Consider the following 47,874-nt stretch of genomic DNA (forward strand, 5'->3'; position numbering starts at 1 on the left):
TCGGCGCGTACATCGTCCCGGAGAACGCCTCCGCCTTCGACAAGAAGCCGATCGGCTCCGGCCCCTTCCGGTTCGTCTCCTTCGCCCCCGGCCGCTCCGCCGTCTTCCGCCGCTACGCCGACTACTGGGAGGGGGCCCCGCACCTCGACGAGCTCGAGTTCATCGTCGCCAACGAGGAGTCCGCCCGCGTCAACGCGCTCCTCGGCGGACAGGTCGAGTACGCCCACGAACTCAATCCCGCCACCGCCCGCGCCCACGAGGGCAAGGGACAGATCGAGATCGTGCGCCTGCGCAACAGCGCCATGCAGGCGTTCTGCATGAAGACCGACCGGGCCCCCTTCGACGACAAGCGCGTACGCGAGGCGTTCTGCCTCATCGCCGACCGCAAGGAACTCGTCGACGGCGCCCTGTCCGGTGCGGGTGTGATCGGCAACGACCTGTTCGGCAAGGGCTACGAGTACTACGCCGACGGCCTCCCCCAACGCGAACAGGACCTCGACAAGGCCCGCGCGCTGCTCAAGCAGGCCGGCGCCGAGAACCTGAAGGTCACCCTGGACACCTCGGCCGTAGCCACCGGATTCACCGAGGCCGCCAGCATCTTCCGCGACCAGGCGAAGAAGGCGGGCGTCACGATCGACGTGAAGATGGGCAGCAAGGACTCCTACTGGGCCGACATCCTCGACAACGGCACCCTGTGCTGCTACCGCTCCGGCGCCATGCCCATCGAGGCCCACATCTCCCAACGGCTGCTCACCGACTCCACCACCAACGCCACCAGGTGGCAGCACAAGGACTTCGACGCCCTCTACGAGCAGGCCCAGTCCACCCGCGGCAAGACCGAACGGGCCGCTGTCTACGAGCGGATGCAGCGCCGCCAGTACGCCGAGGGCGGCTTCCTCATCTGGGGCTTCGCCGACTGGATCCTCGGAACGGCCGGCAATGTGAAGGGAGTTGAGACCAGGGCCCCCGCCAACACGCTCGACTGGGCCCGCTTCGACAAGGTCTGGCTCGCGTGAGCGGACTGCGTTCCTTCGTCGCCCGGCGGCTGCTCCTCGGCGTCGCGCAGACCGTGGCTGTCGTGCTGCTGGTCTTCGCGCTCACCGAGGCGCTGCCGGGCGACGCAGCCATCGCCCTGGCCGGCGACCAGCCCGACCCCGCCCGGATCGCCGCCGTCCGCGAGGCCATGCACCTCGACCGGCCCGCGTACGAGCGGCTGGCCGACTGGGCTGCGGGCCTGCTCCACGGTGACCTGGGCACCTCGCTGACCTCCGGCCGCCCGGTCGGCCAGTACATCGCCGACGGCTTCGGCCCGACGCTCCTGCTGGCCGCGCTCACCGTGGGCCTGCTCGTCCCGATCGGCTTCGGCCTCGGCGTGCTCGCCGCCCGGCACGAAGGGCGCCTGGCCGACCGGCTGATCAGCTCGGTCACGCTGGCCGTGTACGCGGTGCCCGAGTTCGCCCTCGGAGTGCTGCTGGTGAGCGTCCTCGCACTCCGACTGGGCTGGCTGCCGCCGACCGCCGTCGGCTACGGCACCAACCTGTTCGGCCACCCGGCCGCGCTCGTGCTGCCCGTGCTGGCCCTGCTGTCCCGCCCGGTCTGCTCCCTGTCCCGCATGGTGCGGGCCGGCATGATCGACGCGCTCTCCTCCCCCTACGTGGCCCAGGCCCGCCGCTACGGCATCTCCGGCGCCCGCATCCGCTACACCCACGCCCTTCCGGGCGCCCTCGCCCCCGCCGCCCAGCAACTCGCCCGCACCATCGACTGGCTGTTGTGCGGCGTCATCGTCGTGGAGGCGCTGTACGTGATTCCCGGACTCGGCACCGTCCTGCTCAACGCCGTCGCCGAACGCGATGTGCCGGTGGTCCAGGGCCTAGCCGTGGTGTTCGGCGTCCTGACCGTCGTACTGAACCTGGGCGCGGATCTCGTCGCCCACCGTCTCGCGCCCCGGGCGGGGGTGGCCGCATGAAGAAGCTACGGACGGGCCGCTTCGCACTCGGCGTGACGGTCGTCGCCGTACCTCTGGCACTCGCCCTGCTGGGCCCGCTGTTCGCCGGCGCCCCGGGGCCGCGGACGGCGTCCTTCACCCTCGGCGGCGGGCACTGGCTCGGCACCGACTTCGTCGGCCGGGACGTATGGCAGCAGGTGCTGCACGGCGGCCGGCCAGTCGTGCTGACCGCCCTGGCCGCCACCGCCCTGTCGTATCTCGTCGCGCTTCCCGTCGGCCTGGTCGGCACGCTCACCCATCGCCGCTGGTTGGAGGAGCTGCTGATGCGTCCCCTGGACGTCCTGCTCGCCGTCCCGTCGCTGCTGATGATCCTGCTGGCCGCCACGGTGTTCTCCCCAGGCGCCGTCGTTCTCGCCCTGCTGGTCGCGCTGGTGAACGTGCCCGACGCGGCCCGCCTCGTACGCGCCGCCGCCTCGGAGGCCGCCTCCCGCCCCGCGGTCGAGGCGCTGCGCATGCAGGGCGAGACGTGGTGGCGCATCGCCGTCGGCTACGTCGGCCGTTCCATGCTGCGCACCCTGGCCGCCGACGCCGGCACCCGGCTGACCGGCGTGCTGTACCTGGTCGCCACGGCTGCGTTCCTCGGCGTCGGGGTCGCCCCGGACGCCGCCGACTGGGCGGTCATGGTCGACCGCAACCGCACGGGCCTGTTCGTCCAGCCGTGGGCCGTGGTCGTACCCGCGCTGCTGATCGTCGCACTGACGATGGGCACCAACCTCCTCTTCGACGCCGCGCTGGCGGACGACAGCCGAACCGACCGTGCCCGGGGCGCGAGGCTCCCGGAAGCGCCCAGAACCATCCGCAACCGGGCAGGGAGTGAAGCACGCCCGTGAACCACGCAGACGAGACAACAGACCAGGTCGGCAGTCCCGTCGGCCCCGGTGACGCCACCGAGGAGCCCGTGGCCGAGATCCGGAACCTGCGCGTCGAGATCGGCGGCAGGCCGATCGTCGACGGAGTGAGCCTCAGGGCCCTCCCCGGCAAGGTCACCGCCCTGGTCGGCGCCTCGGGCAGCGGAAAGACCACCACCGGCCTCGCCCTGCTGGGCGAGTACCCGCCCGGCGCCCACGTCACCGGCGACGTACGCCTGGCGGCCGACGGCCGGGTCGGCTACCTCCCCCAGCACCCGGCCTCCGCCCTCAACCCCGCCCGCCGCATCTCCGCGCTCCTGACGGACATCGCCCGCGCCCAGGTACGCCACCTGCCCCGCGGCCGGCGCCGGGCAGCGGCCCGCGAACGCGTCCAGCGCGCCCTCGCCGAGGCCCAACTCCCAGACGCCGAGATCCTGTTGCGCCGCTACCCGCACCAGCTCTCCGGCGGCCAGCAGCAACGCGTCGTCCTGGCCCAGGCCCTGCTGCTCGGCGCCCGGGTCGTCGTCACCGACGAGCCCACCACCGGTCAGGACGCCCTGACCAAGAGCCGCATCGTGGCCCAGTTGGCGGCCGTCGCGGCACGTGGCATCGCCGTCGTCCTGCTCAGCCATGACCTGGACGTCGTACGGGCACTCGCCGACGAGGTGATCGTCATGCGGGCGGGCCGGGTCGTGGAGTCGGGCCCGGCGCACCGCCTGTGGCTCGCGCCCCGGCATGAATGGACCCGCGCGCTGCTCTCCGAACAGCCGGAGTTCGCGGAACCGGAAAGCGCGACCGACACCGGTCGGCCCGTCCTGCGGATACGCGACCTGACCGCCCGCCACCGCAACAACACACGCGGCACGACCGAGGTACTGCGCATCCCCGAACTCGACCTGCACGCGGGCGAATGCCTGGCCGTCATCGGCCGCTCCGGCAGCGGCAAGACCACCCTCGCCCGCTGTCTGGCCGGACTCCACCGCGACCACGCCGGAGAGATCCTCCTCGACGGCACACCGGTGCCGCGCAGCCTGCGCGACCGCGGCCGCGGCCAGCTGGCGGCCGTGCAGTACGTCTTCCAGGACGCGCGCGCCGCCTTCGACGAACACCGTCCGGTCCTGCACCAGATCGCCCGCACCGCGATCCGGCTGCGCGGCACCGAGACCTCCGCCGCGACGCGGGAGGCCCTGGCCACTCTGACCGGCCTCGGCCTCCCCGAGGACCTCGTCCGCCGACGCCCCGGACAGCTCTCCGGGGGCGAACTCCAGCGCGCGGCTCTCGCCCGCGCCCTGCTCGCCCGGTCTCGCGTCCTCATCTGCGACGAGATCACCTCCGGCCTCGACTCGATCACCCGCCGGGGCATCCTCGGCATCCTCACCACCCTGCTGCACGACCGCGACGACCTGTCCCTCGTCCTGATCACCCACGACCTGGACACCGCCGCGCTGGCCCACCGCATCGCCGTCCTGGATGCCGGCGAACTCGTCGAACAGGGACCGGCCCAGCGAGTCCTCACCGCGCCGAGCCACCCGTTCACCGTGTCGCTCATGGAGACAGCGACACGGCTGGGGGCGGGAACGGGCACCTGACCACCTCTGTGGCTCTTGAGTGGGGAGGGTCTGCATCGCGATCATGCTCAGCCGCGCAGCGGCTTCGCCAGTCGTCGTAGCAGTCCCGCGACCAGTGCCGTCTGGGCGGGCACCGTGTCGGGGTAGATGAACTCGCCCTGGGCGTGGGCGCCGTCGCCGATCGCGCCCATGCCGCACAGCACCGGCAGGCCGAGGGCGGCGACGAAGTTGGCGTCGCTGGCGCCGCCGACGGCGGCGTCGGGCAGGTCGTCGCGGCCCTGTTCGCGGGCGACCTCGCGGGCGAGGCCGAGGAGGGGGGCGGAGGCGGCGTTGAGGGTCATCGGCGGCCGGTTCCAGGCGTGGTCGATGTCGATGCGGACGCGGGGGTCGCTGACCTCGATGGCGTCGAACTCCGCGTCGACGCGGTCCTGTTCGGCCTCGCTGCTGACCCGGATGTCGACGCTCGCGGTGGCCTGCCCGGCGACGACGTTGGTGGCGCTGCCGCCCTTGATGAGCCCGGTGTTGATCGTGGTGCCCTTGTCGGGGGCCGCGACGGTCGCGGCGGCGACCACGAACTCGGACAGTGCGGTGATCGCGCTCGCCCCGTCCTGGGGCGCGAGCCCGGCGTGCGCCTCGATGCCGGTGGCGGTGACCTGGAAGATCCCGGAGCCCTTGCGGGCGGTCTTGACCGCACCGTGCGCGGTCGGCTCCAGCACCAGCGTGACGTCGACCTTCTGCGCGAGTTCCTCGATCACCGGGCGCGAGGACAGGGAGCCGATCTCCTCGTCGCCGTTGAAGAGGAAGGTGACGGTAGGCACGGGGGCGCCGCTCTCCCGGGCCAGTTTCAGGGCCCAGATGCCCTGGGCCAGGCCCGTCTTCATGTCGAAGATGCCCGGTCCGCTGAGTTTCTCCCGACCGTCGTCGGACGCCTCCGGCTGTACCCATCCGGCCAGGGCGCCGGTCGGCCATACGGTGTCGTAGTGGCCGACGAGCGCGACGTGCCCGGTGCCGGTGCCGGTGCCGGTGTAGGTCAGGGTGAGGGTGTCTCCGCACTCGCCGCCCGGGTAGCGGTGTTCCTGGTCGGGCTGTCCGAGCCGGTGGACGGCCAGCTCACGCAGGAGGTCCAGGCCCGCCGCGAGGCCGGGCAGGTCGTAGCTGCTGGTCTCGTGGCGGACGAGCGTCAGGATGTCGGTGACGATCTCCGACGAGACCTCCTGGGCACGGGCGGTGAGAGCAACAGCAGGCGATGCGGTCATGATCTTCTTTCTCGTACGAAGGTGTGGGGGGTGGTCTTCGCGGCGGGGGTCAGCTGATGCCGAACGGGATGCCCAGCAGGTACCAGGCCACGAAGAACGCGACCCAGACGACCCAGACGACGGCGGCGATCGGGATCGTGAAGGAGGCCAGGGTGCCGATGCCGGCGGACTTGCGGTACTGCTGGATGAAGCCCAGCGCCATCACGAAGTACGGGCTCATCGGGGTGACGCAGTTGGTGACCGAGTCGGCGACGCGGTAGACGGCCTGGGTGGTCTCGGGCTCGATGTCGATGAGCATCAGCATGGGCACCAGCACCGGCGCAGCCAGCGCCCACAGCGCGGAGCCGCTGGTGATGACGAGGTTCATGAACGTGATCAGCACGGCGATGCCGACCAGCACGGTCCATCCGTGCATGTCCAGGTCGCGCAGTGTCTCGGCGCCCTTGACGGCGAGGATGTTCCCGATGTTCGTCCACTTGAAGTAGGCGAGGAACTGGGAGATCGCGAAGAAGAGAACGAGTATCGGCGCCATCGAACGGGTGCCGTCCACCATCGCGGCGACGATGTCGCGGGCAGCGGAGAACGTACCGGTCATCCGGCCGTAGACGGTGCCGAGCACGGCGAAGAACACGCCCAGGACGAGCGCCATCCCGCCGATCAGCGGGGAGTCGACGATGCCGCCGCCCTCGCCGCGCAGCGGTGAGGACGCGGGGATCATGGCCACCGCAAGGAACACGATGAAGCCGAGGGCGACCAGCCCGGTCACGCGCAGCGCGCGGCGCTGCTGCTCGGTGACCTCGATCGCCTCCAGCTCGGTGGCGTTCAGCTCGGCGGCCGGCTCGTCGGGCTCCAGGTCCGAGCGGCGGGCGAGGACCTTGTCGACGACGAGCGTGATCACCAGGGCCACGAGGACCGACGAGCCGAGCCCGAAGAAGTAGTTCGCCACCGGGGTGACCACGTGGTCCGCGTCGATGGTGTGGGCGGCGGCGGTGGAGATCGACGACAGCAGGACGTCGGTCGTGGTGAGGGACGGCGAGGCGTCGTAGCCGGCGGAGATGGAGACGTAGGCGACGATGCAGCCGAGCACGGGGCTGCGGCCCGCCGCGCGGAAGATGAGTGCGCCGAGCGGGATGAGGGTGACGTAGGCGGCGTCGCCGGCGACATGGCTGACCATGGCCGTCATCGACAACGCGAAGGTCAGGTACCTCCCCGGCACCCGCGCGACCATGCGGCGCAGCAGCGCCGAGAACAGTCCGCTCCTCTCGGCGACAGCGATGCCGAACATCACGGTGAGGATGGTGGCCAGCGGCGGGAAGGCCGCGAAGTTGTCGACCGCCCCCTCGACGGCCATCGCGAGGCCGTCCTTGCTGAGCAGGTTCTGCACCTCGATGGTCTCGTGCGTGCCGGGGTGCACGGCGCTGACGCCGACCGCCGCCAGCACGGCGCTGAGGACGGCGACCACCCCCGCGAGGATCCAGAACAGCCAGAACGGGTTGGGCAGTTTGTTACCGATCTTCTCGATCGCCGCGAAACTCCGGAACGCGGTACGCAGGACTCTCGACTGGGGCTCAGTCGGCTGTGGCTGGGCAGAGGTGGCACTCATCGGTACCTCTTCGTGCATTTGAGGGATGTTCCTGCGAACAATGGCACTCTGATGAGAGATTCTCTAGCCCTTGGATGTAACAGTGGGATTAACCGGCAGTCTAAGGTGGGGCACCATGACCCGCCCTCTGCTCGACGAGCTCGACCGGCGCCTCATCGGAGCGCTGCACCTGGCGCCCCGCGCCACCTGGGACGACATCGGCGAGATCCTGTCCGCCGACGCCAGCACGCTCAAACGCCGTTACGACCGGCTGCACGAGGCCCGGATGGTCCGGGTGATCGGGCAGGCCGACTGGGGCATGCACTCCACGGCGATGCCGGTGCACGTCTTTCTGGACATCACCGGCGAAACCCCGCTCGCCGTCCTTCGCCGGCTCCGCGAGCTGCCCCACCTCCAGCTCCTGGCGCAGATCTCCGGCGACTACCCGCTCTACGCCGTCGTCCACGCCCCCTCCGAGGCGGCCACCAGCGAGGCGATCGACCGCATGTTCTCCGTCCCCGGCGTCCGCCGCGTCAACGCCCTGCCCGCCCTCAGCACCCATCGCCGGGGCCACACCTGGGACCCCCAGTTCCTCACCGACACCGAACGCGCCGACCTGCTCAAACTCACCGGCGCCCGCCCCGAGGGCACCGCGACCGCGACGCCCCCCGCCAAACCCCTCAGCGAGGCCGAACGCACCGTCGTCGCCCAGCTGATCCAGGACAGCCGGGCCTCCGCCGCGAGCATCGGCCGAGCCGCCGGCCTGGCCACCTCCACCGCGCACCGCGTCGTCCGCCGGGTCCTCGACGAGCGATGGGTCAAACCGCGCCTGGAGATCGTGTCGGAATGGCTGGGCTTCCAGACCCCCTTCATCCTCCGCCTGCGGGTCGCCCCCGGCGAGACCCCCGACGTCATGCGCCGCATCGACCAGCTCCCCCAGACCCGGCTCGCCGCACACGTCGCCAGCGACATGTCCGTCCTCGCCACCGGCCTGGTCACGGACCGCTCCGCCCTGGCGCTCTTCATCGACAACGAACTCGCCAGGATTCCCGGCATCCTCACCGTCAGCGTCGACGTCATGCTCGCCGAACCGCGCCGCTACTGGCTGGACCGGGACCTCACCTCCGGCCTCGGCACGTTCCACGCGCCGACGCTGCTCTGACCGCGCCTTCGGAGGAGCTCAGCGGCATGGGCGGCGGCCGGCCGCCGCCGTGAGGCGGCAGTCGGGCCCGAACGGGACACCGACAGCCTGGCTACGCTTTACACCAAGCGCCCATTACGGGGCAAAGTTGGTCCGCCCTGCTGGGCGTGCTCATCATCCAGTCGATCGCCTCGGGCATGGCGCTGCTGAGAGTCGAGCCCTCGGTCCAGTTCATGATCACCGGTGGGGTGCTGCTCACCGCGGTGGCCTTCGACTCGTTGGCGCGGCGCGCTGCGCAGTCGCGCCGGCGGGCCTGAGGGACGTATGGGCGGTCGGCAGCCCTACCGCCGCCGCGCCCAGCAGCGGCGAGGCAGCCGTGTCGTTCGGCGCCGGTCCCTCCCCTCGTGGGGACCGGTGCCGAACGGTGGGGCGCGGTCGATGCGCGCCTTGCCGGTGCGGATCGAGGAAAGGCCGGAGATCTCTCGAGCTCACGCGGCGAGACCGTCGCCACCGTTTCGTACCCCCGGCGGAAGTTGACCGAGAAGCGGCGTCATGAGTTGTCTCTCCGAGCGTGAACTGATGGCCTGTTCGTGCTCCGCGAGGTTGGTTCGCTGCTGCGCTGTGATCCTTCCAGCTGAGGCTCCCGCCGAGGAGGTCCCTGTACTGGGCCACCTACTTAACTGCAGGTCAGCCCTATAAAGTGAGTTTTCCGGTCCGGATGTCTCCGGATGTCTCCGGATGTCCAGATGCGAGGGAAGTGGGGAGTGGAGACCTTGAGTTCCGACTCGGGGGCACGCACAGCCTTCGCGGAACGTCTCGCGCTGCTGTACAAGGAGGCAGGTAATCCTCCCCTCAAGAGCGTGTCCGAGGCGGTCGTCCGGCTTCAGCGGGTCGACGAACGAGGGCGGCCCGTACGGGTGTCCGCTCAGCGGATCAGCGACTGGCGGCGTGCCAAGAACGTGCCCGCCCAGTTCGCCGCCCTCGCGGCGGTGCTGCACGTCCTGATCCCCCAAGCCCGGCGATCGCAACCCGCGCCGGTGTCCACGGGCCTGTACGACCTGGCCCAGTGGCAGCGCCTGTGGGAGCGCGCGGTCGCCGACCCGGTCGGCGACCATCCCGCGACATCCGCGGAAGAGAAGGAACAACCCCCGGTCGAAGCCCCAGCCGTCCCCGGCGGTGTGTGCCCGTACCGGGGGCTTGCTTCGTACCGTCAACAAGACGCCCGGTGGTTCTTCGGCCGCGAGCGGAGCACGGATGCCCTCGTTGCTCAATTGCGCGCGGCGGAGACGACGGGGGGCCTGGTCATGCTCGTCGGCGCTTCGGGGGCAGGGAAATCCTCCCTGTTGAACGCCGGCCTCGTGCCCGCGTTGCGGAGCGGCGCACTGAACGACGACGAGGACGGCCGGGCCGGAGACGTACTGCAGCTCGTGCCGGGAGTCGATCCCCTCGCGGAGCTGACCCGCCGGATCCCCGAGCTCGCATCCGTGGTCTCCCCCGCGGAGGAAGCGGCGGCGAAAGAGCCCGGTACTCCGCAGTTCGCGCACGCCGTGCGGGCGGCCGTCACCGCCTGGGCGGAACGCGAGACCTCCTCCCCCGCCCGTCCGGTCGTCATCGTGGATCAGTTCGAGGAGGCGTTCACCCTCTGCTCCGACGAGGCGAGCAGGCGCGCTTTCATCCAGCTCCTCCACGCCGCGTGCTCACCCGCCGCCCCCGGCGCCCCGGCCCCCGTCCTCGTAGTTCTCGGCATACGCGCCGACTTCTACGAGCAATGCCTCCGGTATCCCGAACTGGCTGACGCGCTGCAACACCGGCACATGGTGCTCGGGCCGCTGACCACCACGGAGCTGCGCGAAGCGGTGACCGGCCCGGCCAAGGCCGTCGGCCTGGAACTCGAACCGGGGCTGGCGGAGCTGATCATCCGGGAAGTGAGCGCCGACGGCCCCCGCGGCACACACGACGCGGGCGTGCTGCCCCTCCTCTCCCACGCCCTGCTCGCGACCTGGCAGCGACGGAAGTCGGGAAGACTGACGCTCGCCGGCTACCGCGCGGCGGGCGGAATACAGGGGGCGGTGGCGGCGACCGCCGAGCGGGCCTGGTCCCACCTCGACCCGGCGGCACGCACGGCCGCGAGACTCCTTCTCCTCAGGCTGGTCCGGCTGGGCGAAGACACCCAGGCCACCCGCAGGCGGGGGACGCGGCGCCAACTGGCCGACGAGTCGACGGATCCCGACAAGACGGAGGAGTCGCTCGAAGCGCTCGTCCGCGCCCGGTTGGTGACCCTCGACGCGGAGACCGTGGAGATCACCCATGAAGCGCTGCTCCACGCCTGGCCACGCCTGCGCGAGTGGATCGACGAGGACAGGAACGGCAACCTGCTGCGCCAGCGGCTGGAAGAGGACGGCAGGGCCTGGGAGGCCTCGAACCGCGACTCGTCACTGCTCTACCGGGGTTCCCGTCTGGAACAGGCCTACAACTGGGCGAAATCCTCCCGCGACACCGGTGACGCCCGTGACGCCGGCAATGCCGACAATGCCCGCGATGCCGGTGCTCTCGGTAAGACCTTCCTGACCCGGAGCGCGGTGGAATTCCTGGCCGCTTCGGTCAGGCTGCGCAGGCGCGCCGTGTGGATCAGCCGTAGTGCGGTGTCGGCTCTGGTCGTCCTGGCGCTGCTGGCCGTCGGTTCGGCGGTGGTCGCGTGGCAGCAACGGAACGACGCCGTGTTCGAGCAGGTGCTCGCCGAAGCCGATCGGGTCCAGTACACGGATCCGTCGTTGTCCGCTCAACTCGACCTGGTGGCACACCGCCTGCGCCCCGACGACGAGGACACGAACAACCGGCTGATCTCGATAGTGAACGCGCCGCTGGCCACGCCGCTCCTCGGCCACACCGGCGCCGTCTACCTCACCTCGTTCAGCCCGAACGGGCGGATCCTGGCCACCGCCAGCTACGACCGCACCGTACGGCTGTGGGACGTGAGAAACCCGACCCGCCCCGAACCTCTGGGCAAGCCCCTCACCGGCCACACGAGTTGGGTGAGCAGCGCGGTCTTCAGCCCGGACGGCGAAACCCTCGCCAGCGCCGCCGACGACGGCACGATCCGGCTGTGGGACGTGCGGGATCCCCGCCACCCGCGCCCGCTCGGTGCACCTCTGACCGGCCATGACGGCACGATCTACCTGCTCGCCTTCAGCCCGGACGGACATACTCTGGCCTCTGCCAGCGAAGATCACACCGTTGGCCTGTGGGACGTCGACGACCCCCGCCGGCCGAAGGAGCTCGGTGCTCTGACCGGCGCCACCGACGCCGTACGCGCCGTGGCGTTCAGCCCCGACGGCCGGACGCTGGCGGCCGGCGGTGACGACAACACGATCAGACTGTGGGACACGGCCGATCCGCGTCGTCCGAAGCCCATCGACCGGGTGCTGACCGGACACACCGACCTGGTGCACTCCGTGGCCTTCAGCCCCGACGGCCGGACCCTCGCCAGTGGCAGCGCGGACGACACCATCCGTCTGTGGAAGGTCGCCGACCCACGTCGCGCGGCGCCGCTCGGCGCGCCGCTCACCGGCCACACCGGTCCCATCTGGTCCGTGGCCTTCAACCCTGACGGGACCACGCTCGCCGCCGCCAGCCAGGACAGTACGGCGAGCCTGTGGAACGTCAGTGATCCGGCATACCCGTCGCAGGTCGGCGAGCCGCTCGCGGGAAGCCAGGGCGAGATGTACGCCTTGGGCTTCAGCCCCGACGGCCAAACCCTCGCCACCGGGAGCGGCGACGACGTGGTCCGCCTGTGGTCGATACCGACGTCGGACATGATCGGGCGCGTCGGAGCGTTCCGCCCGGACGGGCAGGTGCTCGCCACGGCCGCGCGCGACGGCAGGATCCGCTTGTGGAACGTGGGGACTCCCAACCGGCCCGTGCCGCTGAGTGAACCGTTCACGCCCGGGGAGGGCGAGGTACGTTGGCCGACCTTCTCCCCCGACGGCCGCACCCTCGCGGTGCTGACCGGAAGCCGCGCTGTGCAACTGTGGAACGTCACCGACCCGACGCGGCCTGTCGCCTACGGGCCGCCCGTCGCGCTGCGGACACGGTTCGCGGCCGCGCTGGCCATCTCGCCGGACGGGCGCACGCTGGCCACCGCCTATGACGACCGCACCATCCAGTTGTGGAACATCAGCGACCCGTCCCGCCTCCGCCGGCTCGGCAAGCCGCTCTCCGGCCACACGGGCTACGTCAACTCCCTCGTCTTCAGCCCGGACGGCCGTACGCTCGCCAGCGGCAGCGCGGACACCACCATCCGGCTGTGGAACGTGACCGACCCACGGCATGCCGCCCGGCTCGGGGCACCTCTCAAGGGTCACCTGGGCCCCGTCAACGCACTCGTCTACAGCCCGGACGGCGATACGCTGGCCAGCGGCAGCGACGACGGTACGGCCCGGCTCTGGAACGTCACCGATCCTCGCGAGGCGACCCGGCGGGGCTCCCCGCTCACCGGCCACACCGAAGCGGTCGTGTCGCTGACGCTCAGCAGGGACGGCCGCACGCTGGCGAGCGGCGCCCACGACAACACGGTCCGGCTCTGGGACGTCGCCGACCCGTCCGAGGCCGCTCCCATCGGTCAGTCGATGAGTCCCAGCGCCAAGACGGGAAATTTCTTGGCGTTCAGCCCCAAAAGCCACATGCTCGGGGTGTCGAGCGGCACCGATACCGTAAGACTGTGGAGCCTGGACGTCGACGAGGCCATTCGTCACATCTGCTCAACCACGCAGGGCGTTCTGACCCAGGAAAAATGGCACGAGTATCTGTCTCGCCTTTCGTACGAGCCTCCTTGCGGTCAGTAACGAAGGCCAGGCCTGGTTCTCCCCGTTTCCACTCCTGTGAACAGCGTTGCGTGATCCCGAACACAACTCCCGTCGCAATCGAGCAGGGGGCTCCCGCCGCACGAGCAGCCTTGTTAGGCTTGGTCACAGCCCGATCGCTGGTGCATCCCCCGTCGCCAGCGATCGGGCCCTTCCATGTCCTGCCGAGAACACGAGCACCATGGATCGGGATGGGCGGAAGCCCTCATTACACATCGCGGCGTGGCCGGATTTCGCCTCCGATGATCGCCGGAAAACATCCGCCGCCAGGCATCCAATTGCGAAGGACTTTTCAAAACGGCGGGGGCACGCGGCTCACATTAAGGCAATACACCTTTCAAGTGCTGACTCATTGCTCGCTCCTGCAGTCGTCAAGACCTCTTTAGGAGTCGTACGCTGAGGTTTGTGAGCGGCCCCTCGACGGATCGGTGAGCACCCGTGCCCAAGGCGTACGAAGAGATCGCGGACGACCTCCGCCGGTCCATCCGCGAGGGCGAGCGCAAGCCTGGTGACCGTCTTCCGTCGGAGGCGGATCTGGCGGAGTGCTACAAGCGCAGCGTGCCGACCATTCAGAACGCGCTCCGACTGCTGAGCGCGGAAGGGCTGATCGACAAGCAGCACGGCCGCGGCAACTTCGTCCGCCGTCCCCGCACGCGGGCAGTCCGCGAGAACAGGCGGCACCAGTGGGAGAAGGACCGGGCACGCAAGCCGTTGACCACGCGGGCCGAGACCGGAGCCACGGAGCAGGACACCGGCCTGGAACTCGATGACCTCGTCTTCTACGCGAAGTACCGCGAGATCGAGGCGCCCAAGGAGCTGGCGAACGCGTTCGGCGTCCCTGAAGGCACGGCGCTCGTCGAGCGCACCTACCGGACGCGCCACGCCGCCGAAACCGCCCCCTTCAATCTCGTGACCTCCTACCTCGTCCGCGCCATGGTCGCGGCGAACTCCGATCTCCTGGACGACACCAAGGAGCCGTGGCCCGGCGGCACCCCGAACCAGCTCTTCACGGTGGGCATCGAGCTGGACCGCGTCGAGGAGCGGATCACCGCCCGGCCGCCGACGCCGGAGGAGGCGAGGGAGCTGGAGCTGCCGAACGGGACGTCGGTGATCCTCCTCCGCAAGACCTCGTACGACATCAATGACCGCGTTGTGGACATCTCCGACGTCACGCTGCCCGGCGATCGCACAGAGCTGCTCTTCACCACTCCCCTGGAAAGGTGGTGAGTGCTGCCGTGAGCCGGCGCATCATCATCGTCACTGCCGTCCACACCCCCTCGGCGCCCTTCCTGCCGGAGGCCTACAAGTCGCTGTGCGACCAGGAGTTGCCGGACGGATGGGAGTGGCACTGGTTGATCCAGGAGGACGGGGAGACGGACGACGTCGCCCCGCACGTTCCCGATGACCACCGCGTGACCTTCCGGCAGGGGAGGCCCGGCGGCCCCGGCGTCGCCCGCACCATCGCGCTCGCGCACGCGGACGGCGAGTACGTGAAGGTCCTGGACGCCGACGACCAGCTCGCCCCGGGCGCACTGGCCCGCGACCTGGCCGTCCTCGAAGGCGACCGCACCATCGCCTGGGCGACCTCACGAGTCCTGGACTTCATGCCGGACGGCTCCACCGTCGGCTTCCCCGGGGACCCGGACGACGGCCCGATCGAGTGCGGAGCCGTCCTCGACTACTGGAAGGCGAATGGTTTCCGCGCGCAGGTCCACCCGGCGACACTGTTCGTCCGCCGCGACCTGCTGCTCGCCCTCGGCGGTTGGATGGCGCTGCCGGCGTCCGAGGACACCGGGCTGCTGCTCGCGCTCAATTCCGTGAGCCGCGGCTGGTTCTCGAAGGAGGTCGGGCTCCTCTACCGGAAGTGGGAAGGGCAGGCGACCGGGCAGGCTGCGCACGTCGACACGGCTGAACGGGATGCGCGGATGGCTGTGGTGGAGGCCAGGGCGCGGGCCTTGGCGCACTTCGAGTGGCGATACCCCGTGGGCGACTGATCACCTCATGGCCGGCTGATCATCCTGTGCCTGGCCGATCACGCCGTGGCCGACTGGCCGGCTGATCGGCCACGGCATCGTCAGGGGAGTGTTTCCGCGTCCACGCGGGAGAAGATCAGATCGGTCTCGACGGTGACGGGGCCCCGCCACCGCACCGGCACCACGGGCTCGCCGCTCAACGCGGGCGGGTAGCTCTCGGGGGCGTAGTCGTTGGCCAGCCGGTACGCATGAAACCCGGCGTCGGCCATCGTCCTCAACAGCTCCTCGGCCGAGTCGCCCAGCTGAGCCATGCGCTCAGGGGTCACCTCAACGGTGATCTCGGCATCGGGCCTGAGCCGGCCCAGCAGGGGAGCCAGCCCCCGGACGACGCTCCCCTCCGCACCCTCCACATCGATCTTGATCACACGGGCGTTCGCGATCTCCGACGGATCGAGCAGCTCCGGCAGCGGGCTCGCGTCGATCTCGAACGTGGACTCCGCGGGACCGTCGTACGGGACGATGCTGTTCGCCCCCATGTTCCGGGAGCTCGCGAGCACGAAGGTCAGCGTCTTGTGACCGTCCGACACGGCAGCGTTGACCGCCCGGATGGTGCGGCAGCCGTTGAGCCGGGCTTGCTGCACCAGGCGCCGATGGAACACGGGCGAGGCCTCGATCGCCACGACCTGGCCCTTGTCACCGACGAGCTGGGCGGCCAAGACGCTGAAGACACCTACATTGGCGCCGACGTCGACGAATCCGTCCCCCGGCTTCAACCGCCGCTGAAGCCAGCTCGTCATATGGGGCTCCCACACCCCGAACAAGTACAGGTAGCGCTGGATCAGGTCCTGGGTGTCGACCGCGAACCGGGCGCCGGAGCGGGTTCCGACGACGCGTCGGCGAGGGTGCTCCCGCAGGTAGGGGTTGAGGAGGCGCGCGGCCAGCAGCGCCTTGCCGACGGATCCCGGAGCATCCCGTACGTACCGACGACCGAGGGTGACCAAGGCCTCTGACATGGGACTGCTCATCCGACCGCCTCTCCACCGCCCCAGGATCAAACCGTAGCGCCTGGGGTCCGTGGCCGTGACAGCCATCTCCCACGATCTTCTACTCGCTGATGGCGATGGTGATCGCCTGGGACGGGCATTCCTCAGCCGCCGCTCGCACCTGTGGGTCGTCGCCGGTGTCCTCACGACCCGGTATGACGGCCCCGAGTCCGTCCACCAGGGTGAAGACGGACGGCACCCTGTGGACGCAGTCGTGCGAGCCGTAGCAGAGGTCTTGGTCAAGGGAGACCTTCATTCGTCCTCCAGTCGCAGGCGAGCACCGGCCCGAGACGTAAGGAACGCACCCCTGGGTCGAGCGCCCGCAGGTGTGAGTGAGCCCTTCCCGGCCGGGGGTACCGGCCTGATCCAGGCCCTAATCCGCCTGGTCAAAGGGCAGTTCCAGCATCCGGATGGCATTGCCCCGCAGCAGCTTGTACGTCACGTCGTCGGACAGGCCCGCCACATGCTCCGCCGCCACCTTCTTCGTTTCCGGCCATGTCGAGTCGACGTGCGGATAGTCGGTCTCGAACGTCGCGTTGTTCACGCCCACGGTCTCGATCGCCTCGATGCCGTGCTTGTCGCGGAAGAAGCAGCAGAAGATCTGCCGGTAGTAGTACGTCGAGGGCGGCTCCGGGATCAGATCCTTCACCCCGCCCCACGCCCGGTGCTCCTCCCACACGTCGTCGGCGCGCTCCAGGGCGTACGGAATCCAGCCCATCTGCCCCTCGCTGTACGCCAGTTTGAGGCGCGGGAACTTCACCAGCACCCCGGAGAAGAGGAAGTCCATCATCGACGCCATGGCGTTGTTGAAGCTCAGTGACGCCTGGACGGCCGGCGGTGCGTCCGGCGACGCGGCGGGCATCTGCGACGACGACCCGATGTGCATGTTGACCACGGTCCCGGTTTCCTGGCACGCCGCGAAGAACGGATCCCAGTAGCCGGAGTGGATCGACGGGAGCCCCAGATACGTCGGAATCTCGCTGAAGGTCACGGCCCGTACGCCCCGGGCCGCGTTGCGCCTGATCTCCGCGACCGCGAGTTCAACGTCCCACAAGGGGATCAGGCACAGCGGGATGAGCCGTCCTTCGCTGTCGCCGCACCACTCCTCGACCATCCAGTCGTTGTAGGCGCGGACGCACGCCAGCGCGACCTCCTTGTCCTTGGCCTCCGCGAAGGTCTGCCCACAGAACCGCGGGAACGTCGGGAAGCAGAGCGAGGCCTCGACGTGGTTGAGGTCCATGTCCTCCAGGCGGGCCTTCGGATCCCAGCAGCCGCGCCGCATCTGCTCGCGCGTAATGCCGTCGAGGGTCATCTCGTCTCGGGAGAACCCGACGGCCGCGATGATGCGCTTGTACGGGAAGATCTCGCCCTCGTACCTCCACCAGTCGGTGATCTGGCCGTTCGGGTCCGTGGTGAACCGGTACTTCCCTCCGACGTATTGAAGATCACCGATACCGGCGGTGAAGGGCTTCGGCCCCTGGTCGCGGTACTTGCCCGGAAGCCACGTCTCGAAGAGGTGCGCGGGCTCGATCACGTGATCGTCCACGCTGATGACCTTGGGCAGATCCCTGGTGCTGCTCTCGATGCTGACCACGCCTTGCCCCCTACTGCCTGCCGATTCCGATTCCCTGATTCCTGACGCATATCTGACGGTCCATCAGATTCAGGCTATGGGACCCCTCCCTCGACAGCAAGGGCGAGAGAGGCCTTCACCTCTTGCGCTCTCGAACGACATCCGCTCAACTGACGACCCATCAGATTCGCGCGGAGGGAACAGGGATGCAGACGGTTTGGCTCAGCAGTGCCGAGTGGTTCGCGGTCCTCCGCATCGGGCTCGGCCTGTGGTGGCTGGAGAGCTGGCGCCACAAGGACAAGAAGCAATGGTTCACGGGAGGCGGCATCACCTGGGCCGGAGGCATAGCGGAGAAGCACCGATGGCCCTTCGTACGGCTCGGCTTCGACCGCGTGGTCCGGCCACGGCCTCGCCTGATGGCGTACGTCGTCGCCTACGCGGAACTGGCCCTCGGCCTCGGCCTCATCGCCGGTTTCCTGACGCCGATCGCCCTCGTCGGCGGACTCATACTGAACCTGATCTATCTCGTGCTGATGATCCACGACTGGGCCGAGCAGGGGCAGAACCTCATGATGGCCCTGATCTCGGCCGTCGCGTTCTTCGGCATGAGCTGGCAGGCCTGGTCCCTGGACGACGCACTCGGTCTGTTTCTCTAGACCGCCCTGTCCCTGGACCGCCCTGCCCCTCACCGCCCTGTCCTGGGAGACGAGCGCCTCGGTGAATCCGCGCATCGCCGGGGGTCGAGGCCGAGGGTTTGCGTTGGTAGCGTCGGCGTGTGCCGTGCCGGCCGGTGCGGTGTGCCGCTCGATCGAGAGAGATCTCATGTCCCCGACGATCCGCAGGGCCGTGATCCCCGCCGCCGGACTGGGCTCCCGTCTGCTGCCCCTGACCAAGGCAGCCCCGAAGGAGATGCTCCCGGTCGGCGACAAGCCGGTGATCGAGCACACCGTGCGCGAGCTGGTGGACTCGGGCATCACCGACATCACCATCGTCGTCTCCGGCGGCAAGAGCCTGATCCAGGACCACTTCCGCCCCAACCCCGGCCTTGTCGCCCAGCTGCGCGAAGACGGCAAGACGGCGTACGCGGACGCGGTGGAGGAGGTGGCCGAGCTCGCCCGCAAGGGCCACATCACCTACCTCGACCAGCACGGGCCGTACGGCAACGGCACGCCGGTGCTGAACGCCGCCCGCTCCTTCGGCGACGAGCCCGTGCTGGTGCTGTGGCCCGATGACGTGTTCGTGGCCGAGGTCCCCCGCGCCCAGCAGTTGATCCGCGCGTACGAGCAGACCGGCTGCCCGGTGCTGGCCCTGCTGCCGATGGACCCCACCGACTCCCAGCGCTACGGCGTGCCCATCGTCAAGGAAGACCTCGGCGACGGCCAGCTGCGCATCTCCGGCCTCGTCGAAAAGCCGAAGCCGACCGATGCGCCGTCCCCGTACGCGGCGATCGGCGGCTACGTCGTCACGCCCGGCATCATCGACGAACTGCGCGAGCAGACCCGCCGCTGGTACGAGCACCGCGAGGGCGAGATCTACCTGACCGACGCCATCAACGCCTACGCCCGCGACCGGGCGGTGTACGGGCAGGTCATCCAGGGCCGCTGGTACGACACCGGCAACCCGGCCGACTACCTCGTGGCCCAGATGGCCCACGCTCTCGCCCACCCCGAGTACGGCCCCCTCCTACGCAGCCTGGTCAACGAACTCGACCCGGCCCGCCACGCCCCCGCTACGGACGACACGGCCTGAGTGCCGGACGGTCGGGCTTCTTGGGAGTCCCCGGAGCTGCGAACGTTCCTGCGGCGACAGGCCGCCCCCGGCCTCCGGTGACTCCTGGGCACGGCTCCCACACGCTGTTTCGGTGTCCGTCTGCCCCTGGTCGCGCCGCACTCGTAAGATCGTCCAGTCATCTTGAGAAGTCTGACTGGGGGGCGAGTTGGGGACCGGCGAGCAGCTTGTGACCGTTGCTGCCGTGCTGCTTGGCGCACTGACCACGCATCTGACCAACTATCTGATGGAGCGGAGCCGGAACCGGTATCAGCTCCTGACGCGGTGGGACGACAAGAAGATCGACGCGTACGGGGACTACGTCGAAGCGGCGAAGTCGAAGATCGCCAGGTCCAAGCCGCTCTACGAGCTCCGGGAGGGCTTGCACGAGAGCCAGAAGCCCGAGCAGGAGCTTCGCGAGGACCTGTCGGAAGCCGGCCGCCTGGGGGGAAGCACCTTCGAACGGGTCATGCTGCTCGGCGGCGATGACGCCATCGAAGCGGGACACGAGCTGAACGCGGTGCTCGCCGAGATCGAGTGGCAGGCCACGGGCAAGATCAGCGGCACCCTGGAGGAGTGGCGCACACGGAACCGCACCGCGTTCCGCCTGATCAACGCCTTCCACGAAGCCGCCCGCCAGGACCTCGGCATCCAAGGAAACGTCACAGGCCAACGGCACCCCGAACGCGACCTCTTGCTCCCACCTCAGCAACGGGACGCATAGTCCGGTCTATCGACGCCACCCGACGCCACCCGGGCCCGAATCATCTGTAGCCGTTGCCCCGCCCGCCGTGCCGCGCGGACGGAACAGGTCTGAGTCGTTGCGTCAGTCGTAGTCGTGGTGACGGCGGTTACGAGCGCCACCAGTTCTGCCCCTGCGGTGCTCCCTGGGAAGTGCCGTAGCCCGTTGTGCCGGGATCCGTTGCTCCGTAGCCCGGTGCGCCGTAGTTCGTTGCACCGTGCCCTGTGGTGCCGTGCCCCGTTGCGCCGTACGCCGCCGTTCCGTACGCCGTCGCGCCCTGGTCCGTGGCGGCGTGCTCCTTCGTGCGGTGTGCCGCCATGGCGTGCTCCATGGGGCCGGACCAGGTGCGCGCCGGGGGACGTCCGACGTACTTGCCGAAGATCAGTGCCGCCGCTGTGGCGACGAGTACACCGGGCACCATCTCGTAGACGCCCGTCTCCAGCGGCCCGAGGAGCGGGTCGATGTCGTCCCACAGGAGCACGGTGAGCGCACCGGTCACCATGCCGGCCATCGCCCCGATCGCCGTCATCCGCGGCCAGAACAGCGACAGGATGATCACCGGGCCGAAGGCCGCGCCGAATCCCGCCCAGGCGTACGCGACGATGTCGAGCACGGCGCCGCCGCTCAGCGCGATCACATAGGCGACCAGGCCCACGGCCACCACGCTCAGACGTCCGACCAGCAGCAGCGACGTGTCGGAGGCCCGCCGGTTGAGGAACGCCCGGTAGAAGTCCTCGGCGAGGGACGTGGCCGTGACCAGCAGCTGGCTGTCCACCGTGGACTTGATCGCGGCCAGCACGGCCACCAGCAGGATTCCCGCGATCCAGGGATTGACCAGCTGTGTGGAGAGTTCGATGAACACCGTTTCCGGGTTCTCCAGCGGCTCGTCGAGCGCGGCGATCCCGGCGAGTCCGATGAGCGAGGCACCCGACAGTACGACGATCACCCAGGCCACCCCCAGAAAGCGGGCCCGCGGTATGTCCCGTGTGCTGCGGATACCCATGAAGCGGGTCAGGATGTGGGGCTGACCGAAGTAGCCGAGCCCCCAGGCCAAGAGCGAGATCATCGCGACGGCACTGAGCGGCTGGCCCGCCGTCCACGCGTTGTCGGCGAAGGACGCCTCGGCTCCCAGGTCGAGCAGTGCCGGAGTCTTGTCGGTGAGCCCGTCCTGCAGCGCGTCGAAGCCGCCGATGTGCCAGAGAGCAATCGCAGGGAGGGCGACTGCCGCGAGGGCCATCAGCGTGCCCTGTATGGAGTGCGTGAGGCTCACGGCCCGGAAGCCGCCGAGGATGGTGTAGACGACGATCACTACGGCGAAAACGGTGAGTCCGGACTCGAAGTCGGCACCGAAGATCTCGTTGAACAGGAGACCGCCGGCGACCAGGCCGCTGGCCACGTACACAGTGAAGAACACGACCGTGACAAGGGCCGAGAGGATCCGGAGCACCCGGGTCCTGTCCTCGAAACGTTCCTCGAAATACGCCGACAGGGTCACGGCGTTACCGGCCAGCTCGGTATACGTACGCAAGCGAGGTGCGACGAGGCGCCAGTTGAGATAAGTGCCGATGATCAGGCCGACGGCGATCCAGGTGGCGCCGACGCCGGTCATGTACACGGCGCCGGGCAACCCCAGGAACAGCCAACCCGACATGTCGCTTGCTCCGGCGGACAGGGCGGCCACCGGGGCGGTGAGCCTGCGGCCGCCGACGGTGAAGTCCTCGAAGGTGGTCGTCTCCCCATGCGTCACGACCCCGATCATGACCATCGCGATCAGAAAGACCCCGAAGATGATCATTACTGGGACGGTCAGGGTGATCATGCATTACTCCCCTGCGATGCGGCGACCAGGGGCATATGTCAAACACATACACAGGCCACCTTTCCGGACACGGAGAGGTGGAGTTTAGGCGTCCGCATCGTACTTCGGCGAGGGCATGTCATGTCCGGTCCGTCATCGGTTCCGGATCGTGACACCTACGCGGATGCGAACGAGTGCACGACGCGCAGTGGGAGCCGGCCGGCTTGCCCGCAGGACTTCGCCGGCCAGTTCGAAAGCCTCCCTTCCTAGTCCGTCAACGGCAGGTTCGACGTGAAGCGCGGCCCATCGGCGCGGTGCTGGACCGGGAACGTGAGCTTGAGTTGCTGCTCCTCGCCCGCCACCGAGAGGTGGGTGACGTACTGCAGGCCGAGAAAGGCCTTCTTGGGCGCGGTCGCGGAGACGTACGGGCGTGGCACGTCCAGTACGAGATCGCCCGGTCTGCCTCCGCGGTTGCCGTCGAAGAACAGCAGGCGCCGGTCGGTCAGAACTATGTACATCGGGCGGGGCGTGACCGTGGCGATGACCGTTCCGGCGCTCAGGACGCCGGCCACGGCGGCCGTGAGGGCCCGCTTGCCCGCGGAGACCGAGCCGATGGCGGCCAGGGTCGAGAACTCGACCTGCTCCTCGGGGCGGAGCAAGGGGGCCGCGGTTTCCAGAAGTTGCCTGGTGCGGCGGGCGTTGAGGGCCATGGAGAACTCCAGTCGGTGGTGATGGCTCGCGCGCGAGGTGTGGACGTCGCGTTGTCGGTGAACTCGGCCGCCGCGGTTGGTGGCGTTGGCGGTGGTGGCGGCGATCAGCCCTGGTTCGCCGTGTCGCTCTTCCCCTTCAGCGACGCCACGACCTTTTCCGTCAGCTTCTTCGCACTCGCGGCGCCGTTGTCACTGCCGTCCGTGGACAGCACGCTGACGACGGCCGTGCCCACGCGGGCGGCGATCAGGGTGGTGCCGTTCTCCCAGGCACTGTCGGTGAGCGTGATGGTGTAGGCGTCGTCCCCGAGCCCGGCCGTGGACGTTCCGGTGACCGTCACCTTGCTTTGGGTGTCGGCGTCCGTGAAGGTCGGGCACGCGGCCACGACCTTCGTCAGGTCCTTCATCACGTCCTGCGAGGTCGTGCCCCGGTAGACATCGATCTCCTGGTCGAGTTCGGCGGATGTGGCCTTGTTCGCGTAGGAGGTCTGCGCGAACGACACCCCCTCGACGCCGGTGAGGCCGATCCAGGCCGTGGCACCGAGATCGGCGCAGTGCGGCTTGGCGGCGCTCTTGGTGGCCGGCGCCTGGTACGTGTCGCCCGTGTCCCGGGTGCCGCTCGGGTCGGCGGCGAATCCGGACGCGAAGTACGACGCGGGCGCCAGGGCCTTCTTCAGCTGCGTACCCGTCAACAGACCCGCGTTGGGGTCCTTGGGCTTGGACGGCTTGGACGACTTGGCGGTCGCGGACGAGCCGCCGGAGGAGTCGGAAGAACCGGAGGAGCCCGAAGAGCAGGCGGCCAGGGCCAGCGGGAGTGCCGCGGCGGCGAGCACCTTGACGGCAGGGGACGGGAGACGCATCGGTGTCCTTGAGAGAGTCGCTCAGTACGCCGCACCGAGGTCCGGGAACCTCGTACGTCCGGGAACTTCGTATGTCCGGGTCATCCGTGCGTCCAGGAGCTGGGCAGGCGGGGCCGGTGATCACCGAGCCCGAGCAGACCCTAAGGAGCCGTTGGCTAAAAACAGGTGTTCACGGGCTCAAAGGTGAGTCAAAACGTCCTGCAATCTCCTGAATATTTGCCGCGCCTTGGCTGAATCTTGTGGCGATGGAGGAGTGCGGTAGGAGTGCGGTCTGCCCGAGGGCGGTGACGGGAGCAATCGGGTGGCGCGGTCGCACCGCGGCGGTGCCCCGGGGTAGGCATCCCGGGGTGAGTGACCGTGAAGGGCCTGATGGGCCGCCGCACCCGCACCCGGGCATCGACTTCGAGTCCGTGTTCCAGGCGCTGCCCACCCCGGTGCTGCTCCTCGACCGCGACCTGGTGATGCTCGAGGCGAACCGGGCCTACCAGAAGATCTCCGGGCGCAGCCGGGCCGAGCTGCTGGGCAGGCTCGTCTTCGATGTCTTCCCCGACAACCCCGCCGACCCGCAGGCCACCGGCACCCAGGCCCTGCGCGCCTCGCTGGAGCGGGTCCTGGCCACGGGCGAGCGGGACACCATGGCCGTGCAGAAGTACGACGTCGAGGCGCCCGGCCGCCCGGGCGTTTTCGAGGAGCGGTACTGGAGCCCGATCAACATCCCCGTGGTCGGCGGGGACGGCCGGGTGGTGCTGATCATCCACCGGGTCCAGGAGGTCACCGCCCTCGTCCGCGCACGCCTGGCCTTCAGCGCGACACCGGGGGTCCCGCTCAGCCGCGAGGACGCCATGGCAGCCGATCTCCTCACCCGCTCCCAGGAACTCCAGGAGGTCAACCAGCAGTTGCGCGAGGCGCACGCCCGCGCCCACGACATCGCCATCACGCTCCAGCGCGCCATGCTGCCCAGCGCCCCGTCGGTGCACCGCGCCTACGCGGCGGTGCGTTACCGCCCCGCGGCCAGCTTCCTGCACGTATGCGGCGACTGGTACGACCTGATCGACCTCGACGAGAACCGGCTGGCCATCACGGTGGGCGACGTCGTCGGCCACGGTCTGGAGGCCGCCAGCATCATGGGCCAGCTGCGCAGCGCCCTCAGCGCCGCCATTCACGCCACCCAGCAGCCCGACGCCGCGCTCCAAACCCTCGCCCGCAGCGCGCGCACGATGCCCGGCGCGCTCGCCACCACCGCAGTCCAGACCCTCGTCGACCGTGCCGCGCACACCATCACCTACAGCCGCGCCGGCCACCCGCCCCCGCTGCTCGCGCACCCCGATGGGCACGTCGCCGTTCTGGACGCGGTCGGCGACCCGCCCCTGGGCGCCTCGGACGAGGCGATTCCCCGGTCGCAGGCGACGGTGCGGTACACGCCGGGGTCCGTACTCGTCCTCTACACCGACGGTCTGATCGAGCGCCGCGACGAGGACATCGACACCGGACTGGGCCGCCTCGCCACCAGCCTGAGGGACCATCACGCACGCGATCCGGAGGACCTCGCCGACGCCCTCCTGGCCGACCTGTCCCCCACGGACCCGCCCGGCCCGGACGACGACATCGCCCTTGTCGTCGTCCGACTGTGAATCGCCGCGCGCGGCTTTGGAACCACCCGTGCTGGTGAGGCAGTCTTTGCCGGTGTGGTGAGCCTTCCGTATCAGAGTGCGTCCAGTGACGGGGCCGCGCACATGGTGGTGTGCGGGGACGATGCCTTGGCACACCGATTGTCGGCCGAGTTGCGCGGGGTGTACGGGGAGCAGGTGACGCTGGTCGTGCCGTCCGACGAGCGGACCGTGCGGCCGCCGGTCGTCGGCCGGGCCCGGGCGTCGGCGCTGCTCGACCGGGTGTCGGCAGCGGTGACCTGGGCGGCCGGCAGCAACAACGGCAACAGCAACAGCGGGGGTGGCGACGCCTCGTCGGGGCGGGCCGACGGTGAAGAACCGCGGCCCGAACGGGTGTTGGAGGCCGCCGAACTGACCGAGGCCGTGCTCGCCGAAGCGGATGTCGAGCGGGCAGCCGCGCTGGCACTCGTGTACGACGACGATGAGACCAACATCCGCGCCGCGCTGACCGCACGCCGTCTCAACCCCCGGCTGCGCCTTGTCATCCGGCTCTACAACCGCCGCCTGGGCCAGCACCTGGAGTCCCTGCTGGACCAGGCTTCGGCCCTGGCCATGGCCGGAACTGGGGCCGGGGCGGGCACAGGGTCCGGGGCGGGCGCAGGGTCGGGATCCGGGTCCGGGTCCGGGGACGCATCCGACGAGTCCCGGTCGTCCGGTCTGTTCGACGCCTCCACCACCGTTCTCTCCGATGCCGACACCGCCGCGCCCGCACTGGCCGCGACCGCGGTGGCGGGGACCACCAAGGTCGTGCAGACGGAAGGGCTGATGCTGCGAGCCGTGGAACGGCCGCCCCAGAGCCCCGGCCAGGCCACCGGCCCGGGCCTGTGCACCCTGGCCCTGCTCTCGGCGACGGCCAACGACCCGGCGGGCGCGGACGGTTCCGAGAGCAGCGGCGAGCACGGGCCTCAACTCCTGCCCGACGAACTCTCCGTGGCCGACGCGACCGGTCGCGGCAGCGTCGTCCTGGAAACGGTGTCGTATTCCGGCCCCACCCTCCCCACGGGCGGCGGCGTCCTGCCCGCCGTGCCCTTCGGCACCCTGTTCTCCCGCCGCCTGCGCTGGTCGTTCGCGGGCCTGGTGGGCTGCGTGGTCGCACTCGCGGTCGCCTCGATGATCACGACGGGCGACCATCCGCTGCACGCCACCTATCTGACCCTGCTCGATCTCTTCGCGATCAACGATCCCGCGCTCCATGACCCGCTCGGCCGTCAGATCCTGCAACTCCTCTCCGGTCTCGTCGGGTTGCTGCTCCTGCCCGTGCTGCTCGCCGCCGTCCTCGAAGCTCTCGGCACCTTCCGCAACGGATCCGCGCTGCGCCGGCCGCCCCGCGGGCTCTCCGGCCACGTCGTCCTGCTCGGACTCGGCAAGATCGGTACGCGAGTCCTGACCCGCCTGCGCGAACTCGGCACCCCGGTCGTGTGCGTCGAGGCCGACCCCGAGGCACGCGGACTCGCGACCGCGCGGCGGCTGCGCGTGCCCGTCATTCTCGGCGACGTGACGCAGGAGGGCGTCCTGGAAGCCGCCAAGATCCACCGGGCGCACGCACTGCTCGCCCTGACCAGCGCGGACACCACCAACCTCGAAGCCTCGCTGTACGCCCGGACGGTACGCCCCGATCTACGCGTCGTCCTGCGGCTGTACGACGACGACTTCGCCACCGCCGTCTACCGCACCCTGCGCGCGGCCCACCCCTACGCGCTCACCCGCAGCCGCAGCGTCTCGCACCTGGCCGCGCCCGCCTTCGCCGGAGCGATGATGGGCCGGCAGATCCTGGGCGCGATCCCCGTCGAACGCCGCGTGCTGCTCTTCGCGGCCCTGGACGTCGCCGGGCATCCGCACCTGGACGGCCGTACGGTCGCCGAAGCGTTCCGCGCGGGTGCGTGGCGGGTCGTCGCGCTGGACACGACAGTCCCCGGTGAACGCCGGTCCGACCTCAGCACCGAACCCGACCCGGACGCTCCCGAGCGGCCGCCTGGCCTGGTGTGGGACCTGCCTCCCAGCCGGGTACTGGGCCCCGGCGACCGGGTGGTCCTGGCCGCCACCCGCCGCGGCCTGGCGGAGCTGCTGGGACGCCGGCGCCGGGAGCGTACGGGCACGTAGAGAGGTCGGGGACGGGTTCGAGCGTCAGTAACGCTCCACCAAGTGCTCCCGCCCCGCCGGAGGTTCGTACGGCTCGGGCCAGAAGTCCGTGACCGACAGGATGCGGCCCTCGCCGTCTCCCGTGAAGAACGAGATGCCGTACATCTCCTCCAGGCCCACCGTGACGTGGATCCAGGTGACCACCTGCCCGGGCTCGGCGACTATGCGCTCGGTCCGCAGGTGCCAGTCGCCGGGATACTCCCGGTTGAACTGGACGTACCTCTCCCGCCCGCGGATGCGCTCACGCGTCTGGGACAGGGTGTAGACGACGTCCTCCGCGAGCGTGTCCGCGAAGGCCGCCCAGTCACGGGCCTCGGCCGCGGCCCAGTACCGCTCGACCGTCTCGCGCAGTTCGACTGTTCGATGCGTTTTATCCGCTTCTGATGATCGCGGGTTGTTCGCTGCCGTCGGATCGGTCAGTGAAGTCATATCGCGATGATGCCGTCCGCCACTGACAACCGGATCTGACCTGCGGAGACGCAAACCCGGTTGCCGACGGACGGCGATGGACGGCGGCGCCCGGGAGCCGTGCGGAGAAGTTATCCACAGGCTGGGGACCTCGTCGGCACGTTGTCGTCCCGGGCATGCAGTATGGGGCCATGACTGTGAGCAACGGGGCCATCCCGGACGACGTGACCACCCCACACGACAGCACTCCCCCGCATCCGCACGACGAGACCATGCCGGACTGGGAGAAGCGCTTTCGGGCGCCAAGAGTGTCCCTGCCCGACTGGGCGGAGGACGCACCGCACCGCTCCCTCTTCGTGTCCAACGCGACGGGGACGTACGAGTTGTACGCATGGGATCGCGCGACGGGCGCTCAGCGGCAGGTCACGGACCGGCCCAACGGCACGACTGACGGGGTGCTGTCACCCGACGGCGAGTGGGTCTGGTGGTTCGACGACAAGGACGGCGACGAGTTCGGGATCTGGAGGCGCCAGCCCTTCGCGGCGGGCGACGCCTCGGCCGGCCCCGACGAGGCCGCGGCTCCCGGTCTCGCCCCCTCCTATCCCGCCGGGCTCGCGCTCGCCCGAGACGGGCGTACGGCGATCGTCGGACGGTCGACCGACGAGGACGGTACGACGGTCTTCGTCACCCGGACCGGTGAGGATCCCGTGGAGATCTACCGGCACCGGGAGTCGGCCGGCGTCGGCGATCTCTCGCACGACGGGTCGCTGATCGCGATCGAGCACACCGAGCACGGCGACGCGATGCATTCGGCGCTGCGGGTGCTGCGGATGGACGGTTCGGCGGTGGCCGAGCTGGACGACACCAAGGGGGGCACGGTCGAGCTGGGCCTGGAGGTGCTGGGCTTCGCCCCGGTCGACGGTGACACGCGCCTGCTCGTCGGGCACCAGCGGCGCGGGCGCTGGGAGCCGATGGTGTGGGACGTGGCGTCCGGCGAGGAGACGGACCTGGCGCTGACCGAGGAACTGGAAGGCGATCTCAGCGCCGAGTGGTATCCGGACGGCTCCGCGCTGCTCGTCGCGCACAGCTACGAGGCGCGCAGCGAGCTGTGGCGGTACGACCTCACGTCCCGCCGGCTGGAGCGGATCCGGACTCCGAAGGGCACGGTGTCGGGGGCGACGGCCCGCCCGGACGGCACCGTGGAGTACCTGTGGTCGTCGGCGGCCCTGCCTCCGGTGATCCGCTCGACCTCGGGCCAGGTCGTCCTCGAGCCGCCCGGTATGAAGTCCCCCGGGTCGGTGTCCGTCGAGGATGTGTGGGTGACGGGTCCGGGTGGCTCCATCCACGCCCTCGTCCAGCGGCCGGAGGGAGAGGGTCCCTTCCCCACCGTCTTCGACATCCACGGCGGCCCGACCTGGCACGACAGCGACTCCTTCGCGGCGGGCCCGGCCGCGTGGGTGGACCACGGGTACATGGTGATCCGGATCAACTACCGCGGCTCGACCGGATACGGGCGGGAGTGGACGGACGCGCTCAAGCACCGCGTCGGCCTGATCGAGCTGGAGGACATCGCGGCCGTCCGGGAATGGGCGGTGACCTCCGGTGGCGCCGACCCCGACCGGCTGATCCTCACCGGCGGCTCCTGGGGCGGATACCTCACCCTCCTCGGCCTCGGCACTCAGCCGGACCTGTGGTCCCTCGGCATCGCGGCGGTCCCGGTCGCGGACTACGTCACGGCGTACCACGACGAGATGGAGGCCCTGAAGGCGATGGACCGCACGCTCCTCGGGGGCACACCGGAGGAGGTCCCGGAGCGCTTCGAGGCGTCGTCCCCGCTGACGTACGTCGACGCGGTCAAGGTCCCCGTCCACATCTCCGCCGGTGTCAACGACCCCCGCTGCCCCATCCGCCAGGTCGAGAACTATGTGACCCGGCTCGCCGCCCGCGGCGCCGTCCACGAGGTGTACCGCTATGACGCGGGGCACGGGTCACTGGTCGTGGACGAGCGGATCAAGCAGGTCCGGCTGGAGCTGGACTTCGCGGCCAGACACCTCGGGAAGTGACAGCGCCCAGGGCACCCCTCGGCCAAGCACCCGGCAACGGCCCCGTACCGTGGGGGTTGTGTACCGGTTCCTGCTGACGCCCCGCTGGTGGGGGATCAACGTCTTCGTACTGCTGGCCATCCCCTTCTGCGTCTTCATGGGGTCATGGCAGTTGGGGCGGTTCGAGGACCGCGTCGAGGATCACCGCGCGGCGAACGAGCAGGTGTCGTCGAACAAACGGGAAGCGGCCCGGCCCCTCGCCGAGCTGCTGCCCGTCGACAAGAAGACGTCGGGCAAGCAGACCACGGCGACGGGCCGCTACGGGAAGCAGTTGCTCGTGCCGGACCGGGAGCTGGACGGCAAGCGCGGCTACTACGTCATGACGATGCTGCGTACCGACGGGGGCAAGGCCCTGCCCGTGGTCCGCGGCTGGCTGCCCGGTGACGCCGACCCCGCGAAGGCTCCGGCCGCTCCGGCCGGCGAGGTCACCGTGACGGGCGCGCTGCAGGCGTCCGAGAGCCCCGGTTCGAACGGCGTGAGCGCGGCCGGCGGTCTCCCGGCCGGCCAGACGGGCGCGATCAGCGCGGCGTCGCTGGTGAACCTCGTGCCGTACGACGTGTACGACGCCTGGGTCACGCTCGCCAAGGCCGACTCGGGGATGAAGGCGGTGCCCGCTACGGCTCCGCAGGACACGGGCCTGGATCTGAAGGCGTTCCAGAACCTCGGCTACACCGGCGAGTGGTTCGTCTTCGCGGGCTTCGTGGTCTTCATGTGGTTCCGGCTGCTGCGCCGGGAGGTGGAGTTCGCCCGGGACACGGAACTCGGCCTTGCCGAGGAGCCGGCCGGCGAACCCAGCGAGGAGCCGGCCGACGAACCCGCCGACGAGCCCGCCGCCGCCGGTCACTGACCAGCCAGCACCCCGGTCTTGTACACGGTCCCCGCACAGGCGTTGGACACGTTCGCCGAAGCCGTCGGTCCGCCGCCCTCCGCCGTGTTCGACACCACGACGCTGCCGTCCTGAACGCCACCTTCGGTCGCGAGCTGCGGGGCCGTGCCGCTGGTGCCCTCCGAGGACGTACCGCCGCTGTCACCGCCGGTGGTCGCGTCGGTGGGCGTCGGCTCGGGCGACGAGGGGTCGTCCGGGGTGGTCGGACAGGTCTCCGACGGCACCCAGGCGAACTGCACCTGGTACGCCGTCCCCGGCTGGAGGACCAGCGAGGCGAGTTCCGTCGACGGGTCGGGCAGTCCGGTCGCCGCGTCGCCCGCGGCGTGCTGGACCACCTGGATCTTGGACGCGTCCGCCGCGCCCTGCGGGGCCGCGGTCACCGAGCCCGCGCTGGTGACCGTGCAGCTGACGCCGGAGACGTTGGAGATCCGGAACGTGCCGTAGACGGCGCCACCGGCGTCCGACGAGCCGACGGTCGCCGCGTTGCTCAGCTGCGCGGCCGTACAGGCGGGCGTGTTCGCGGCCGAGGGCGTCGGCTGCACGCCGCCGGTGGCCCCGCTGCTCGCTCCCTTGCCCTTGCCCGGTGTCTCTTTCTCTTCGTCCTTGTCCTTCTCCTTGGACTTGTCCGACGTGTTGCCGGAGCTGGTCTGCCCGCCGCCACCGCCCTTGCCCTGGGTCGAGCCCTGGGTCTGCGTGCTGTTGCCCGCGATGGAGGGGTCGGCGTCGGATCCGGAGGAGTTCGAGACGTGCACGAGGGCCGGAATCGCCGTACCGATGAAGAGCGCGGCGGCCGCCATGCCGACGACGGCCTGGCGCTTGCGCGCCCGACGGGCCGGCACGGCGCGCCGCAGATGCTCCAGCGTGCCGTCGGCGGGCTCGATCTCCTGCACGGACTGGTGCAGCAGCCTGCGCAGCGCCAGCTCGTCGGACTCGAGCCCGAGGCCCTCCAGGCCTGCGTTCTCCGACTTCTCCGGTCCCGGATTGTGCGGGGGGCCGTGGTTCACAGTTCCGTTCCCAGCGTGCTGGTCATGCGCGTAGTCGTGCTCGTGCTCATGGTCGTGCTCGTGCTCATGGTCGCGCTCGTCGCGCGTGTGGTCGCGCTCGTACTCATTCTCATCGCGCTCGTGCCCGCTCATGCCGGCGCCCCCATGGCGACGCGCAGGGCCGCGATGCCGCGCGAGCCGTAGGCCTTCACCGAGCCCAGCGATATGCCGAGCGTCTCGGCGACCTGGGCCTCGGTCATGTCCGCGAAGTAGCGCAGGACGAGGACCTCGCGCTGGCGGCGCTGGAGCCCCTTCATGGCTTGGATCAGGGCGTCGCGCTCCAGCTGGTCGTACGCGCCCTCCTCCGCGCTCGCCATGTCGGGCATCGGCTTCGTGAGGAGCTTCAGACCGAGGATGCGGCGCCGGAGGGCCGACCGCGAGAGATTGACGACGGTCTGGCGCAGATACGCCAGCGTCTTCTCCGGGTCGCGCACGCGCTTGCGCGCCGAGTGCACCCGGATGAAGGCCTCCTGCACGACGTCCTCGCAGGAGGCGGTGTCGTCGAGGAGGAGTGCCGCGAGGCCCAGGAGCGAGCGGTAGTGGGCGCGATAGGTCTCGGTGAGATGGTCGACGGTGGTTCCCGCGGCCATGATGTCGTCAGCGCCCTCGCGCTGATTCGGTATGCGGGCGGGCCGCGCTGCGGGCATGGGCGCGATCACCGGCATGCCGCCGGACGCGCCGGGCATGCGGGGTCGGCGGGGCGGACGCAGGGCTGTGCCGCGCGTCGCCGTGAATTCGAGTACCTCTGCCACGCCTGTTGGACATGTATCCCCCCATCAGGGTTGTACGCGACAGGCATCACTTTTGCGTCAGACCGCACGCCTGCATCAGACAGCGCGCGCGACCGCGTGCCTGACAGTGCGTCAAATGCCGTCATGCGTACCAGCTCATCCCTTATGCCCCATGCCGCCGTGGCGTCCGAACGCCCCTGAAGGGCGTCCGCAAAGACGCTCCCCGCCCTCCGCACGGTTGCGGAGAACGGGGAGCAAAATCGTCGAACGTCAGAGGCGTCGATTCAAGTGGTCCGGACCAGCGATCGGATCACAGAACTCACACAGATCCTACAAACGATTCAGATCGGGGCCAGAAGATTTCCCCCTTCCGGCCCACATCGCCTCAGAAAGGACCGGTTTCACACCCACCGGCTACGCGAACTCCTCCGCCACCAACTCCGCGATCTGCGCCGTGTTCAGGGCGGCACCCTTGCGCAGGTTGTCCCCGCACACGAAGAGTTCGAGCGCCGTCGGATCGTCGAGCGCCCGCCGTACGCGCCCGACCCAGGTGGGATCCGTACCCACCACGTCGACCGGCGTCGGGAACTCCCCCGCGGCCGGATCGTCGACGAGCACGACCCCGGGCGCCGTGGCGAGGATCTCGCGGGCCCGGTCGACGGTGACCTCACGTTCGAAGCGGGCATGGACGGTCAGCGAGTGCGTGGTGACGACGGGCACACGGACGCAGGTGACGGCGACCCGCAGGTCCGGCAGTCCGAGGATCTTGCGGGACTCGTCCCGCACCTTCATCTCCTCCGAGGACCAGCCGTCCTCCCGCGGAGTCCCGGCCCACGGCACCACGTTGAGCGCCACCGGCTCCGGGAACGGCCCGGTGTTGTCCCCCACGGCCCGGCGTACGTCACCGGGGGTGGTCCCCAGTTCCGTACCCGCGACCAGCGACAGCTGCTGCCGCAAGGTCTCCACGCCTCGGCGCCCGGCCCCGCTCACCGCCTGGTACGAGGACACCACGAGCTCGCGCAGCCCGAACTCGGCGTGCAGCGCGCCCAGCGCCACGATCATCGAGAGGGTCGTGCAGTTGGGGTTGGAGACGATGCCGCGCGGCCGGACGCGGGCGGTGTGCGGATTGACCTCCGGCACCACCAGCGGCACCTCGGGGTCCATCCGGAAGACTCCGGAGTTGTCGATCACGACCACGCCCTTGGACGCGGCGATCGGTGCCCACCGCTCGGCCACTTCGTCCGGTACGTCGAACATGGCGACGTCCACTCCGTCGAAGGCGGCCTCGGTCAGGGGCACGACCTCGACCTCCTCGCCGCGCAGGGCCAGCTTGCGGCCGGCCGAGCGCGGCGAGGCGATCAGGCGGATCTCGCCCCAGATGTCCGCGCGCTGGGACAGGATCTGGAGCATGACCGTGCCGACGGCTCCGGTCGCTCCCACGACCGCGAGCGTCGGTCGTCCGGTCATCGCCCGGTGCCTCCGTAGACAACGGCCTCGTCGCTGTCGGAGTCGAGCCCGAAGGCGCTGTGCACGGCGCGGACGGCTTCGTTGACGTCGTCGGCGCGGGTGACCACCGAGATGCGGATCTCGGAGGTCGAGATCAGCTCGATGTTCACGCCCGCGTCGGACAGCGCCTCGAAGAAGCCCGCCGTGACGCCGGGGTTGGTCTTCATGCCCGCGCCGACCAGCGAGATCTTGCCGATCTGGTCGTCGTAGCGCAGCGACTCGAAGCCGATCGCCGTCTTCGCCTTCTCCAGCGCGTCGATGGCCTTGCGGCCCTCGGTCTTCGGGAGTGTGAACGAGATGTCCGTCAGACCGGTGGAGGCGGCGGACACGTTCTGCACGACCATGTCGATGTTGATCTCGGCATTGGCGATGGCGCGGAAGATGACGGCGGCTTCGCCCGGCTTGTCCGGGACGCCGACGACCGTGATCTTGGCCTCGGAGGTGTCGTGAGCGACACCGGAGATGATGGCCTGCTCCACCTTCTGGTCCCCTTGCTGAATCGGCTCGTTGCTGACCCAGGTGCCCTGCAGTCCCGAGAAGGACGAGCGCACATGGATCGGGATGTTGTAGCGGCGGGCGTACTCCACACAGCGGTGGAGCAGCACCTTGGAGCCGGAGCTGGCGAGCTCCAGCATGTCCTCGAAGGAGATCCAGTCGATCTTCCGGGCCTTCTTCACCACGCGGGGGTCGGCGGTGAAGACACCGTCGACGTCCGTGTAGATCTCGCAGACGTCGGCGTCGAGGGCCGCGGCCAGCGCGACCGCCGTGGTGTCGGAACCGCCGCGCCCCAGGGTGGTGATGTCCTTCTTGTCCTGGCTGACGCCCTGGAAGCCGGCGACGATGGCGATGTTGCCCTCGTCGACCGATGTCCGGATCCGGCCCGGCGTGACATCGATGATCCGCGCTTTGTTGTGCACCGAGTCGGTGATCACGCCTGCCTGGCTGCCGGTGAAGCTCTGGGCCTCGTGGCCCAGGTTTTTGATCGCCATCGCCAGCAGCGCCATGGAGATCCGCTCTCCGGCGGTCAGCAGCATGTCGAACTCACGCCCGGCAGGGATCGGGGATACCTGCTCGGCGAGATCGATCAACTCATCCGTCGTGTCACCCATCGCCGACACCACGACGACCACCTGGTGGCCGTTCTTCTTGGCGTCGACGATGCGCTTGGCGACACGCTTGATGCCCTCGGCATCGGCTACGGAGGAGCCTCCGTACTTCTGCACGACAAGGCCCACGAAAGCGCTCCTCGCTCAATCCGTCTCGTACCGCACAACTGCGGTCGGCTCAGTCTAACGAGCGGCCGAATTCCACCCGAGTCATATCGCATCGTGAGATGTCCCGCTCACGACTCGATCCTCTTGATCCTCCGGCCCTTCACCGAGCCTCCTTCCGGCCCGGTGCGTCCGGCCGCTCCAGGAGCGCACATGCCCTCTGAGCAACGGCCCACTCGCAAAGTGCGCCGAGTCACACCCGGCCCTCCGAAGCGACAATCTTCAAGTACTAGGGTTCCGCCTGTGCGCGTACTCCTGGTGGAAGACGACGAGCCGGTCGCCCAGTCGCTCCGGCGTGGCCTGATGCGATACAGCTTCGAGGTGGCATGGGTCACCACGGGTGGGGCGGCGCTGGCGCACGAGGACGCGTACGACGTCGTACTCCTCGACCTCGGACTGCCCGACACCGACGGCCTCGACGTCTGCAAGGCACTGCGCGAGCGCGGCAACGTACCGATCATCGTGATCAGCGCGCGCAGCGACGAGACGGACCGGGTGGTGGGCCTGGAGCTCGGCGCCGACGACTACGTCTCGAAGCCGTTCGGCGTGCGTGAGGTCATCGCACGGATACGGGCCGTGATGCGGCGCGTGCAGCCGCGTACGGATGCGGCGGCGGCACCGTCGGGCACCGGCGGCGGCCCCGACCGCTACGGGCCCCGCCTGACCATCGACCGCAAGGCGGCCCGCGTACGCCTGGACGGTGAAGAGGTGGCTCTCACCCCCAAGGAGTACGACCTCCTCTCCTTCCTCACCGAGGAGCCGGGCGCGCTGATGTCGCGCGAGCAGATCATGGAAGCGGTCTGGGACGCGAACTGGTTCGGGCCGACGAAGACGCTGGACGTCCATGTGGCGGCGCTGCGGCGGAAGTTGGCCGACGTGATCGCCATCGAGGCGGTACGCGGGGTCGGCTTCCGGCTCGTCGTCATCGAGAACGGCGGCGAGGGTGACGGCGTCGGCGGCAAGGGTGATGGCGTCGGCGGCGAGGGTGACGGCGACAGCGGCGGCAACACCTCATGATCCGTCAGCTCGTCCGCAGCTACGTCCTGCTCGTCGCCGTCGCCGTCGCCCTGTTCACCGTGCCGGTGGCCTTCACGCTCACCGACCAGCTGCGGGGTGACACCGAACTGTCCGTCGAGCGCGAGGCCAACACCATGGCGTTGCTGCTGGGCACCGACAACGACTCCTCGTGCCAGGCCCTGCGGGAGATGGCCAGGGCGTACGGCAAGAAGACGCCCGGGGAGGTCCAGCTGACCGCCACCGACGGCTGTGTGACATCCCTGATGCCGCCGAACCGGGACGCCGCCCTGACCAAGGCCCTGGAGAAAGGCAAGCCCACGACCGACTGGGGCTCCCCCTTCATCTGGGGGCCGAACCTGGTGATCACCGTTCCCGCGCACCAGCGTGCGGCGGACGGGAAGGTCGACGAGGGACCGGTCGTCGGCGCCGTACGGATCGTGTACTCGACCGAGGACATGACCAGCCGGCTGTGGTCGATCTGGGGCTTCCGGGCGGTCCTCGCGGTGCTCGTGCTGGCCGTGGCCGCCGTGATCGGCGTCGGGGCGGCCCGCCGCCTGACCCGCCCCCTGCGCGAGCTCAACGACATGGCGAGCAAGTTCAGCGACGGCGATCTGACGGCCCGTTCCCCTGTGACGGGCCCCAAGGAGACCCAGACCCTGGCGCGCACGCTCAACCAGGGCGCCGAACGCCTCGACACGCTGATGTCCGCGCAGCGCATCTTCGTGGCGGACGCGTCCCATCAGCTCCGCACTCCTCTCACGGCCTTGCGGCTGTCGCTGGACAACATCGCGGACGGCGTGGACGACGAGTTCGTCAAGGAGGACGTCGAGCAGGCCACCGCGGAAGTCGTCCGGATGAGCCGCCTTGTCAACGACCTGCTGGTGCTGGCCCGCGCCGAGGCCAAGGTGACGGCCGCGGAGCCGCTCCCGCTCCGGGAGGTCCTCGAAGAGCGCTTCTCGGTGTGGAGGCCGGCCGCCGACGAGCGTGGCGTCACCATCACGCTCAGGGGGGAGGCCGACGGCCGGCTGTTCGTGCTGGCCAGCCCCGGTCATTTGGACCAGGTCCTGGACAACGTGCTCTCCAACGCCCTGGAGGTCTCGCCCGACGGCGGAACGATCACCGTCAGGGTGCGACACCAGGGCGACCAGGTGGTGCTGTCGGTGCTGGACATGGGGCCCGGCATGTCGGAGGCCGAGAAGTCCCGCGCCTTCGACCGCTTCTGGCGCGGTCAGGGGCTCACGGGGCGCACCGGCTCCGGCCTCGGGCTCGCCGTCGTCAGACAACTGGTGTCGGACGACGGCGGCACCGTGGCCCTGCGCGACGCGCCCGGCGGCGGGCTGTGCGTGACGATCAGCCTCCGGGCGGCGCCGCAGGGCGGGCACTGACGCTCGGCCCCCGGGCACGATCAGCCCTCGGGCATCGCCGACGAGTGGTGGTTGACGATCAGCCACTCGCCGCCCCGCTTCTCGTACTCGTACGTGTAGCGGGCCTTGACCTTGCGCTTCTCGCCGGTCTCGTGGTCGGTGAGCGTGAACTCGTACACACCGGCGTCGATGGCGGAGTTGCCGTCGAGGACGTTGACGATCGTCTGCACCTTCTTGCCGACCGGCTTGTTCTCCAGGAAGTGCTGGAAGTAGTCGACGATGCCGGCTCTGTCGCTGCGCACCTTGTTGGACACGGTGGGCAGGAGGACGGCGTCCGACGCGTACAGGTCCGCGACCTTCTTCGCGTCGCCGGTCTGCAAGGCGGCGTTCCAGCCGTCGAAGAGGGCGGCGACCTGCGCCTTGGTGGGCTTGGCGGACGTGGCCTTGGCGTTCTGGTCGGCCATACCGACACCGACGGTCACCGTGGCGGCGGTGGCCACGGCAGCAGCGGTGACGAGAGCGGCGCGTATGCGGGTCTTACGGGTCATCGCAACTCCAGTGTCAGCGTGGTGAGTTGCTCCCTCCGCGTCCTGTGCGGTGGAAGTGACTCCAGCCTCGCTTCACGCTGGTTAGGGGCGGTGCAGCGGACGTACAGGGGGTGTACAAGGCCGCTCCAATTCACGCTCGGTGATGGTGCGGTCGCGTTTCGGACTCAGCGCCCGGCCCTCCCTGGACGCCCTTGGCCTGGTACGAGAGCCTCGTGTGTCGGACGCGGGCGATGGCAGTGGCGGGGGGCGACGGCCGTGACGGGGGGCTTGGCAGGGACCGCACTGCTGGCGGGGATCGTACTGCTCGGTGGGTGCGTGCAGTGGCTCACCGGGATGGGTTTCGCCCTCGTCGCCGTGCCCGCGCTCGTGCTGGTGCTCGGCCCCGCCGAAGGTGTCGTCCTGGCCAACTGCGCCGCAGGGGCCATCAGCGTCGTCGGCCTGGCCAACGGCTGGCGGAGGGTACGGCTCAAGGCCATGGTCCCGCTGTGCGTCGCGGCCGTGTGCACCGTGCCGGCCGGGACCTGGGTGGCCCGGCGGTTGTCCGAGCCCGCGCTGCTGGCCTGCATGGGCGTGCTGGTCACCGTGGCGGTGCTGCTCGTGATGTGCGGTGCCCGCGTGGCCGCTCTGCGCGGCGGCGGAGGGGCGATCGTCGCGGGCGGCGCCGGAGGATTCATGAACTCGGCGGCGGGTGTGGGCGGGCCCCCGGTGTCCCTCTACGCCCTCAACGCGGGATGGTCGGTACGGGAGTTCGTCCCCAACGCCCAGTTCTACAGCGTCATCGTCAACGCCGTCTCCGTGGCGTCCAACGGGGTGCCGCGACTGTCCCCACCCGTCTGGGCACTCGCCTCGGCGGCGCTCGCCGCGGGCGCCCTGATCGGCAGGACACTCGCCGAACGCGTACCGGAGAAACGAGCCCGCCTTCTCGTCCTGCTGCTCGCCCTGACCGGGGGGTTGACCACGCTGGGGAAGGGGGTGGCCGGGTTGGCTTGACTCGAAGCCAGGCCTCAAGCTCCCAGGCTCAGGACCAGGGACTACTTGGCCGTCCGCAGTCCCAGTGGTCCCGCGATCTCCTCTGCCATGACCTGACCGGCTTCCTCCTCCAGGGCGTCCTCGCTGAGGTCCTGGTCGGTGTCGAGGCCGTTCAGTTCCTCCAGGGGCTGGTTCAGCCTGACATGGGCCACCAGCGACTGGAGGGCGCGGAGGGTGGCCGAGGCGGTGGAGCCCCAGTTGGAGAAGTACGAGAACTGCCACCACCAGAGGGCCTCGGTGGTGCGGCCCGCGCGGTAGTGGGCCATGCCGTGGCGGAGGTCGGTGATGACGTCGGCCAGGTCGTCGGAGATACGGGCGGGGACCCGGGCCTTGCGCGGCTCGTAGGGGTCGAAGACCTCGGAGTAGACGTCGATCGGCTCCAGGAGCCGGGCCAGGCGTTCGCGGAGTTCGTCCACGTCCGGCTCCGGGCCCAGGTCCGGCTCGTAGCGCTCGTCCGGGACGATGTCCTCGTGGGCACCCAGGCGGCCGCCCGCCAGCATCAGCTGAGAGACCTCCAGGAGCAGGAAGGGGACGGCCGAGTCCGGCTCGTCGCCCTTGGCCACCTCGGTGACGGCGACGAGGAAGCTCTCGACCTGGTCCGCGATCTGGACCGCGAAGTCACCAGGGTCTTGAGCGGTCGCGTGCAGCGTGGGGTCAGACATCTAGAAGCCGACCTTCCTCGTGAGGTACCTCGCGAACATCCGCGGGAGTGCGTTCAGACATCCAGCAGCCGCCTTCCTTCGAAGGCACGGCCCAGGGTGACCTCGTCGGCGTACTCGAGGTCACCGCCGACCGGCAGTCCACTGGCCAGGCGCGTCACCTTGAGGCCCATGGGTTTGATCATGCGAGCAAGATACGTGGCCGTGGCCTCGCCCTCCAGATTCGGGTCCGTGGCCAGGATCAGTTCCGTGACGGTGCCGTCCGCGAGACGGGCCAGCAGTTCCCTGATCCGCAGGTCGTCCGGGCCGACGCCCTCGATCGGGCTGATCGCGCCGCCGAGGACGTGGTAGCGGCCCCGGAACTCACGCGTCCGCTCGATCGCGACCACGTCCTTCGGCTCCTCCACCACGCAGATCACCGCGGGATCGCGGCGCGTGTCGCGGCAGATGTTGCACAGCTCCTCCTGCGCCACGTTTCCACACATGGCGCAGAAGCGGACCTTGGCCTTGACTTCCATCAGGGCCTCCGCGAGCCGGCGGACGTCCGTCGGCTCGGCCTGCAGGATGTGGAAGGCGATCCGCTGCGCGCTCTTGGGACCGACGCCGGGCAACCGCCCCAACTCGTCGATGAGGTCCTGGACCACGCCTTCGTACAACGGACTGCCTTCCTGTTCACGCTCTCTCGGTACGTACCGTGATCGTGCTTGCTTTCTTGGTACGTACGGTAGTTGGCCCCCGGCCTTCTTAGAAGGGAACTCAGAAGGGAACGCCGGGTCGGGTCGGACGATTCAGATGGACGAGGCCTCCGGCTCCCGGGCCGCCGCCGTCAGAACGGCAGGCCGGGGATACCGCTGCCGCCGCCCAGCCCCTGGGCCAGCGGGCCGAGCTTCTGCTGCTGGAGGGCCTGCGCGTTCTCGTTCGCCGCCTGGACCGCCGCGACGACCAGGTCGGCGAGGGTTTCGGTGTCCTCGGGGTCGACGGCCTTCGGATCGATCTTCAGAGCGCGCAGTTCGCCGGAGCCGGTCACAGTCGCCTTCACCAGGCCGCCGCCCGCCTGGCCGTCGACCTCGGTACGCGCCAGTTCTTCCTGCGCGTTCGCGAGGTCCTCCTGCATTTTCTGGGCCTGCTGGAGCAGCTGCTGCATATTGGGCTGGCCACCACCGGGAATCACGATCAGCTCCTGGTTCGTACGGCTGTCTGGACGGGGTTTTTCCGCCTCGGCACGAGCCTACGTGGTCCACAGCGCCGTCGCCCCACCACTCTTTCGAGTGAGGTGGCGCGTTGTTCTATACCTGACCACGGGCCACGTCCGAGCGGAAAAGCCCTGAAACCAGGGCCGTCGCCACCCATTGGGAGGTAGTAAGAGTGGGGCGCGTCAGCACCCTGAGCCAGGATACCGTCACGCAACGTCACGATTAGGAGCGTCGGTGAGCCAGCCGGAGATGCAGCCCGAGGGGTCGGCCCAGGACGGTCGAGGTGACGGCCGGGGAGACAGTCGGGGTGACAGTCGGGGTGACGGACGGGGAGACAGTCTGAGTGACGGCGGCCCGGGCGACCTGATGGGGCGGCCCTTTCCGCACGGCGACTGGGGTGAGCCGGCCGAGCGGCTCCACGAGCTGTACCGGTGGGTGGAGGCGGGGGCGCTGTCCACGGTGGCCTGGTATCTCGGCGACCGGGTGTGGAAGCGGCGGGCGGCGCGGGTGCTGCGGGCCGGGGCGACCGCGGGTGTGGCCGTCGGGGCCGCGCTTCCGTTGCTCGACCTCACCGGGGTGGTGGGCGGGGTCGCGCCCTGGGGATATCTGGGGCTGCTGCTCGGGGTGGCCTGTGTCGGGGTGGACCGTTTCTTCGGGGTCACGTCGGGCTGGATGAGGGATGTGGCCACGGCTCAGGCCGTACAGCGGCGGCTGCAGACGCTTCAGTTCGACTGGGCCTCGGAGTGTGTGCGGGAGGTTCTCGGGCCCACGGAGGGGACGGCCGGGGAGGCTGCCGAGCGGTGTCTTGGGGTGTTGCGGCGGTTCTCCGAAGATGTGACGGAGCTGGTGCGGGCGGAGACCGCGGAGTGGATGGTCGAGTTTCGGACCAGGTCCGCGCAGTTGGCCCTTCAGTCGGCGGGGGGTGGGGGGTCGCGGGCGGAGGCGGCGCCGCCGGGGCGGACGTCGTTGCCGCCGGGGGCTCGGCCGAACATGCCTCGGCAGCGGCCGCCTGAGCCGCGGTGACGTTTCCCTGGGGCACCTCCCAGCGGTAGCTGGGGAGTTTGAGGAGCGGGGGCCCGGGGGCTGGCCCCCGGGAGCGGGGTCTGGGGCGGAGCCCCAGGGGACGGGAATGGGTAGGGGCGGCGGGGGCGACTGACATCGGGCACCACTCCGCGCGGACGACGACTACGTCTGCGGGTCCGGGAACGCCACCGGGCTTCGGTAGCCCGAGCGGTTCACTGCCCGTACGCCGAAGAACACGTTGTCCTTCGACAGGTCCACCTCGTGCGAGGTCACGTCGCCGACCGGGATGACGTGCGTCCACTCGGGGGCTGTCGTCTCGCGCCAGACCACCTCGTAGCCCGCCAGGTCGGGCTCGGAGCCGCGGGTCCAGGTCAGGTGGGTGGCGTTCGTGAGGTCGGCGGTGCGGATTCTGGCGCCGCGGGGTGTGCCGGGGGCCTGGGCGAGGCTCCACAGGGCGGCGGCGTTGACGCGGGCCACGCGGGCCGTGAACGCGAAGTCGCAGAACTCCGGCAGGTCCCCGTACTGCTTGCCGTCCTCGACCCGTACGTCCTGGTGCTGGTGCGCGAAGTCCTCGGCCGGTTCCGTGAAGCGGGCGGCGGGATAGGCGCGTTCGAGGAACGGGATGTGGTCGCCGCCGCGCCGGTAGCGGTCACGGCGGTAGATGACGCGTACGCGCATACCGGTCGCCGCGTTGTCCGCCGTGTCCCGTACGAAGCGGGCCAGCTGGCGGGACGGGGAGTCGTTCTCGCCGCCCACCGAGCGGCGGACGGCGGCTTGTTCGGGGGTCTCCGAGGTGGGGACGCCTTCCGCGAAGAGGCGGACGGTGTACGGATCCTTCGTGCCGTCGTCCGCCGTCGAACTGCCCACGATGTCGTTGGTGAACATCCCCTGTACGTCCGCGCCGGCGTCCTTGTACCGCGACGCCATGTGCGCGGCCCCGTACAGCCCCTGCTCCTCCCCCGCCACCGCCGCGAACACGATCGTGGCGGCCGGGCGGAGCTTCGCCATCACGCGGGCCAGCTCCATGGCGACGGCCACCCCCGACGCGTCGTCGTCCGCGCCCGGTGCGTCCGACGTGGCGTCCATGACGTCGGTGACGCGGGAGTCGTAGTGGCCGGAGACCACATAGACGCGCTCCGGAGTGACCGAGCCGCGCAGGGTCGCGACGACGTTCGTGATGCGGGTCGCCACCGGGATGCGGGTCGCGGGTTCCTGGACGTACGACTGGAGTTCGGCCGTCATCCGGCCGCCGGAGGCCGCCGCGTACGACTTCATCTCCGAGAGGATCCAGTCGCGGGCCGCGCCGATGCCGCGTGCGGGGTCGTCCTGGACGGAGAGGGTGTGACGGGTGCCGAAGGAGACGAGTTTGCGGACCGTCGCCTCGATGCGGGCCGGGTCGATCTCCCGTAAGAGGGCGCGTAGTTCACGGGAGGGCGGCTGGGCCGTGGCCGGCGGGCGGGTGCCCGTTTCCGCAGCCGAGGCGGCCGAGGCAGTGGCCGTCGCCGTGGCGCCCATCGACGCGGCCGAGGCCGTTGCCGTTGCCGCTGCCGTTGCGGCCAGGACGGTTCTTCTGCTGGGGCGCATGGGTCCTCCCGGGGCATGAAGCGCTGGGGCTCGAAGCGGTGAGGCGTCGTCGACTCGCCATCGTTGTGTACGCGTCATGCGGGGGCAAGGGGGCCCGAGACAGGCCGAGTTGGGCCGAGAGGCGCCGGAGGACCCGCGTGCATGCGGGGCGCTCGTGAGGGAACGGAGGCGCACTTGTAACGGTGTCGAAGCGCTTGCCACAACCCGTTGTAACGGGTGTGATACTGCGAGTACTCTCCGACTTCCCTTCAGACACGCCTTGTTGACATACGGGGGCATCATGGCGCATCCGCAGGCCGGTCCGGACGGCTTCCCGGACGACAGCCGGGCCGATGTCTTCGTACGCGAGTTCCCCACGGCCGTGGCACCCGCGAACCGCGCCAACCTGGCCACGAAACCACCGCTGTTCATCCTCCGCGTCCCGGGCGACGGCGCCGCGTGCGCGGAGGGCACGCACCGGGTCGTGGAGGCGCTGCGCCGCTCCCTCGACGAGCACGGCAAGCTCGTGCCGTACGTGTATCTCGCCGCCGTACAGGACGACACGCTCCTCCTCGCCGAGAGCGCGGGCCTCGGTCTGCAGGACGTTCCTCCGGAGCACATGACCCCGGACCGTTTCCCGCACTTCACCCTCCTGCGGGACCTCGTCACCTACATCCGCGAGCACCCGGACCGCTGGCCGGGCGCCCGCGCGGTGGCCCTGCGCGAGTACGCGTGTGACCAGCAACAGGCCGAAAAACGCGGCCTGTTGGGCACCCTCCCCAAGACCAGTCCGCCGTCCAGCGATCTGAAGGGCTGGTTCCTGGTCGTCTTCTGGCTGTGGTTCACCCGGTACGCGCCCCGCTGGCTGTGGCAGAAGCGCATGTCCCGCAAGGTGATGCGCCGCTGGCTCGCCGACGAGCCCGTCGCCGCGGGCGGCAAGAGCCTGTTCCGCGTCATGGACCACGTGGCCAACGTGCAGTCCACACGCCTGGTCCGCCCCGCCGGCGATGCACGTCACGAGGAGGCGCTCCAGGAGCTCGACCAGCTCCTCACACGCGCCCTCCTGGAGGACCTGCGCACGCCCAGGGTCGGCGGCCTCCTGCCCCGGCGCCGGCGCCGCACCGCACGCCCCGTCCTGCTGGTGGAGCTGCCCCCGCCCGGCGCGGACGGCGCCCGCGCGGCCGAGCGTTTCGTGCGCTCCCTGCACCGGGCCCGCGCCACCGCCCAGCAGCCGGGGCCCCTCGTCGTCATCGTCGGGCAGCCGTCCACCGGCCTGCTGAACGACCTGGACAACCCGGGCGAGAGCAACTTCTCCCAGGCCGGACTGCACCTCAGCCAGAGGGACGGCTCACCGGTCCTGGTGACCTTCACCGACCACGCGCCGCACGGCCCCGGCCTGCCCGTCCCCCAGGTCGAACCGACCTTCTTCAAGACCGACTGGCGCACCACGACGTCGTTCCTGGCGGGCGCGCTGGCGCTGGCGCTCGTCGGCACAGTGATCGGGGTGCGCACCTGGATCGCTCCCCCGGCCGACCACACCTGCGTCGGCGGCACCGAGTCCGTAGCCGAGGCGGCTCGCTCCACCGCCATTCCAGTGGACGCCAAAGGCTGGTACGACGCGGCCGCGCAGGCGATCGACGAGCAGAACAGACGGGCCGAGGCCTACGCCCGCCAGGACCACACCGTACGGACGGTCGTCGTGTTCGTCTCCAAGAAGCCGACCACCGTGGACGAGACGCGCTTCGACGGCACCATCCCCGAACTGCGCGGCATCGCGATGTGGCAGAAGAAGCTCAACGACGACGCGGCCTCCAACAACTCACTCGTTCCACTGCGCGTGGACGTCCGTGCCACCGGCGAAGGATTCCGCGACGCCGAACGTGAGGCCGAGAAACTCGTCACCGAAGTGAAGAACGAACAGAACGCCGAGGACTACAAGCAGGTCGTCGGCGTCCTCGGGTACGCGCAGAGCCGCGAGGAGACGCAGGCCGCCCTGCGGGTGCTCGGCCGGGCCCAGATCCCCACGGTCGGCACCACCGCGACCGCCGACGAGATGATGACCGGCGACGCGGGCCGCAGCTACTGGCCGTTCACCCCGAACAACTCCCGGGAGGCCGGGATCGAGGCGGACTTCGCGAGCCAGGAGAACATCGTGGCCCGACGCGACTCCGACGACGAGTGCTCCCCCGCCGGGCACGCCGTCGTCATCGAGAGCTCGGCCGACCTCTACAGCCGCAGCCTCGCCGACCGGTTCATGGCGGACTTCCCCGGCACCGAGCGGGTGTTCAACTTCAACCAGGACAACGACTTCGAACCCGAGCCGTCCGTCCCGGCGGAGAACCTGGTCAGCGCCGACGTACTGGCCCGCAGGATCTGCCAGGCCCTGAACCAGGAGCCGGACTCCGTCCTGTACTGGTCGGCGCGGGCGAAGGACTTCACGGCGTTCGTCAACTCCATGGACCGGGAAGGCACCTGCACCACCCACAGCCTCACAGTCCTCGGCGGCAACGAACTGACCAACGTCGCGCAGACCGGCGTCTTCAAGGACAAGCACTGGCTGCGCCTCTACTACTCCGCGCACCGGCTCCCCTCCACCGACGGGGAAGCCAGTGGGAAAACGCGCCAGTTCTTCGACGACTACGAATCCTTCGTGGAGACCAGCACCGAGGGCACCGACCCCTGGGAGCAGGACGGCCACTCGGCGGTCTCGTACGACGCCTTCCACGTCCTGTCCCAGGCGGTGGCGGACGCCCGGCTGGCCGACGAGGAGGTCGACCGCCGGTCCGTGCTGCTCACCCTCAACAACGGTGTCTCCTTCAACGGCGCCACCGGGTTCGTCTCCTATGCCAAGGGCGTCCACGCCCCGCCCGTGGACAAGACCCTCGTCCTGCTGCGGCAGCTCGCGGACGCGCCGGAGGCGGTGGTGGTGTGCGGGGCGTACGGGCAGGGCGAGTCGAGCCAGAAGCAGGACCCGCCGTGCCGGGGCGGCGGCGGGTCCTGACGGCCGTGGTCGACCGCGGTGGTCGTGGGGTTCAGTTCTGCTTGGTGTACGTCAGCTCGTCGCCGTTGCTCACGTTCACCCGGCGGAGACGGCCGTCCGGGAGGAGGGTCAGCTCGGTGGCCGCGCCGGGAGTGCAGGACGTGGCCGGTTCGCCGACGGTGACCTTCGACGGGCCGATACGCAGCGGGCCGGTGGTCGTCGGGGTCTCGGCGAGCTCCGCCTGGAACACGCAGTGGTACGTACCGTCGTCGGCCGGGCCGTCCGCCGTGAGGGCGAGCACCGTGTCGCCCACCTCGCCCTGCTGGATGGTGAGTCGGCGGGTGTTGCGGCCCGTGTCGTTGTCGATGGACGCGGTCCAGGTGCCGATGAACTCGGTGGGGATCGCGCCGTTCTCCGGCGTCTCGTCCGCCGTGGTGAGCGGCTCGGTCGTGGGGTCCTGGGGGGTCGAGTCCGGCGTCTCGGGGGCGCCGGCGGTCGGGGACGCGGTGGTCTCGCCGCCGGTGCGGGTGTTGCCGTCGCCGCTCATCAGCGCGTAGACGGAGCCGCCCGCGCCGAGCGCGACCACCAGGGCCACCACGATCAGCGCGGCGGTCGAGCGGCCGCTTCTTCGTGGGGGTTCCTGTGGGCCGCCGGGGCCAGGGCCGTAAACGGGGGTGGGGCCGTACGGCGGGGTGGGGCCGTACGGCGGGGTAGAGCCCGGCGGGGGCGCGTACGCCCCCTGGGGGGCGCCCCAGGCAGCGGGCTGCTGCGGGTAGCCGTACGCGGCGGGCTGCGGGTGCTGCTGGGCGGAGCCGTACGCCGGGGGGACCGGGGCGTCCGGTGGGGCCGTCTGCGGGGTGCCCGGCGGAGTGCCGGGCGGGGGTGTCTGGGGCGAGCCCGTGACCATCGTGGGGAGGTGGTCCAGCGGGGCGCTGCCCGGCATGCCCGGCGGGGGCGGGGTGGAGTCGTCGGCGGCGGGGGCGTGTTCGGGGGACGCCCCGGGCGCGGGGGCGTGATCGGCGG

At 70.0% G+C, this 47,874-nt stretch carries 38 protein-coding genes and 2 pseudogenes (1 of these 40 cut by a window edge); 21 read left to right on the forward strand and 19 right to left on the reverse strand.

What is annotated here, in order from left to right:
• The 4 genes in view from FE633_RS23145 to FE633_RS23160 are tightly spaced (each overlapping or abutting the next) and all read left to right on the forward strand, a layout consistent with a single transcriptional unit that may run on beyond the window.
• A protein-coding gene (locus tag FE633_RS23145) for an ABC transporter substrate-binding protein (RefSeq protein ID WP_138047059.1) crosses the window boundary here: on the forward strand, nucleotides 1-1,016 show its 3' portion. 559 nt of this gene lie to the left of the window's left edge; 1,016 of the gene's 1,575 nt are visible here — the last part of the coding sequence; its start codon lies off the left edge, out of view; its stop codon occupies nucleotides 1,014-1,016.
• On the forward strand, nucleotides 1,013-1,966 hold the full coding sequence (locus FE633_RS23150; RefSeq protein WP_138047060.1) for an ABC transporter permease: 954 nt from the start codon (nucleotides 1,013-1,015) through the stop codon (nucleotides 1,964-1,966). Before FE633_RS23145 ends, FE633_RS23150 begins: the two co-directional genes overlap by 4 nt.
• Nucleotides 1,963-2,835 (forward strand): ABC transporter permease, encoded by an 873-nt coding sequence (locus FE633_RS23155; protein WP_138047061.1) that lies wholly within the window; start codon nucleotides 1,963-1,965, stop codon nucleotides 2,833-2,835. The genes FE633_RS23150 and FE633_RS23155 overlap by 4 nt, the downstream gene beginning before the upstream one ends.
• Nucleotides 2,832-4,442 (forward strand): ABC transporter ATP-binding protein, encoded by a 1,611-nt coding sequence (locus FE633_RS23160; RefSeq protein ID WP_138047062.1) that lies wholly within the window; start codon nucleotides 2,832-2,834, stop codon nucleotides 4,440-4,442. The genes FE633_RS23155 and FE633_RS23160 overlap by 4 nt, the downstream gene beginning before the upstream one ends.
• Nucleotides 4,443-4,489: 47 nt before the next feature.
• Here the strand turns inward: FE633_RS23160 and FE633_RS23165 are convergent, their stop codons facing one another.
• On the reverse strand, nucleotides 4,490-5,677 hold the full coding sequence (locus tag FE633_RS23165) for a M20 family metallopeptidase (protein ID WP_138047063.1): 1,188 nt from the start codon (nucleotides 5,675-5,677) through the stop codon (nucleotides 4,490-4,492).
• A gap of 49 nt (nucleotides 5,678-5,726) precedes the next feature.
• Nucleotides 5,727-7,280 (reverse strand): AbgT family transporter, encoded by a 1,554-nt coding sequence (locus FE633_RS23170; RefSeq protein ID WP_138047064.1) that lies wholly within the window; start codon nucleotides 7,278-7,280, stop codon nucleotides 5,727-5,729.
• A 115-nt stretch (nucleotides 7,281-7,395) separates the two neighbouring features.
• Here FE633_RS23170 and FE633_RS23175 point away from each other — a divergent pair, with 115 nt between their 5' ends.
• The 5 genes and pseudogenes from FE633_RS23175 to FE633_RS23195 all read left to right on the forward strand — a co-directional run bounded on the left by FE633_RS23175 (nucleotide 7,396) and on the right by FE633_RS23195 (nucleotide 15,253).
• Nucleotides 7,396-8,421, forward strand: a complete 1,026-nt coding sequence (locus FE633_RS23175) for an Lrp/AsnC family transcriptional regulator (RefSeq protein ID WP_138047065.1) — start codon at nucleotides 7,396-7,398, stop codon at nucleotides 8,419-8,421.
• Between the two features lie 119 nt (nucleotides 8,422-8,540).
• Nucleotides 8,541-8,717, forward strand: a pseudogene (locus FE633_RS23180) (sugar ABC transporter permease); the annotation flags it as partial.
• Between the two features lie 447 nt (nucleotides 8,718-9,164).
• Complete coding sequence (locus FE633_RS23185; RefSeq protein ID WP_138047066.1) at nucleotides 9,165-13,241, forward strand: nSTAND1 domain-containing NTPase; 4,077 nt, start codon at nucleotides 9,165-9,167, stop codon at nucleotides 13,239-13,241.
• A gap of 456 nt (nucleotides 13,242-13,697) precedes the next feature.
• On the forward strand, nucleotides 13,698-14,486 hold the full coding sequence (locus FE633_RS23190; RefSeq protein ID WP_138047067.1) for a GntR family transcriptional regulator: 789 nt from the start codon (nucleotides 13,698-13,700) through the stop codon (nucleotides 14,484-14,486).
• An 8-nt stretch (nucleotides 14,487-14,494) separates the two neighbouring features.
• Nucleotides 14,495-15,253, forward strand: coding sequence for a glycosyltransferase family 2 protein (locus FE633_RS23195; protein ID WP_138047068.1), 759 nt, complete (start codon nucleotides 14,495-14,497; stop codon nucleotides 15,251-15,253).
• A gap of 80 nt (nucleotides 15,254-15,333) precedes the next feature.
• Here FE633_RS23195 and FE633_RS23200 read toward each other — a convergent pair whose 3' ends face one another.
• The 3 genes from FE633_RS23200 to FE633_RS23210 all read right to left on the reverse strand — a co-directional run bounded on the left by FE633_RS23200 (nucleotide 15,334) and on the right by FE633_RS23210 (nucleotide 17,869).
• Nucleotides 15,334-16,245 (reverse strand): FkbM family methyltransferase, encoded by a 912-nt coding sequence (locus FE633_RS23200; protein ID WP_246113783.1) that lies wholly within the window; start codon nucleotides 16,243-16,245, stop codon nucleotides 15,334-15,336.
• A gap of 91 nt (nucleotides 16,246-16,336) precedes the next feature.
• A complete protein-coding gene (locus FE633_RS23205; protein ID WP_138047070.1) occupies nucleotides 16,337-16,531 on the reverse strand; it encodes a ferredoxin in 195 nt (64 codons plus the stop codon).
• A 117-nt stretch (nucleotides 16,532-16,648) separates the two neighbouring features.
• On the reverse strand, nucleotides 16,649-17,869 hold the full coding sequence (locus tag FE633_RS23210) for an amidohydrolase family protein (RefSeq protein WP_138047071.1): 1,221 nt from the start codon (nucleotides 17,867-17,869) through the stop codon (nucleotides 16,649-16,651).
• Between the two features lie 185 nt (nucleotides 17,870-18,054).
• Here FE633_RS23210 and FE633_RS23215 point away from each other — a divergent pair, with 185 nt between their 5' ends.
• The 3 genes from FE633_RS23215 (at nucleotide 18,055) to FE633_RS23225 (ending at nucleotide 20,339) form a co-directional block, all read left to right on the forward strand.
• Nucleotides 18,055-18,504 carry a DoxX family membrane protein gene (locus FE633_RS23215; RefSeq protein WP_138047072.1) on the forward strand — a complete coding sequence of 150 codons (450 nt, stop codon included), beginning with the start codon at nucleotides 18,055-18,057 and terminating at the stop codon, nucleotides 18,502-18,504.
• A gap of 166 nt (nucleotides 18,505-18,670) precedes the next feature.
• Entirely contained in the window at nucleotides 18,671-19,597 is a 927-nt protein-coding gene (locus FE633_RS23220; protein WP_138047073.1) for a UTP--glucose-1-phosphate uridylyltransferase, read from the forward strand.
• Nucleotides 19,598-19,784: 187 nt separating this feature from the next.
• Nucleotides 19,785-20,339 carry a hypothetical protein gene (locus FE633_RS23225; protein ID WP_138047074.1) on the forward strand — a complete coding sequence of 185 codons (555 nt, stop codon included), beginning with the start codon at nucleotides 19,785-19,787 and terminating at the stop codon, nucleotides 20,337-20,339.
• Between the two features lie 127 nt (nucleotides 20,340-20,466).
• On the opposite strand, the gene putP is transcribed toward FE633_RS23225, so the two are convergent.
• The 3 genes from putP to FE633_RS23240 form a co-directional block, all read right to left on the reverse strand.
• Nucleotides 20,467-22,176 carry a sodium/proline symporter PutP gene (gene putP / locus FE633_RS23230; RefSeq protein WP_246113784.1) on the reverse strand — a complete coding sequence of 570 codons (1,710 nt, stop codon included), beginning with the start codon at nucleotides 22,174-22,176 and terminating at the stop codon, nucleotides 20,467-20,469.
• A gap of 245 nt (nucleotides 22,177-22,421) precedes the next feature.
• Nucleotides 22,422-22,865 carry a hypothetical protein gene (locus FE633_RS23235; protein ID WP_138047075.1) on the reverse strand — a complete coding sequence of 148 codons (444 nt, stop codon included), beginning with the start codon at nucleotides 22,863-22,865 and terminating at the stop codon, nucleotides 22,422-22,424.
• A gap of 104 nt (nucleotides 22,866-22,969) precedes the next feature.
• A complete protein-coding gene (locus FE633_RS23240; RefSeq protein WP_138047076.1) occupies nucleotides 22,970-23,722 on the reverse strand; it encodes a hypothetical protein in 753 nt (250 codons plus the stop codon).
• A gap of 347 nt (nucleotides 23,723-24,069) precedes the next feature.
• Between FE633_RS23240 and FE633_RS23245 the strand changes: the two genes are divergently transcribed.
• Both FE633_RS23245 and FE633_RS23250 read left to right on the forward strand, forming a co-directional pair.
• A complete protein-coding gene (locus tag FE633_RS23245; protein ID WP_246113785.1) occupies nucleotides 24,070-25,353 on the forward strand; it encodes a PP2C family protein-serine/threonine phosphatase in 1,284 nt (427 codons plus the stop codon).
• A gap of 102 nt (nucleotides 25,354-25,455) precedes the next feature.
• Entirely contained in the window at nucleotides 25,456-27,489 is a 2,034-nt protein-coding gene (locus FE633_RS23250) for an NAD-binding protein (RefSeq protein WP_171060091.1), read from the forward strand.
• A gap of 24 nt (nucleotides 27,490-27,513) precedes the next feature.
• Here FE633_RS23250 and FE633_RS23255 read toward each other — a convergent pair whose 3' ends face one another.
• Complete coding sequence (locus FE633_RS23255; protein ID WP_138047079.1) at nucleotides 27,514-27,957, reverse strand: nuclear transport factor 2 family protein; 444 nt, start codon at nucleotides 27,955-27,957, stop codon at nucleotides 27,514-27,516.
• Nucleotides 27,958-28,127: 170 nt separating this feature from the next.
• On the opposite strand from FE633_RS23255, the gene FE633_RS23260 reads away from it, so the two are divergent.
• Together FE633_RS23260 and FE633_RS23265 are read left to right on the forward strand one after the other, a co-directional pair.
• Nucleotides 28,128-29,999, forward strand: a complete 1,872-nt coding sequence (locus FE633_RS23260) for a S9 family peptidase (protein ID WP_171060085.1) — start codon at nucleotides 28,128-28,130, stop codon at nucleotides 29,997-29,999.
• Between the two features lie 58 nt (nucleotides 30,000-30,057).
• Nucleotides 30,058-30,885 carry an SURF1 family protein gene (locus FE633_RS23265; RefSeq protein WP_171060086.1) on the forward strand — a complete coding sequence of 276 codons (828 nt, stop codon included), beginning with the start codon at nucleotides 30,058-30,060 and terminating at the stop codon, nucleotides 30,883-30,885.
• Here the strand turns inward: FE633_RS23265 and FE633_RS23270 are convergent.
• The 4 genes from FE633_RS23270 to FE633_RS23285 all read right to left on the reverse strand — a co-directional run bounded on the left by FE633_RS23270 (nucleotide 30,879) and on the right by FE633_RS23285 (nucleotide 35,439).
• Nucleotides 30,879-32,060, reverse strand: coding sequence for a hypothetical protein (locus FE633_RS23270; protein WP_246113786.1), 1,182 nt, complete (start codon nucleotides 32,058-32,060; stop codon nucleotides 30,879-30,881). The genes FE633_RS23265 and FE633_RS23270 overlap by 7 nt on opposite strands.
• Nucleotides 32,057-32,719: a SigE family RNA polymerase sigma factor gene (locus FE633_RS23275; RefSeq protein ID WP_171060087.1), complete on the reverse strand. Its 663-nt coding sequence runs from the start codon at nucleotides 32,717-32,719 to the stop codon at nucleotides 32,057-32,059. The genes FE633_RS23270 and FE633_RS23275 overlap by 4 nt, the downstream gene beginning before the upstream one ends.
• Nucleotides 32,720-33,112: 393 nt before the next feature.
• Entirely contained in the window at nucleotides 33,113-34,165 is a 1,053-nt protein-coding gene (locus FE633_RS23280; RefSeq protein ID WP_119101564.1) for an aspartate-semialdehyde dehydrogenase, read from the reverse strand.
• Nucleotides 34,162-35,439 (reverse strand): aspartate kinase, encoded by a 1,278-nt coding sequence (locus FE633_RS23285; protein ID WP_119101565.1) that lies wholly within the window; start codon nucleotides 35,437-35,439, stop codon nucleotides 34,162-34,164. The genes FE633_RS23280 and FE633_RS23285 overlap by 4 nt, the downstream gene beginning before the upstream one ends.
• Nucleotides 35,440-35,718: 279 nt before the next feature.
• Here FE633_RS23285 and FE633_RS23290 point away from each other — a divergent pair, with 279 nt between their 5' ends.
• Complete coding sequence (locus tag FE633_RS23290; protein ID WP_171060088.1) at nucleotides 35,719-36,492, forward strand: response regulator transcription factor; 774 nt, start codon at nucleotides 35,719-35,721, stop codon at nucleotides 36,490-36,492.
• Nucleotides 36,489-37,877 (forward strand): sensor histidine kinase, encoded by a 1,389-nt coding sequence (locus tag FE633_RS23295; RefSeq protein ID WP_138047082.1) that lies wholly within the window; start codon nucleotides 36,489-36,491, stop codon nucleotides 37,875-37,877. The genes FE633_RS23290 and FE633_RS23295 overlap by 4 nt, the downstream gene beginning before the upstream one ends.
• 20 nt (nucleotides 37,878-37,897) lie before the next feature.
• Here the strand turns inward: FE633_RS23295 and FE633_RS23300 are convergent, their stop codons facing one another.
• A complete protein-coding gene (locus FE633_RS23300; protein WP_138047083.1) occupies nucleotides 37,898-38,404 on the reverse strand; it encodes an SgcJ/EcaC family oxidoreductase in 507 nt (168 codons plus the stop codon).
• A gap of 267 nt (nucleotides 38,405-38,671) precedes the next feature.
• Here FE633_RS23300 and FE633_RS23305 point away from each other — a divergent pair, with 267 nt between their 5' ends.
• Nucleotides 38,672-39,394, forward strand: coding sequence for a sulfite exporter TauE/SafE family protein (locus FE633_RS23305; protein WP_138047084.1), 723 nt, complete (start codon nucleotides 38,672-38,674; stop codon nucleotides 39,392-39,394).
• 41 nt (nucleotides 39,395-39,435) lie between these two features.
• Here FE633_RS23305 and FE633_RS23310 read toward each other — a convergent pair whose 3' ends face one another.
• From FE633_RS23310 to FE633_RS23320, 3 genes are all read right to left on the reverse strand, one after another.
• On the reverse strand, nucleotides 39,436-40,095 hold the full coding sequence (locus FE633_RS23310) for a DUF5063 domain-containing protein (protein ID WP_138047085.1): 660 nt from the start codon (nucleotides 40,093-40,095) through the stop codon (nucleotides 39,436-39,438).
• 53 nt (nucleotides 40,096-40,148) lie between these two features.
• Nucleotides 40,149-40,748 carry a recombination mediator RecR gene (recR, locus tag FE633_RS23315; protein ID WP_138047086.1) on the reverse strand — a complete coding sequence of 200 codons (600 nt, stop codon included), beginning with the start codon at nucleotides 40,746-40,748 and terminating at the stop codon, nucleotides 40,149-40,151.
• Nucleotides 40,749-40,918: 170 nt separating this feature from the next.
• Nucleotides 40,919-41,263 (reverse strand): YbaB/EbfC family nucleoid-associated protein, encoded by a 345-nt coding sequence (locus tag FE633_RS23320; protein ID WP_119101572.1) that lies wholly within the window; start codon nucleotides 41,261-41,263, stop codon nucleotides 40,919-40,921.
• Nucleotides 41,264-41,519: 256 nt separating this feature from the next.
• On the opposite strand from FE633_RS23320, the gene FE633_RS23325 reads away from it, so the two are divergent.
• The gene (locus tag FE633_RS23325) at nucleotides 41,520-42,308 is read left to right on the forward strand and encodes an SLATT domain-containing protein (RefSeq protein ID WP_138047087.1); all 789 of its coding nucleotides are present in this window, start codon (nucleotides 41,520-41,522) and stop codon (nucleotides 42,306-42,308) included.
• 162 nt (nucleotides 42,309-42,470) lie between these two features.
• Here the strand turns inward: FE633_RS23325 and FE633_RS23330 are convergent, their stop codons facing one another.
• Complete coding sequence (locus tag FE633_RS23330) at nucleotides 42,471-43,892, reverse strand: M20/M25/M40 family metallo-hydrolase (protein ID WP_138047088.1); 1,422 nt, start codon at nucleotides 43,890-43,892, stop codon at nucleotides 42,471-42,473.
• 280 nt (nucleotides 43,893-44,172) lie between these two features.
• Between FE633_RS23330 and FE633_RS23335 the strand changes: the two genes are divergently transcribed.
• The gene (locus FE633_RS23335; protein ID WP_138047089.1) at nucleotides 44,173-46,872 is read left to right on the forward strand and encodes a type 1 periplasmic-binding domain-containing protein; all 2,700 of its coding nucleotides are present in this window, start codon (nucleotides 44,173-44,175) and stop codon (nucleotides 46,870-46,872) included.
• Between the two features lie 31 nt (nucleotides 46,873-46,903).
• Here FE633_RS23335 and FE633_RS47390 read toward each other — a convergent pair.
• A pseudogene (locus FE633_RS47390) lies at nucleotides 46,904-47,874 on the reverse strand (serine/threonine protein kinase); the annotation flags it as partial.

It is taken from the genome of Streptomyces montanus (genome assembly GCF_005786655.1).
Classification (GTDB): domain Bacteria; phylum Actinomycetota; class Actinomycetes; order Streptomycetales; family Streptomycetaceae; genus Streptomyces; species Streptomyces sporangiiformans.

What these genes read in the sequence shown, in the direction of transcription:
- FE633_RS23155 (WP_138047061.1), top strand. Translation starts at nt 1,963, where the DNA reads ATGAAGAAGCTACGGACGGGCCGCTTCGCACTCGGCGTGACGGTCGTC.
- FE633_RS23165 (WP_138047063.1), bottom strand. Translation starts at nt 5,677, where the DNA reads ATGACCGCATCGCCTGCTGTTGCTCTCACCGCCCGTGCCCAGGAGGTC.
- FE633_RS23170 (WP_138047064.1), bottom strand. Translation starts at nt 7,280, where the DNA reads ATGAGTGCCACCTCTGCCCAGCCACAGCCGACTGAGCCCCAGTCGAGA.
- FE633_RS23175 (WP_138047065.1), top strand. Translation starts at nt 7,396, where the DNA reads ATGACCCGCCCTCTGCTCGACGAGCTCGACCGGCGCCTCATCGGAGCG.
- FE633_RS23200 (WP_246113783.1), bottom strand. Translation starts at nt 16,245, where the DNA reads ATGTCAGAGGCCTTGGTCACCCTCGGTCGTCGGTACGTACGGGATGCT.
- FE633_RS23205 (WP_138047070.1), bottom strand. Translation starts at nt 16,531, where the DNA reads ATGAAGGTCTCCCTTGACCAAGACCTCTGCTACGGCTCGCACGACTGC.
- FE633_RS23215 (WP_138047072.1), top strand. Translation starts at nt 18,055, where the DNA reads ATGCAGACGGTTTGGCTCAGCAGTGCCGAGTGGTTCGCGGTCCTCCGC.
- FE633_RS23220 (WP_138047073.1), top strand. Translation starts at nt 18,671, where the DNA reads ATGTCCCCGACGATCCGCAGGGCCGTGATCCCCGCCGCCGGACTGGGC.
- putP (WP_246113784.1), bottom strand. Translation starts at nt 22,176, where the DNA reads ATGATCACCCTGACCGTCCCAGTAATGATCATCTTCGGGGTCTTTCTG.
- FE633_RS23235 (WP_138047075.1), bottom strand. Translation starts at nt 22,865, where the DNA reads ATGGCCCTCAACGCCCGCCGCACCAGGCAACTTCTGGAAACCGCGGCC.
- FE633_RS23240 (WP_138047076.1), bottom strand. Translation starts at nt 23,722, where the DNA reads ATGCGTCTCCCGTCCCCTGCCGTCAAGGTGCTCGCCGCCGCGGCACTC.
- FE633_RS23250 (WP_171060091.1), top strand. Translation starts at nt 25,456, where the DNA reads ATGGTGGTGTGCGGGGACGATGCCTTGGCACACCGATTGTCGGCCGAG.
- FE633_RS23255 (WP_138047079.1), bottom strand. Translation starts at nt 27,957, where the DNA reads ATGACTTCACTGACCGATCCGACGGCAGCGAACAACCCGCGATCATCA.
- FE633_RS23260 (WP_171060085.1), top strand. Translation starts at nt 28,128, where the DNA reads ATGACTGTGAGCAACGGGGCCATCCCGGACGACGTGACCACCCCACAC.
- FE633_RS23270 (WP_246113786.1), bottom strand. Translation starts at nt 32,060, where the DNA reads ATGAGCGGGCACGAGCGCGATGAGAATGAGTACGAGCGCGACCACACG.
- FE633_RS23280 (WP_119101564.1), bottom strand. Translation starts at nt 34,165, where the DNA reads ATGACCGGACGACCGACGCTCGCGGTCGTGGGAGCGACCGGAGCCGTC.
- FE633_RS23295 (WP_138047082.1), top strand. Translation starts at nt 36,489, where the DNA reads ATGATCCGTCAGCTCGTCCGCAGCTACGTCCTGCTCGTCGCCGTCGCC.
- FE633_RS23300 (WP_138047083.1), bottom strand. Translation starts at nt 38,404, where the DNA reads ATGACCCGTAAGACCCGCATACGCGCCGCTCTCGTCACCGCTGCTGCC.
- FE633_RS23310 (WP_138047085.1), bottom strand. Translation starts at nt 40,095, where the DNA reads ATGTCTGACCCCACGCTGCACGCGACCGCTCAAGACCCTGGTGACTTC.
- FE633_RS23330 (WP_138047088.1), bottom strand. Translation starts at nt 43,892, where the DNA reads ATGCGCCCCAGCAGAAGAACCGTCCTGGCCGCAACGGCAGCGGCAACG.
- FE633_RS23335 (WP_138047089.1), top strand. Translation starts at nt 44,173, where the DNA reads ATGGCGCATCCGCAGGCCGGTCCGGACGGCTTCCCGGACGACAGCCGG.